Genomic DNA, 55,572 nt, shown 5'->3' on the forward strand with positions numbered 1-55,572 from the left:
TTGCACGTGTTTCCGGGATTAATTGATGCGCACGTGCACTTCGGTTTTGGCGAGAAAATCACCGAATACGAGACCGAGACCATCTATGCTGCCCAGGGTGGTTTCACAACGGTACTCGGATATTTTTTAAATAATGAAGCTTATGCAGATGTCTTCAAGCGCGAACAGGATTATGCAAAAACCCGAGCTTACGTCGACTATGCCTTTCATTTCAGTACGGCAAACGAGGATCACATCAATCAGTTAGACGATTACGTCAAAACCTATGGCGTGACGTCGTTTAAATACTTCATGAACTTTAAAGGGGAAGAGGGGCGATATCTGGGTCTGGATGGCACAGATGACGGCTATCTGTTCGATCTGCTTACCAAAGCCGCCAGTCTCGGAGATGTAAAAGTGGTTTGCCACACCGAAAACATCGAAGTCGTCAACCGTATCCGAAGTCGAATTCAAGCTGGCGGCGGGTCGACATTAAAGGACTGGTCGCTCGCCAAGCCTGCATTCACAGAGGCCGAGGCATGCGTGCGCGCCATGTATTTTGCTGAACACCTGGGCGCACAAATCTATATTCCACACATCAGCACACGCATGGCACTGGACGAGGTCCGTAAATGGCGCGGCCGATACAACAAGGTTTTTGTAGAAACCTGCCCACATTATCTCACCCACACCGAGGACTCCGACCTAGGTGGCATGGGCAAAGCGAATCCTCCGTTTCGAACCGCGGATGACGTTGAGGCCATGTGGGAAGGCTTGCGGGATGGCTCGATCGACGTAGTCGGCTCTGACCACTGCCCACGCAAACGCGCAACTAAAGAAAAACCCATGTGGCTTGCCTCGCAAGGATTCCCCGGAACAGCCACCATTCTCCCAGTCCTGCTGCACGAGGGTTATCACAAAGGTCGCTTGAGTCTGCGTCGAATCGCTGAGGTACTTACGCAGGCACCGGCACGGATTTTCAATGTCGCACCAAATAAAGGTAGCCTAGCTGTTGGCACGGATGCCGACCTGACACTGGTTGATCTCAATTTATCTCGCGTCGTCAATCCTGCTGAACTCGGTTCTTATTCGGATTACAGCCTCTACGAAGGAATGACGCTCAAAGGCTGGCCAGTGCAGACAATCGTACGCGGTGAAACTGTGATGGCCAACGGCAAAATCACTGGACAAGCGGGCTATGGTACCTATATCTTTCGTTCACTGACTCAGCCCCAACAAGGAGCAAGCCTATGAAACCCTGGGATGGCATTATTAGTGATGAAGAGCAGCACGCCTATCGTGCAGCGGGTTTCGGTCGCCCCTCTGGTGTGGGTAAGCGCCCTGCTCTGCTGATCATCGATGTCCAGTATCGAACGACAGGCACGCAACCGCGACCGTTCTATGAAGCAATTAAAGAATTCCCCACCAGTTGTGGCGACGTAGCATGGGATGCCGTGGCTAACATCAAGATACTGCTTGATGCGTTTCGCAAAAATAGCTGGCCAGTGCTGTATCCCCACGTAGCACCCAAGAATAAAAATGAAGGCGGACGTTTAGCCGAGAAAATACCTGGCATCATGAATATCCCCACGCACGGCTACGATTTCGTTGAAGAAATCGCACCAAGGCCGGGCGACGTTCTGCTTCCTAAAAAACATCCCAGCGCGTTTTTTGCGACTGCCTTGGCAAGCCACCTGATCGACCTTCAGGCGGACACCCTTATCATCACAGGCTGTAGCACCAGTGGTTGTGTGCGCTCGAGTGTAGTGGACGCTTTTTCGCTGAATTTCAAAGTTCTGGTCCCTCACGATGCTGTCTACGACCGCAGTCGAGTGTCACACGCCGTGAATCTGTTTGATATGTCAGAAAAATATGCCGATGTGTCTTCAACCAGTGATATTGTAGAAACCTTGAGAAAACTTTAGGCTTTGGAGAAAAAATGAAATTTTTTAATCGACGCTCTATTCTGGCGCTTTTAGCAATCACGATCAGTAGCGCGACACTATCAAACGCCGCGTACGCGCAAGCCAAAGAGACTCTGAAATTCGGTCTCGCCATGCCTCTATCTGGATCACAAGCACTGTATGGTGCTGATCAAGTCAAAGCGTCTCAGTGGGCGGTTGCCGACATCAACGCCAAGGGTGGCGTCAACGGCAAAATGCTAGAAATGATTGTGCTGGATACCCAGGCTGATCCACAGTTGGGGATCAATGCGGTCAAACGCCTGACCAGCGTCGACAACGTGCCAGTTTTCATCACCGCCTGGAGCGCAGTGGTCAAAGCCGTAGCGCCGATCGCCAATCGAGACAAAGTACTTGAGTTAAGTGTCGGTGCAAACTCGCCCGAGATTGCCAAGTTAGGCGACTACGTATACACGACGTTCCCGCTTGCAGAGGTCGATGTCAGTGGCCTCGCCAAATACACCTTCGCCACGTTGGGCAAAAAGACAGCCGCGATCATGTACATCAATAACGATAGCGGTGTTGAAGGCGCTGCCATCTACAAAAGCGAATTCGAAAAAGCGGGCGGAAAAGTCGTTGCTTATGAAGCCTACGACACCAAGGCAACTGAATTTACCGGCGCGCTGCTAAAAGTCAAAGCTGCCAATCCGGATATGATCCACATTCAGGGTCTGGTGTCAGATATCCCGCAAGTGATTGCCCAGATGCGTCAGCTCGGTCTGCAGCAGCGCGTATCTACATACTCAGTCGGCTACAACCCAAAAATCATTGAACAGCTTGGCACCGCGGCCGAGGGTTTGATCGTAACGTCGCTCGCACCCGGCGTCTCTGACAACCCAAATGTCGGGACCTTTATTCAACGCTGGAAAGACACTGAAAAACGGGTACCTAATGGCCTGCCTTATACCCAGTACCTGTATGACGGTCCGTACTTGGTTGCAGAGCTCTACAAATGGCTAGAGCAAAACAAACTCCCAGCCACAGGAGAAAACATGCGCAAAGCATTGATTACCGTCAAAAACTTTGAATTACCCATGACCGGTGGACTACAAGTTGGTGAAGACCATCGCGTCAACAAACCCGTTTACCTCTTGACGGTAGACAAGGGCCAGTTCGTTCCGCTGGCCACCATTAAGTAAGAACCTTCGCCTTATTTGGTCACGGTTGCCTTGGCGGTGCCGTGACCGATCTACCGTCAATCGAAGGACTGCTGTGATTGATATCAGTATTTTGGTACAGATTCTCTGGACAGGGCTATCCGCCTCGACCTACGCCGTTCTGTTTGCTGTTGCATTTTCGCTCGTGCTTAAAGTCGTCAAGGTCTGGAACTTTGCGCAAGCTGGGCTCATGGCTCTTTCGTTTTATGCGATGTACGCATTACATGCCTTGCTGGGGCTACCCATTCTGGCATCGGCAGCTCTGGGGCTACTCGTCACGATTGCAGCGAGCGTGTTCATGGACCGCTTCGGCCTACAGACACTTCGCAACAGAATGTCACCGAATCTGACTTTCTTTATTTTCACCTTAGTGGTCTCTGAGTTTCTTGCCTATTTATTGGCCATGATGTTTGGCACGGAGCCGGTTGCTCTCACGCAAAGCATCATGTCAGGGGTCAATATCATCAATGGCATTGTGATCAGCAACTGGGATATCCAGGCTCTGTGTGTAACTGCCGTCTTGCTGTTAACCCTTTACCTGTTCATCAGTAGAACGCGTGATGGCCAATTCATGGCAGCCGTTGCCGACAATCCAGAACTCTCTCGGTTTTATGGCATCAGTGTCAAACGCGCATACGTCACGACGTTTGTGATCTCAGCTATTTTGATCACAGCTGGCATGTATCTATTTGGAACGCGTGCATCCGTGATCCCTAATACCCCTCTGCAAATGATGCTGTTTGCGGTCATCGCAACCCTATTGGGCGGTATGGGTCATATTTTTGGTGCTGCGCTGGCAGCTGTTGCCCTATCACTTATTCAGGGCCTGAGTATTTTTGTCATACCGTCACAATGGCAAGGATTGATCCTTTACGTTTTTCTTTTTGTCACGATCTTGTTCTTTCCTCAAGGTGTGAGTCTGAAAAAGCTCAAGCAATTGACACTTATCCGCAAGACGCAATGAACTGCGCAATCCAGAAAGGTTTCTGAATATGGAGTATCTCGTCTCATTAGCGGTGCTGATTGGGATCTATGTGATTCTTAGTTCGAGCTTTAACCTGATTATCGGTTTTGGGGGACTTATCAGCATTGCACATCCTATTTTTTTCGCGCTGGGTGCCTACACGACTGGCTTATTGGCCATTCACTTTGAAGTTCATCCGCTGCTAGCCGTGTTAGCTGGAGGTAGCGTTGCATTTCTTTCTTCAATGATGCTTTCGTTGCCCTCGCTGCGCATTTCGGGTGATTATCTGCTCATCACAAGTATCGGCTTTCAGTTGGGTTTATTAGAAGTCATCAAGCATTTGGGCTTTACGGGTGGTGCCAGTGGCCTAGGCAATATTCCCAATGTAGTGGAAGGTCCCTCACGCAGTGCCGTGTTTGCCTTCGCCTCCTGTGCCGTTGCTTTAGCGGTAGTGCTGATGATCCGCTGGCTCTTGACTGGCCCCTACGGTCGTGTCATTTCTGCGATGCGTGATGATGAACTGGCGTTTTCCGCATTGGGCAGAAATGCAATGATGATTAAACTCGCATTATTTGCGATTGGCTCAGGTTTCGCGGGAATTGCTGGCGGTATTTATGCCTATTACTACCAGTACGTCAGTCCCGATCAGTTCGAGATTTTACAATCAGCAATGTTATTGACGATGGTGGTTGTTGGTGGCATGGGCTCACACCTCGGCCCAGTGGTGGGTGCGGTGCTACTGCTTCTGTTACCGCAGGCAATCAGTTTTATGAATTTGCCGCCCAGTGTGATGGCACCGCTACAAGGTGTGATTTTCACAACACTCGTCATCATTTTTCTGTTTTGGCGACCACAAGGCCTGATTGCGCCTGCCCAACGCCAAGCACAAAGGAAGTCTTGAAATGACTACCCTGGTTTCCCTAAACACTGTATGCAAGAGTTTTGGCGGAATTGTGGTTGCAGATCATATATCCATCGATATTCATGGCGGCGAAATTCTCGGATTAATCGGACCCAACGGTGCCGGCAAAACATCCCTGTTTAATCTGATCTCTGGTCTCTATCCGGTGGACTCGGGCACTATCACGGTCGCGGGAAAACCTCTAGATGGTTTGCCTATGTATCAGCGAGCGCGCCTTGGAGTGGCCAGAACGTGGCAGCACATGCGTTTATTTGCAAGCATGACTGTTCTCGAGAATATTCTGGTAGCACCGCGTGACTATCCGGGTGAAAAAATTTCTCAAATTATTTTTCGTACCAAACAAATCAACTCTGCAGAGCAAGCTCTATGTGAGCGTGCCATGAGCATCCTGCACCGTATGAATCTCACGTCGATTGCTCATTCCAACGTTAGCGACATTAGCTTTGGTCAACAAAAGCTGGTGGGTTTAGCCCGCGCGTTGATGAACGATGGCGACTGCCTGCTTCTCGATGAGCCGATGGCAGGCGTTGAGGGGAATGCGTACGAAACCATGAAAACTATCGTGCGAGAAGAAGCTGCAGCGGGACGTGCCATTTGTGTCGTTGAGCACAACGTCTCTTTCATTAAAGACTTGTGTAACAGCGCTGTGTTTATGGCTCGCGGTTGTATTCTTGAACGAGGTAGCGTCCAGACCTTGCTTTCCAGCAAAACGCTGGCAGACCTGTATTTCGGCACATAAGCGGCGTTTAACCAGAAGGAATAGCGACAGTGCTTCAAGCAGAAAACGTCAATGCTTATTACGGTAAGCTTCAGGTCTTGCACGAGCTTTCACTGACGATCACTGATGGCGAACGGGTCGGTATCTTCGGCCACAATGGGGCGGGCAAAACAACTTTGCTTAAGAGCTTAGTGGGCGATGTCTCGCAGGTCGACGGAACCATTCACTACCATCAGCACGCGATTCTTGCTGGCCAGGTTCACCTCAACGTGCGTCGTGGTATCGGTTTTGTACCGCAGGGCAACAATGTTTTTCGTGAGTTATCCGTTGAACAGAACCTGCGGATCGCCGGATTGATGCATGACACGGCTTATGCAGAATCGGTGTATGGGATTTTTCCAATTCTTAAAGAGCGTCAGCTTCAGCAGGCCGGGTCGTTGAGCGGAGGACAACAGCAAATGTTAGCGCTGGGCATGGCGTTGATGACGCGCCCTCGAATACTACTGCTCGACGAACCCACCACCGGCCTGGCCCCTATCGTCGTTAAAGATGTACTGAGTTCAGTGCGGACGATTAATCAAAGTGAGGGCACAACCGTGCTGATCGTCGAACAAAACGTTCAAGCGACACTTCAAGAAGTTGAGCGCGCCATCGTGCTCAAAGCAGGACGAGTCATTTTTGATGGAGCCAGCAAGCAACTACTTGAAGAAAATAACCTTTGGCATTTATTTTGAAATTTCTATGAAAAACATGACACCACGTGAGGCTGCTGGACAAGGATTACGAGAATTGGTTACTTGGGCAGCACGTCAGGAATTAAGTGACATCCCTGTCGACGTTCGTCAAAAAACGCTGATGATCATCGCTGACGATCTGGCGGCAATCATATCGGCTGAGAACGAACCTCAAATCGTAGCGGCTCAAACAAAGATAACTGCCCGTGGCCCTTCCGGATCCGCTTCGCTGTTTAGGCAAGATCGAGCAAAATTAGCCCCGCTACAAGCTGCTCTGGCTAATGCACTGGCTGCCAGTTGGAACGAACTTGATGAGGGTTATCGCAAAGCAGTATGTCATGCTGGCCTCTACACACTGCCGATTTTGCTGGCGCTTGCCGAGAGTGAAAATTTGTCGACTGCCGAGGTAATACGTGCCAGTACTCTCGCCTACGAAGTCACCGCTCGCTTTGCCAGAGCGTGGCGCTTTAGCACTCTGACCATTCACCCACACGCTTTATTTAACACTGTTGGCGCAACCGCAGCCATTGGCTTTTTACGTCGCTTACCAGCCCAGCAAATGCTCGATGCCCTATCAAACGCCAGCACTTTGGGTGCTGTTGGGCCATACAACCAGGCTTTGCGTGGCGCACTGATTCGTAACGCGTGGGCTGCTGCAGGTATCTTCAATAGCTTTCAAGCGATTGAATGGGCTGAGGCAGGTATAGCCGGGTTGGCAGAAACACCCCACGATGTCTACCACGAGACGCTGGGGAGTGAGGCCCACATTCAGGAGCTGACCGTTGGTCTGGGTGTTGATTGGGCAGTTAGCTCGGGATACCATAAGATCTACGCATGCTGCCAATATGCTCACTCATCAATTGAAGCGATGAGTGAAATTTTGCTTACTCACCCAGAACTGCAAGGCGGTGCAGATGTCATCAAGATCGAGCTCAAGACTCATAGCCTTGGTGTGTCATTAGATAATCAGGAACCGTTAACCACGCTTGGGGCCAAGTTCTCGATGCCGCACGCTCTGGCTGCGTCATTGGTATACGGCCACGGTGGGGCACAAGCGTTTGGTACCGAATCGATAAGCGATCAGCGTGTCGCGCGTTTGCGACAACAAGTTGAAATCCAACTAACCGATAAACCATTGCCTTGGCCGCAAGACCGCCCTGCTTTCTTGACGCTGGTCACCACCGATGGCCATCGCTACAGCGCGAATTGCCTGAGTGCACGAGGCGGTCCTGATCGTCCTTTCAGCAACGAAGATCTTTGGGCAAAGATTGATGAGTTGTCGTCTTCAACCGCTCCAGGCCTGACTCGAACAATGCAAGCGCTTCACTCAGATTGCAATGGCGAGTCCGATTGTGTTGCGCTGGCAAAGCCCTGGCGAGCGGTTGTTGATCAATTTTTTAATCTCGCGTAAACAAGTCAAAGAATTTCAAGCACGTGTCGGGAACGAACAGATGGATGCTGTTGATAAGCAATGGGACATGAACGTCGACGTACTGGTGATCGGTGCAGGCGGCTGTGGGCTGGCTGCTGCCATTGCCGCGCATGACGAAGGTGCACAGGTTGCAATCGTTGAGAAGCGTGACAAGCCAGGTGGTAACACGGCGCTCAGCACGGGATCTATCCCCGGAGCAGGTAGCCGCTTTCAAAAAGCTGCAAATATCATCGACTCGCCCGAGATCATGATCGCTGACCTTGAAAGGATTGCTGGTCAACATGAACTCAGTCAGGTCAGTGACTACCTGTCGAGGATATCCGCTGAGCTCTGCGAGTGGTTGGTAGATTCTGTACCGGCACGCATGAGCCTGATCACCGATTACTGCCACGTCGGCCATTCTGTCCCACGTTTGCACGCGCCCGCTTCACGTCGCGGTCAAGACCTGATGGACGATCTGCTGGCTGGTGTCGCTAAGCGGGACATTGCCCTAGCTGTGGGTAACCCAGTGCAATCACTGCTGACTTCTTCGGACGGGGATGTGATCGGTGCTTTGATTGCTGGTAAAGGTGTAGAGTCCTCGCGCATTAAAGCCAGCAAAGTGATTCTGGCCTGCAATGGTTTTGCTGCAAACCGTGATTTGGTCAAAGAATTTTGTCCTGAAATTGCGGGGGCCGAGTACTTTGGTGCGCTGGGCAGCCAAGGGGAGGCCGTGCAATGGGGGCGTGCGCTTGGTGCTGGTTTAGCCAATATGGCTGCCTACCAAGGCTATGCAGCGGTTGCCTATCCCCACGGCTCACTGCTGTCATGGACTACGTTGGAAAAAGGCGGGGTTCTAGTGAACTCGCAAGGTGAACGCTTTGGTAACGAGGATATCGGCTATTCGGGATATGCCCGCCTCGTACTTGAACAGCAAACTGAAGTATTTGCCATTTTTGATGATCGAATCAAAACCATCGCGGATAAGGAAGATGAATTCAGGGATCTGGTCGAACTCGGTGGCATCAAAGCAGCGGCGAGTACAGCAGAACTCGCCGCACTGTTTAATTTGCCAGTCGATAAGTTAGCCAACACACTTGCGAGCTACAACCAGGCTGCGGATGGCAAGGCAGCAGACAGGTTTGGTCGCAATAAATTCGGTTTGGCTCCCCTGCAAACAAAATACTGGATCTGCCGAGTCACACCAGGCCTGTTCCACACGCAAGGTGGTTTAAAAATAGATACGACTGGACATGTCTTAAGGCGAGATGGCAGCCGCATCCCCAATCTCTTTGCTGGCGGCGGGGCAGCAGGTGGCATCAGCGGCCGAGCAGGCGCTGCTGGCTATGCCTCGGGCAACGGCCTGCTCACGGCGATCGGTTTGGGTTATGTAAGCGGTCGCACTGCCGTTCAAGAGCTTGGCCTCAATCTTGCTCAGTAACACTCCCTTTTTTGACCCGGCCGCGTGAGCGCGAAAGAGGCCCGTTCGACCGTTTCAAACCGCAAACGATGTTTGCGGTACAGACCCCCTCTTTCACCCTTGATTTAGTTGAGTCTAATTAGCCGGAAACGGCAAAGGCTTTCCCTCAGGCGGCATCTCCTGACCAAGAGCTAGCAGCATGGCTACCCCGACATAGGTGCCGCTGACCGCAACCAAGTCAACGAGTTGTTGCTCTCCCAAAATAGCTTTGGCTCTGTTAAATAACTCGTCTGGAACGTTATGCGTGCGAATGAGAGCCATACTGACGTCATAGACTACCTCTTCGTCTGGTTTCATGTTTGCAGGACGAACTCCTTTTTTCACATCGTCTGCAATCTGTTGTAGCAGCCCCGCTTTGAGCGCCAGGGGGTAATGCGCAAACCACTCAATTTGGGACTTCCATTCATTACCTTGAATGATGATGGCAAATTCGTTCAAGCGGGTGGGCAATGAGGTATTGAAACGCAAGTAATCAAGCAGCTTATTGAGTCGATCAGCATACACAGGGCTTCTAAACATAACGTTATAAGGCCCAGCCAAGCCAACGCTTGAGAGTTTGATAATGTCTTGAGCCAATTGCTGGCCTTCGGGCGCGATTTGCTCTAGCGTGATTTGTGGAAAGCGTTTTGGGGCGCCTGGGGTGGGCGGGGTTTGAGAGCGCGGTAGGCTCAGTGGGTGCGCTAGTGCACCCGCCAAGACAAATCTTAAGCTAAACAACATTATTTTGTGAGAAATTAGTTGTCGTGACCTGTCCGGTTTTATCGGACCGTCACAATGCGGGTGGTAGCGAAAACCAATCCGTGTTGTACGGCAGATCGATCGCTTGCTTCAAATTGAACTAGGTATCGTAGCTCAACCCGGCTGTTTGATAAGCCGTCGGACTACGTTCACGCAGAATCGAAAACTCACCACTATAAAGAGTGGTGATCCGCTGGCTCATACCGTACGCGACGTTCACGTGAAACTGCGGCGCTATCTATGCTGCGATAGCGAAAGGCGATTTGATTGCTCATGGCTCGTGCTGTCATCAGATCCTCACAATGAGATATCTTTGAGAGATCTATTTGCTTTACATCTGTAAAGTAGCGACGGATAAATTCATCCCTTCAAATCCGTATAGTGTGGCAGGATTGCTCACAAGAATTTTTTCAATTTGTCCTGCTGTATCAGTCCAGCGAGTTAGTAAGTCAATGAGATTTGCATCATCAGGTTTTGATGTCTCGGTAGGGTGAGGCCAATCGCTGCCCCACACCATTCGCTCTGGAGCTGTTGCAACGTAACTGCGTGCGATAGGATCTAAATCGCGATACAACCCGTCCGCTTGGAACTGAGAATCTAGATATGCGCCCGAAAGTTTGATCCAGGTACGCCCCGACTGTAATAATTCAGTGACGATACGATGCGCAGGATGTTTGATGCCAATGGGCAGAGGTATACGTGCCAAGTGATCAAATACGATGGTGCCTGGCAGTCGTTTAACAAGTGCTTCATGTTCAACAATTTGATCCGCTGTCCAATGAAGTTGAATATGCCAGCCTAACTCATGAACTCGCCGTGCTAACGGTTCGACCATCTCAAAAGTGACGGGGGCATTCGTTGCGTTGTAAAGCGTAAAGCGAATCCCACAAATTCCACCATCATCCATGATTGCCAGCTCTTGGTCTGTCACACTGGTGTTCACGACGCCCACTCCACGGGTATTTTGCCGACCGAGTTGCTCGATACCCATCAACGTGACGCGATTGTCTGTTTGAGAAGCGCGTGGGTTCACAATAACAGTTCTCGTGGTTCCGAGGCGTTGTTGAATAAGTTTGTATTCGGCTGCAGTCGCTTGCGATAGCATGCCGTGCGCATTCGGTGAAGCATAGGCGGGGTCATACAAATGAATATGAGAGTCACAGGCGTTTGCAGGTACTTTGAGCTTAGGTTTGTCAGTGCCGCTAGAGTGCGGAATCGTATTCATGATTGAGTCTATTGGTTTAAACGAGTGATTTCAGCTTTGATTAAATCCGTATGCTGACCCAGTGTGGGGGCCGCGAAAGGTTCAGGTCCTGGGGTTCGGCCAAACTTGATGGCTTGGCTCAATCCGCGGAAGTTACCAACGACAGGATGATGGTAGGTGGCAATCATTCCTTGATCAAGAACTTGAGGGTGGTCAAACATGTCTTCGATCGTTCGTGCTGCGGAGCAGGGCACTTCTTCACCAAAGTGAGATTCCCACTCAAGCGCTGATTTACGCATTAAAGCGGTGTGTAATTGCGGAACAATCTCAGCGTGGTGGATGGCTCGTTTTTTTACACTGTCGTATCTCTCGTTACAGGCAAGCTCGTGAAGTCCCGTTTTTTCACATAGCGCTGTCCAGAAATGCGGGGTGTTTGCAGAAATGTATAAGTAACCGTCTTTGGTAGGGTGAATCCCGGTAATACCGCCAGATCTCATGTCGCGACCAACGTCTCGCCCTTCATTTTCAGCCCAAATGAGACGGCCAGATTGCAACGTCATTGCGGCAGCAAGCAACGAAACGCCAACAAATTGTCCTTGCCCGCTGCGCTCGCGCTCATACAAGGCGGACGATACCGAACCAGCAACGAGTGCGGAGGCATAGTAATCAACGATTGATCCATAGAGAATTTCTGGTGGACCGTCTTTCTTACCCTGCAACACACACATTCCCGTCATGGTTTGCAGTACTTGATCAAATCCTGCTTTATCTTTTAATGGGCCAGTGTCGCCGTAGCCACTGACTGCGCAATAGATGAGTCGAGGATTGATGGCTTTAAGTTGATCGTACGAGATGCCTATCCTTGCTGGAACGCTGGGCCTAAAGTTATGTACGAGGACATCAGCAGTTTTGACTAACTCGATTAAGGCGGCATGATCCTGTGTCTGCTTCAAATCCAACATGATCCCAAGCTTGCTGCGGTTCATTCCGAGAAACGCACGACTTTCGGGATGCAGCGAGGATGGATATTTGCGCAGATTATCTCCAATCGGCGGTTCTATTTTGATGACTTCTGCGCCTTGGTCGGCTAGCAACGCGCATCCGTAAGGACCTGCGATGTAGGCAGACAGATCCAGCACTCTGATCCCGCTTAAGGGGCCTTTGGCGCCCTTGCGCTGTGGAATGACGGACTGGTGATCTATTGAATCTGATGAGTTTACTGTCATGATGCTTATTCAGGTTGAATATTCGCTTGGTGAGCTACTACTTGCCAGCGTTTGATTTCGTTTTTGATGTAGATTGCAAAAGCTTCGCTAGTCATAGTCGCCGTTTGTGCGCCTTCTTTATTGAGGAAGTTCTGCATAGCTTGTTCTAACATGATTTTATTAATCGTTTGATTAAGTCGCTCAACAATAGCGTCAGGTGTATTTGCTGGAGCGAGCACTCCCCACCATAGATCGACCACACTGCCGTTTAACCCAGCCTCCTGCAAAGTTGGTAATTGGGGCATCGCTCGGGCGCGTTCCTTGCTTGTCACACCCAAAGCCAGAATTTTCCCTGTGTTGACTTGAGACAATAAGGACGGTGCACTCGCTACGATCATATCGATTTGTCCTCCAAGCAAATCAGTGACTGCGGGACCCATTCCTTTGTAAGGTACGTGAGTGAGCTGGATGCCAGCGGCTTGGGAGAATGCCTCCGTTGCAAATTGATTAATGCTACCAATACCAGATGTTCCGTAGTTCACCTTCTTAGGATTGAGTTTGGCGAAATCAATCAGCTCGGTTAAGGATTTGTAAGGAGTATTTACATTGACTGTGACGAGCAAAGGCCCCTTGGCGATCATTGCGACAGGCTTAAAACTCTTGATTGCATCGTATTGCAAATCTTTCCTGATCGCGGCTCCGGTAGTGAATGTCGAAGATAGCAACACCAATGTATAGCCATCAGGCACTGCTCGCGCAACCAGGTTATTAGCGAGTATGCCTCCGGCTGCTGGCTTGTTCTCGACAATCACAGGTTGACCTAGTTCATCCTGAAGTCTTTTTGACAAGGTCCTCGCGAAAATGTCATTTGAGCCACCCGGTGCGCTACCTACGAGGATTGTGATTGGTTTGCTCGGGTATAGGTCTTGGGCGTATGCGCAAAGAGGGATTGCGATCGACACTGAGCACAGCGCGGCAACGATACCGCCTACTAGACGGAATAAACGCATGCGAGGTTCACTCGTCATGCTTTGATCAAGCCCAGTCTTGTTGAGTAAGCCACAAGTTTCTGTGCGCTTTTGAAAAAAGGTGGATCTATCATCTTGCCGTCTACTACATAGGCTCCAATTCCCTGACTATCAGCCAATTTAGCGGCTTCCAACACTTTAAGTGCATGAGCAATGGCTTCGTCGTCAGGTCTAAAGGCCGCATTAGCCATTTCAACTTGGCTAGGATGGATGCAGGTTTTACCTGTATACCCAAAACTTGCAGCCATTTTAGCTTCGGTGATGAATCCATCGGTATTTTTGATGTCCGCATACGCTGCATCAAATGCGTCTATACCGGCTTCACCTGCCGCCAGTTTGACTTGCATCATGGTGTGCTCAATGGCATGGGCTGATTGTCTTGAAATGCCGAGTGGTTCAAACAAATCCGCCAGACCCAATTGCAGGCCGCAAACGCGAGGATGGGCGCTCGCCAAATCATAGGCTAAGCGCAGCGCGCGCGGTGTTTCAATGTTAAGTAAAAGACGTATTGGTGAATTTCCGTCAATGTTCACGCCATTACGTTGCTCTGCTTGTTCGATTGCGCCTACCGTCTCCAGGACGTTTTGAATGCTCTCAGGCTTTGGCAAATTGATTATCTGGACACCCTTTTGAACAACTTGAGCGATGTCGTCTTGAAAGTAAGGCGTGTCCATAGCGTTAATGCGAACGATAAGGGTTTTCTTACTTTCAATTGCCGCAGCTGACTCGAAGAAGACCTTGAGATTATTGCGTGCTTCTGATTTTTTGGCTGGAGCAACGGCGTCTTCTAAATCGAATGACAGCGCATCCGCGGCGCTAGACAAAGCTTTCTCAAATAACTCGGGTCGCGATCCTGGGACAAATAGTTTGCTACGCATTTTCTTTGTATACCTAAAGTTGTTTTGTTAGCCGCGTTTGATGAGCAGTCCTCCGTCAACTGGCATTAACACGCCAGTGACGTATTTTGATTCGTCTGAGGCGAAAAATACAGCAGCGTTGGCAACGTCCCAAGCGGTACCCATGTAGCCCATTGGCACCAACTTATCGCGAGCTGCACGGATTTCTTCTCGCGTAACGCCGGTCTCTCTCGCACGGCGCTCGATTGCCATCGGTGTATCCATAAAGCCAGGCAGAATCGCATTTGCCCTAATTCCAAAAGCAGCGTTTTCCATGGCAATGTGCTGTGTCATGGTGTTGATTGCGCCTTTACTCGTTTTGTACGTCAACGTAGGCCGTGCCGCCAAAGAAGATGTCGAAGAAATGTTGATGATGCTTCCAGCTTTTTGTTTAATCATAGCCGGCAAAACATGTTTGCAGGTCATGAACATTCCGCGCAGATTTAATCCCATAATGTCATCCCACGCCTTGACGTCTAGGTCGACCGTTTTTCGATCACCTTCTGACTTGCCAACGTTATTGTGTAGGATATCGATGCGTCCATAGCGCTCTAGGCAGGTCGCTGCGATTCGTTTGCAGTCCTCTTCATTAGTGATATCGGCAGTCATTGTGCTAGCCACACCGCCATATTTTTTTACAGCATGAAATGTTGCATCTGCTCGGTCTTGTCCGATGTCCACAAGCAGCAGTGTTGCGCCTTCTTCTGCAAATCTTTCCGATACGGCTCTGCCATTGCCTATGGTTTCGCCTGGCTCTTGGCCAGCCCCTACGATTATTGCCACTTTTCCTTCGAGGCGTCCTGAGTGATTCATGTTGCTCCTTTTTCTTGACTATTGAAATAACTAGTCAGCTTTAACGTGAGCATCTTTGATGACACGCTTCCATTTTTCTTGCGGTGTATGTGCTGGCGCGACCCTGCCGTACCAAGGCAGTACATCGTAGCCTTTCACCCCAGCTTCAGCCAGCTTTGGTACATCCGGTAATTGTCAACTTTAATCCGGCTCACCTCCAGGTGGTTAAAATTCAACCGGATCGAACAATCAGAATCGATTAAATTTCGTTAATTGCAACCGACAAATAACAACGAGACAAGCATGTTTAACCAATCCAAGGCTTTTTTCCGCGATCATCTTTACAGACAAACCGTCGCGATGGGTCTATTCGTCGCAATGACATTCCCGGTTCATGGGGCGGACAGCCGAGCCGTCTATCCCGATCATCCGATTAAACTGGTCGTGCCTTACACCCCAGGCGGCGGTGCAGACACTAACTCCAGGATGCTAGCTCAACCGATGTCGACCGACCTAGGGCAAACTATCATTATTGAGAATAAGCCCGGAGCAAGTGGTGTGGTGGGTGCCATGGCGGTCTTACAGGCCCCTCCTGACGGTTATACGGTTTTTTACGATACGTTCCCTTATGCCGTAAATGCGGTTATGAGAGAGCTTCCGTTTGATCCTGTCAAAGATATGCTACCGGTCTCCCAGGCAATCAATATGCCTCTGATTTTGGTTGTTCCGCAAGATAGCCCCTTCAAAACGGTAAAAGATCTCGTCGATTACGCAAGAGCCAACCCGAATAAACTAGATTACGGATCTTATGGCGCTGGCGGTGCTGCGCATCTAGCTGCCGAATTACTACAACGTGACGCTAATATGAAATGGGTTCACGTGCCTTACAAAGGTGGCGCACAAGCCATTGCCGACGTTCTAGCAGGCCGACTCGCCGGTTACTTTTCTAATCCAATCACAGCGCTACAACATCTTCGCTCTGGCAAGCTAAGAGCGCTTGCGACGACTGGTCCCAAACGTATGGACGCATTACCAGACGTACCAACCTTCGTGGAATTGGGATTTCAGAACTTCATCGTGGTCGAATGGAACGGATTTTTTGTTGCCAAAGGAACGTCAAAACAAATCATTGATCGACTTGCCGAATCGATAAACAAAGCAGCTAGTGATCCAGTTGTCGTAAGTAGAATGAAGTCCTTGGGTATCGATCCAATAGGCAATACGCCAGCTGAATTTGCAGCGTTTTTGCAAGGTGAAATCAAACAATGGAGCGCCTTGGTTAAAAGCAACAATATACGTGCCGATTAATTAATAGGCAGCACGCAGCAAACTTACATAGTTTTCATGTGTCAAAACACAAGGATTGGTTTTGTGGGCATTGTCTGCAAGTGCGGCTGCGTTTCCCAGACCAAACGAACTACTCGACGATGGCTTGCAGTCGCTCTAGCGCATCATCGAGCACGACTTGAGGCACACTTTCAATCTTGCGTGCTTTACGCGCAGCGAGGTCAAGCATGCGAATCTTATTCAAGAGCGCAACGCCTTTGGTCTTGCACCCGATGCCCATTAACGTAACGGCAAACCCCGCATACCTAGCGTAATCGCCACCTTGAGTAATTGGGGCAACCAAGACGTCACCAAGCTTGTTAAATTCTTTGGTCGTCAACACAAGGGCTGGTCGAGTGCCACGCTGCTCATGTCCGACAGTCGGATCCAGAGGAACGTTGACAATATCCCCTCTCTCAAAAACCTTCACCACTGCACTTCTTGCCCGACAGGACGGGCAACATCCCACAATGCGAGGTCTGCTGGCATTGGCGCCTTCAAGTCGCACTGAGAAATCATATCGGCCAATACATACCTGCGCTTAGGAGTCAGAACGATCTTGCCATCGGGCGTAGTGTTCAGTGTCATGTGATGACCAACACTCAACCCCAGGTCTTTCAGCACGGGGGGTGGCATGACGAGTGCCGTGCTGTTACCCATCTTTTTTAGTACGATTTCCACAAAAACCTCCAGCTAACTATTGATACACAAATTTTATCATCATAAGACCTAAAATGTAAAACAATGTATTACTTTTATGCGCCGTGGTCGAATAGATTTCGGTTCCCGTTAGCTGGTTATTTAGTTGTCGTTATCGATGACTTGCAGCGCAAGCTTGACGCAGCCAAGGCAACCCTCACCAAACGCCTCACGTCACCAACGTGACGACGACCACTGCTGACTAAATAAACCTTAAAAGAAGTGGGAAAATTCTACCTCTATCCCCGGTTAACCTGGGGGACGATTACCATGCCTACCCGTTACACGATAAAACGGTGACCATCACGAACTGCGGACGAATCTGTATTGACGGTAAAAAGATTCACTTCAGTACGGTCTTTGCGGGGCAAGACGTAGGCCTACGTCAGGTCGAAGACGACGTGTGGCTTGTGAGTTTTATGGAATACGATATGGGATACTTTGATTTGGAGTCTCACAGAGTACAAGCCTTGGAGAACCCATTTGGCCCCAAAGTGTTAACTATGTGACCGGTACGATATGTAAACCATGTGTTCGGTACATACCTAATAATTTTGGCTCCCCGACCTGGACTCGAACCAGGGACCTGCGGATTAACAGTCGCACTAGCTATAAATAGGAATAAATAAAATACACTTGAAAATCATGATCTTAGAGAGATAGTCGCTTCTAAAACACGAGTGTATTCGTTCCTTTTTATGCCCTTTTGAGTGCTTATTTCAGCATTTGTGGTGCGGTTTTGGCCACAGGTCAGGGCACGACTACATGCAGAATTAACTTAGTCAATTGGCTTAAAGCAGAGCTCTGCAAGCTAACATTATGACGTTCTTACACGCTTACGCCAAGTTTTTTGGATATAGCAAAATCGCAGGCTGCAAGAATAATCGTTATTACCCTGCCCTGGGTAATAACAAACAGCGAAGCCAAAAAATTAAATGAGATCATAAAAACTCCGTTGGTTACTTCACGATCGGACCCGTTCTTTGATCCCACCCACATCCTAAGCTTGCTACCAATGTCAACCAACGTGTAAACTGACAACCAGGATGTCAACTAGGCGCTTTTTCGTGCGCCCACAACCAGAGGAGTGAAGCTGTGAGCGAGAAGATGGCCAATGCCCCCGTGTACTACGCCCTGGCACAAGCACAGTTCAACCCTGTCGCCGCTATGGCTAAGTACGTTGGAGAGGTGCAGGATATTCTTCGGCGCGATGGCTATACTTCCTTCGAGCCACACCAAGTCGCCCACCTACAACTTACTGCAGCGCCTGGCCAAGCTTCAAGCGAACCACAGGTTGCGCACACCACGTCTTGGCTTATAACGAAGGGGGATCGCGCTTCAGGCTTTATCTTGAGTGCAGCTTCGATTACCTTCCACTCGACCCACTACGAAACGAGCAAAGAGTTCATCCCAGAACTATTGCGCGGGCTAAAAGCTGTGCATAAAGTTGTCGGTCTTGAACACATCAGCAGGCTGGGCCTGCGCTATCTTGACGCAGTGCTGCCACAATCAGATGAAACGATTGAACAGTACCTAGCCGATGGGTTACTTGGTGTTCACTTTGGTGCTACGCAAAGGTACGCACTAAATGAGTCAGTTTTCGAGACCCAATCCGCCCCTCTCGTCACCCGAGGAACTTTGGTGGCCCGCGTTCACCGAATGACCTCACCTCTGGGTTATCCGCCCGACATGCTGCCCAGCGGCCTCATTCCAATGCCTAAGTTTGACATTAAAGACGCAACGCCTCATGCGGTAATTGACACAGATCACTTTGTTGAAGGACGAATGTCTCTAGATTTCGAAAAAATAGATGAGCAATTGGTCTCTCTTCACGCGACGATGAAGTTAGTGTTCGATGCCACCGTTAAAGATCACGCTCGCGCAGTTTGGGCATAAGATAAATTTATACAAAAAAATGTACTCTATTCCAATTTCGACTCGGCCTATGCAGCAAGATTGGCCGTCAGCAAAGACTGTTTTCGCGGTGATGGGCATGATATTGGCTGGCACCGGCAGTGTTTATGGGCTCGACCGTACTGAATCTTGGCGACATCACATTCAGCCTCGGGTGCCGTTTATTCTCGATGCTGCCGTTGCATCGACCAGCGGTACTGAACGCCTCGATGTTAGGACGGCTTCCGAGCATATCGAAAGTATCCGCAACGTTCTGAACCCGGCCATTACAGATTTAGTCGGCCTATTTGACGTCTCTCGCCAAGCCATCTACAAGTGGCTCTCTGGCGACTCAACTCCTGAGCCAGACAAACTCAATAGAATTGTTGAATTGAGCAGAATTGCTGATGCATTTCAGGCAGCGGGGGTGTCTCGTGCAGGGGCCTTAATAAAGATGAAGACCTTTGCCGGACGATCCCTGATGGATCTGATTCAGTCAGGCGAGAATCGCAGCGAGCATGTTACAGCCCTGATTAGCGAGGCCAAGGCGATGGAGGCTTCGTATAAGCAGTCTGGCCTTGCGACCTCCAAATCCAAACCTTCCAGCGATTGGCAGTCCTCCATTTCAATCCCCGGCTCCTCTGAGAGCGTGTGAAATAGGAGCAGTGGATGTTAGGAAGGGATACCGAATGGCGCCAGGGAGACCTGCTTTCTGACGAAGTCGCCTATTCACTGGAATTGGTTGAACGTCTCGGTTCAAATCGTCGCGTTGTCTTGATCTCTCACGATTGCGACTTACCCAATGATACTGAGCTATTTGTCGAGGTCATTGTGGGCTCACTAATTCCAACTCGCGATCCGATGGTTACGCACGCAAGGAACCCTCGTCGACTGCATCTGACATACGTATCCGACGAGCGTCCCGACATGACTATTGAGCTTCGTCATATTGATCGACAGCAGATAAACAAAGCTAAGTTCGCCCAGATCACGACTAGAGACATAAATCTACTTCTGCATGCTGACGAGAAGCGCGCCTTAAAACAGTGGCTGGCAGCTCGATATGGGCGTCCCACGTTCCCCAATGCGTTCGAGAACCGGTTACGAAAGATCGTTGGCAAAAAGTCTGTGGAACATCACATCGCAAAAATCCTAAAACCGGAGTCATCGTACTTAGTGGCACTTTTCTTCGATCTTGGTGAGCACAGAGCCATTGAGTTGGAGCACGGAGCACCCTATTTCTTATCGATCTCAGTTGTTTATAACGCCACCGAAGGTGGAGCGAAAGCTAGAGGAAGCGCTGAAAAAGTTGCGCGAGAACTCCGCACGCTCTTCGATTCAGCCTATGGAGCTCCTGAGTATGCAACAGAGATCGAATTGAGCGCAAGCAACGCAGTTGCAGACACATTAATCTCCCTGGCAGATCTACTTAAAGTAGACCAATGGCGGCTCGAATATATCAGTTTAAGTGAAGAGCCAATGGGCGATTTTCTTCCTACTGGTGCGACTCCCGTTTAGACTCGCTTCACTACCCAGGCAGCTAGTAATCAGGAGGGCTCGGCGCAATGCAGTTGCGATAGACCCATTTAGTGGTTTAAATATTCGATCTACGACGAAGATCGCTACCCTTTTCATCGCTAAGCCTAGAAAAAATTTCCATCCCTTTTGAACACCCTTTCCTCAATATGCAAACATCTTTCCCTGCGTCAGAAGAAAATTTTCCAATAGTTTTACAAAAAATGATCGACTACGTTCAGCCTTATATGTCCGCCATAGGGCTAGTCAAACCTGGGGACGATCGTAAACCGCCCGGAGATCATTGCGGCACTGGTTCATTCATCACTTTTAATAACCAGCGTTATATTTTGACATGTGACCATGTCGCAACCAGAAAGAAACTTGGCACCTTGGGATTTACGCAGTTTGATGCGGAAGAAGGGCTATCTATTGCAAACTCATTTGACTGTATGCCCTACCCGGTTGATGCAGCAGCTTCTCCGCTTTCAGAAAACAGCTGGCATCTTATTTCGCATAGGGCAAAATGTATTGATCGAAAAATGCTTTCACAATCGCATAGGCCGGTCGAGGGTGAATATCTATTTATTTATGGATTTGCCGCGATCGACACTAAAACAGCGTTTGGTGAGCACATCATCCCTGGAACAGGCGCTTTTGTTCATGAAGTGCCGTACGACCCTGCCTTGGACTCCGAAAATCCTAAAGTTATTGACGGATTTCACATCTGTATGGCATTCAATCCGATGAACGCTGATCAACTCGAAGGGAGGCCTGCCCCCTTACCACTAGCGGAGGGTATGAGCGGATCTCTAGTGTGGAATACACGTTACCAGGAGCTAACAATGCAAGAAAAGCACTGGAGCGCTGAGGACTCGCGGATCACCGCTATTTTATGGGCCAGCTCGACCAAGACTTGCTCGCTTGCGGCTACACCCATCGAACACCTAGAACCGTTATTCAAAAAACTTGAACGTGTTTGCTAGTGAAGAGTGCCGTTGTCAGAACTCATAGTTGTCCTACGAGATCATGTATTGCAGCGTGCGTAGTCTGCTCCGCCTTGTTATTTTTTAACTAATGTCAACAACATATGCGTTAACAAGTAGGACACCAGGTACCAGCTTTTATCGAGTGAGGAACCGCATCCCATTCATGCCCTTGGGCGCATTTCCAGCGTAACTTCGTGCGTGCGTTCGTGTAATTATCTGATAAGCACTGCCCACCCCTCTTGGCTGCTAGTTCTCGCATTTGAACGACTGTAAGAGGGTGATTTCGACTGCAATGTGGGCACCAAGTACCATTGGCTATGTTTAATGGTCTGGCCAGCCATTGGTGTCCGTGAAGGCATTGCCACTCTAGCGGATGTTGCATGCCTTCATACTTTTGAGATAACAATTTTCCGCCCTTTGTTACGGCCAACTCCCGAAGTTCATCAATCGACCGTCGGACACAGACTGGGCACCAAGTACCTCTACGTATGCTGTTGTATGTAGCCTGCCACTGGTGCCCTTGCTCACATTCCCAAATTAAGCTTTCGCTAGAGCTCACGTATCGGGTTGACAAAAGTCGGCCGCCGCGAAGTCGCGCAGAGTCTTGAATCTTTTCGATGGGATTGCGTGATTTCTGTGCCTTTGCCGCGGCAGAACAAAACGGGCACCACTTACCCTGAATAATTGAATCTGCGGGGGTCTCCCACTCGTGATCAGCGCTGCAGCGAAAGAGGTGACTTCCCCTAGACCCAAGGTAGTGGGAGGCCAGACACTCACCACCTCTTGAGTTTGCAATCTCACGCAGATTGCTCAAGGCGGCCGCAGCCCCAGATGTTTCATAAGCGCTCCGATAGTCTGGGATAACGCCACGATTGATTGATCGAATGCCTTGACCCACCAAAATGGTCTCGAGCCACGAAGATAGTTCACTTACCTTCAACTTGGTGCCTACTTGGGGCACCTCAATCAGCAAGATGTTCCGCGACCCACACAATTCGCGCTTTCTCTGGTCGTCTTCGAGCCTTTGTTGAAATGTAGCCTCATCAGCAAAGTAAGCAATTTCCGTGAAATGTTGTTCGCCTTGATGCTCAAAAGCTATCCCTATCTCAGTGTTGTATCCGTCTAACTCCAGTTTTGTTCCGCGCTCACTGACTAACCAATCCGGACGAGTTTTAGGGAACGGCAGGCTGAATAGTTGTTCTATTGCCGCCCGAGTTAGCCTTTCGCCAAGACCCGTGGAGCAATCCGGGCACCATGACCCTCTGTTAATTACAGTTGCTGGCGTGGTGCTCCACTCGTGACCGTGCGCGCACCGCCAACGCAACTTCGTTTGCATTCCCATGTACTTATCGGACAGGCATTCACCCCCCCGTGATTGGGCAACGCTGCGCATCTCCGAAAGGTCATGCCGCCGACCCACACAGAATGGGCACCAAGACTTACTATGTAGAATTGATTTAGATGGCGTTTCCCAAACGTGTTGTTGAGCACAGCGCCAAAAAACAGGGGTGTGTGAATTAAGGTATTCACTAGCAAGACACTCGCCACCGCGCTCTCTGGCCGCGGACTGTAGATCAATGAGCGCTCTTTTTTTCAGATTAACTCCGAGATTAGTGTCATCGCAATAAACGGTAAAAAATTGAGCATTAAAATTTTCGTTTAACGGAACTTTACATACAGCTCAAAAATTTTTTCCCTTGATCTAATAGTTTAATCCTGATCTGCGACCTATTTGACCTAGAAAATCCATAGATCATTTTTCGCGAGCCTCGCCCTTGAACGACCCAAGGGGAACTCATCTCCAATCCTGAGTAAATCTGACAGTACCGACACACTGCTCATGCCCGAGCAATTCAGGATAAACAGAATTGCTTTGTCGTACATGGTTCAACTCCGTTGGACAAAAACAGCACTTTGCCACTTGACCTTTTTCAGCGTTCGTGTAAAGTAACCTCTGCATAGGCAAGGGTTACTTATAAAGATGCTCAACGAAACTACTCATATCTCGATTTCGCAAGCGAGCGAAGAACTAAATGTATCTCTGGATACTATTAGGCGCTGGGAGAAGAAAGGGCTAATCAAAGCACACCGTGGGGCTAACGGGCATCGCTACTTCCACGCGAAAGAGTTGGCGCAATTAAAAGCGAAAACTAACGGCAAGGGCGACGTTGGCTATAAAGTACTTAAGTCAAGAAAAAAGTCACCCTATCGAGTAATCGAGTTATTTGCAGGATGCGGAGGCTTGGCGCTCGGACTTGAAAATGCTGGACTCAATTGTGAAATGCTTGTTGAGATCGACAAGAAGGCGGCTGAGACGCTCAAAACGAATCGACCTAAGTGGAAGGTTATCGCGGATGACATCGCCAAGGTAGATTTCACCGGCGTTCAAGCTGACGTCGTTGCTGGTGGCTTCCCTTGTCAGGCTTTTAGCTACGCAGGCAAACGGATGGGATTCGAGGATACCCGAGGAACCCTTTTTTTTGAATTCGCGAGAACGATTAAAGAAGTGCAGCCAAAGGTCGTGTTAGGAGAGAACGTCAAAGGTCTTGAGCGTCATGATGGAGGCCGCACTATTGCGACCATGTTAAATGTGCTCGACGAGCTTGGCTACGACGCCGAGTACAGAATACTTAGATCTCAGTATTTCGACGTCCCACAGAAACGGGAGCGATTAGTAATTATTGGAATACGGAAAGACTTAAAGCGGCCTATCGCATACCCAAAGGAGAAGAACTACACGGTAAGTATCGGCGAAGCGTTGCGCGGCGTTCCTAAATCTGAGGGGCAAACCTATACCCCAGGTAAAAAGAAAATAATGGATCTAATCCCACCCGGGGGGTATTGGCGAGATCTCCCCGACCAAATACAAAGAACCTTTATGGGTGCCAGTTATTTCCTAGGTGGCGGCAAAACAGGCATGGCTCGGCGCTTATCTTGGGACGAACCGTCCTTGACGTTGACCTGCAACCCAGCTCAAAAACAGACTGAACGCTGCCACCCGAAAGAAACTAGGCCACTGCAAGTGAGAGAATACGCGCGGATTCAGTCTTTCCCCGATAGTTGGGTTTTTACCGGATCAACCGCATCGCAATACAAACAGATTGGTAACGCCGTGCCTGTAAACCTGGGGTACCACATTGGTAAGGCGCTTATTTCGATGCTGGACGACGAGTACGACTCGAAGGCTTTGGTGGTTTTGGAACGTAAGCTGCTTTAAAAAACTCGGCAACACGCACTGCGTCACCGAGATCAACTTTCGCGCCACAGTCGCTAATGACTTGCGGTAGCGTCTTGTAGACCTGTTCTAGAGCGTCGTCTATGCCTGTCACCAGTGCGTAAAAACTTGCACCGTCGATCTGCCTAATCAACGGGTTCTCTGGGCAACGACTAGAGGTCTCTTTGTCAGATGGCGTGAACGGAGTGCTAAATCTATTTGGCTTTTTGGGAACCACACCGACATAGTAGGCCGTGTACCCCTTGTACTTGCTGTCGTTTAGCATGACCGCATTATGGAGTTCTTTATACAACGGCGCCTGACTTGCACCTTTCAAGGTGTTGTGTTTATTTTTCACCTCGGCAATGATTTTTCTCGAGTTGTTGACTAAATCCACGCCCTTCCCAACCTTGAGATCTTCCCATCCGCTAACGGCTCCTAGCAGTCGTTGATGAAATGCACCAATTTTATTTGAAAGCGTTTTCTGGGATTGTCGAGCCATTTCACTTGTATACCAAGTTTCATAGCCAACGTTGAACGCACCCATTTCTAATAAAACTGAAAATGGGTCAATCACATTCCGACTGAATTTAGTTTCGGCCTTCCGCTTTGCTGCGACGCCCACACTCAAGATTTCCAGAACGATTGCTCTGAAATCATCATCGCTTAAAAAAGTTACATAGGCCATATGTCATCTCCGAATTAGGGTGGTTCTACCTAATTTACACTGAAGGGTTAGCTGACGTAGAAATTTTGCGCTTTAAAAATCGCAAATTCTTGAGCGATATTCGATAAAAGTTTATCCGCGAAGTACGTCAAGGGCTTTATAGGCTTTTCTTGGGCATTTGCCTTCAATCGCCAAAAGGTGTGCAATTAATCGTGCAGCCTCGCTAAGCTCAATGAGATGACCCTCTAAACAAAGCCCAACAAAAGCCTCTATGCAGTCCGTGTCAAACCATTTTTTTATCGAATCCAAATTACAGTTTCCGTGCACGCAGGCTTTTATCTGGATATCAATACCCTTTTTTTTGATCCTAGCCCAAGTTTCAGCATTTCTTGAAGAATTATCAGTGCCCATATGTTTACGATATCAATTTAATGATTGTTATACCCAATACCCATGGTAAGTAAAATATCTAAATCGAATACTGTGGCACTACATATATTCGTGCTAGAAAATTTTAGATGCTAGAAAAACGCGATAGGCATCGGTGACCAGCCTCGTTTCAACACAGTCTTGATATAACCATCGGCTTCATAGTCATCTGCAAGGGAAGTAATATCTAAATTACTAGATTGCATACCGTTATAAAAATCTTCGTAGTTAAGATGCAAGCTATCGCTATGTCCGCGCGCATGCTGCATTAGCTTGCCTGTCATTGCGAACAGTTCCACCAAGTCAAATATACAACTGCGGATATTAGAGCTCGTAATTACCAAGCCCTGCTTCCCAAATGCTTCGTTCGTCGTTCGAAGTCGGGCGTGGAAAATCTGTAGTTTTAATATATACCCTGAAATAAACTCTGCGTTCTCACCATCTGAAACACTGATACAACGGACAAATGTCTCTTTGTCGCGTGGCGCTCTGGGTAGTTCAAATGGCAACGACGTTGATTGATCAAATGTCCCGTCGAAGCTTCTTCTATTTTCAACAACATTCAAAAATAGAACGCAAGTTTTAAAGTACGGTAAAAAATTTTCACTTAGCGATTCTGCCAAGAAAGTGCGTTCGGCGAAAAGTAGTCGCTTTCTATTTTTGTTATCAACATGTATGGAAACGTAAAAAACCACCCCGCTTGCAATCAAAGCCAGCAAGCCCCCGATCACCCCGCCGTTAAATGATTGCCAATTAAACCAAATACTGCGTACATAAGGCCAGTGAGAAGTAATCCAATCAATTGGCAAAAACCAAAACATCTCTCTTGGACTCGAAGCAATCCAAGGGTACGCGTACATCACAAGAATATAGCAAAGTACAAATGAAACCGAGGCTACGACCAAAGTTCTGTTTATCAGATATCGTAAATAATGCACAACGGTTAATATGCCTAACAATACGTTATTTATAATTTTATTTAAACATTTGGGATTAGTCTTCGCTAGCATGTACACCCTCTTGGCAAAATAATAAAACTTTTGTTGCCAATTCACCTTTGTAAGTACACGGTTGTTGGCGCTTATATTTAGTTCATTTTTAAAAACCAACCCGAAAATAAAGATGGCCAATTATTTATTAGTAGGTGCGGGATTCAGTCGTAACTGGGGTGGTTGGCTTGCGTCAGAGGCGTTCGAATATCTACTTGGTTGCCCAGAAATCACCCAAAACACCAATCTCAATCAACTTCTGTGGAGACACCAATCCCAAGGTGGTTTTGAATCTGCTTTAGCTGAACTACAAACTGAATACTACCGTAATCCACAGGCCAATAAATCAGCTTTGAACAGCCTACAAGCCGCGATTACACGGATGTTCGATGACATGAACACAGCGCTAATCGAGAGAAACATCTGGGAATTTCAAAACTCCGTAGATCGGCTGATTTCAACATTTCTGACTCGGTTTGATGCGATCTTCTCACTTAACCAAGACCTCCTCCTCGAGCATTACTATACAAACAGCAATATTTCCTTGATAGGCAAAAAGAAATGGGCTGGTGCACAGCTTCCGGGAATGCAACGTGTTCCAAGTCAAGATGCTATGAGCGCGTCATCTTGGGCGATGTCTAAATGGTATCCAGAGAGCATAGAATCATTTAAGTTGCATGCCAACTGCCAACCTATATTTAAACTGCACGGTTCGTCGAATTGGTTTCACGAAGATGGCCATTCAATGCTTATTATGGGTGGGGCGAAAGCTCAAGAAATTGGACAAACACCAATCTTAAAGTGGTATGCCGACAACTTCGAAGAGAAACTATCACAGCAACAATCACAGTTAATGATCATCGGCTACGGCTTTCGCGATGATCACATCAACGCCACCATTAGCAGAGCGATCGCTCTAGGCTTAAAGATTTTTATAATTTCCCCAGAGGGCGCCGATTTAGCTCGCAGTTTAAATAAGACGCGGGGTCGAAATGCAATAGTGGTCAAAGAACCTCTAGAGGAGATGTTTGAGACAGCACTCATAGGCGCGTCTCGACGTTCGTTACGCGAGATATTTGGCGATGACTTAGCTGAGTACAAAAAAATAATGCGTTTCTTTGATAAGTAGTTTTGAATCAAATAGCAACTTAATTCGAACTACTTAATCCACCCCTCCTGATACATCAACGAATCAGAGGCGTGCCCTGCAGCGCTTCGCGCCATGTCTTCAAGCTGTCCTGCACACTCTTCAAATACGGTACTGAGGGTTGAGGCGTGCTTGCGAACGGCATCGGCGGTGGCTGCGGACATGCGATTGCGACTGGCGGCGATTTCGCTGCGCAACCGGTCACGCTCAGTGCGAACGGCAGTAGTATCAGCAAGAATAACCACTTCACGCTGTTTAGCCTCATTTTCGGCATCCTTCACTTGTTGTTGAAGATCACGCTCACGTTGGCGTGCTGATTCGCTTGCAAGAATTGCCTGCTGCGCAAATTCGGCTCGCGCCCGGTCATAGCCTCGTTGTTCAATCGTTCTTTGCCATAACTCAACAGCTATCAGCAGGCCACACACGAGCGCTGCGTAAAGGCCCCAGCGATAAACCCGAGGCCAGAGCATTGGATTCAAGCGACCTCCCCGCCAGCCAGTCGATAGGCGTGTTCAAGATCGGTCAACTTTTGCTCGTACTGGTTATAGCCAGCGCCTGGTAAGCTCGCCCAGATATTTCGCACCTTGTGCACGGCTTTAGCAAAATTTCCATCGTCGATATCTGGCATTGCTCCTCGCTCTTTGATCTGCTGCAAAGCGATCGCGTCCTGGCTTTCAGGTGAAAAGTCCGACAGCCTTAATAACCGTTTGTAAAAATCAAAGTAGCGCGCGAGCAACTGGTAGCGACCGGCGGCCGTACTTGCGAGACCAGGTCGGAGCTGAATCAGTTTGCGCGGGTGATCGGTATAGTCGGTAAAAATCCCACCGCCAACCAGGACGTCATAGCCCCGATTAGTCGTTTGCTGCCTGCCGTTGTCGGTTCCCTCTGCCCAGGCCAGCATCGAGAGAAACGCTTTCTGGTTCTCTGTCATACGGTTTTCACCAGTGAGGCCATATTGCCTTTGCCGCGCACGAGCAAAATGCAGAACATCACAGACAGGATTGAGGCCCACAACGAGACCGAGTTCGGCTCAAGCATCGCGGAGATGGCTTGGCCGCCTGTGCAGACGATTAAGAGGTAGGCCAGACAACTTAAGTGATATTTGAACGGGTCTGATCCTCGTTGATAACTCAGCAATCGGCCGCACGAAATCAAGTTTGCAACAATAAAGACGAGCACAATAATGTTGGCCATTTCTAGCGCCTCCATAAATCACTGAGCTGGAGGGCTTTGATTCGCTCAATGGCGGTCAAGGTTCCCGTCACAAGAATTGCCGACAAGAGAAAGGCGCCGATCGCCGGGTTTGTGATTGGCGTGAGTCTGGCCACCTCCTCTGCCCCTAGGTAGCCGAGTACGCAAGAAATGAAACCGTAGGTCAAGCGGTTGACACGGCCACCATCTTTGGCGGACAGAACAAATACAGCCGCACCGGAAAATGCCCCGATAAGGGTGCCACCGTCTACCCCCGGTAGCATCGTTGCCATCAAAGCGGTGGCCGATGCTACCGCCGCCCCTGTTGCTTCAGTCGCCATTCTTACTCCATAAAAAAACCGCCCTCAGGCGGTTAATAAGTTAGTGGTCTGTTTAGCCTCAAGCTTGAGCCAAGACAAAAGACGCTCGTCCCAGTGATACCAATTCCCATCAATAGGCATTGGTATCGGGGGCTCCCAGAGCCATGTCCTTCGATTCAAGAGCCACGACTCATAAGGTTGCGGGGCATAGAAGACGTCCGTCTCTGGATCGTAGGTAAAGCCAAGCTGTCCAAAATTGCCTCTAAACGGCGGTAATCCATCTGGCTCGCTGTCAACGTTGTAGTGAACATTGCCACGGGTGTAGAAATCAGTCTCCAAAAAGGACTCTGGATCCCCCATCGCGCCGGCCGCAATATATTCCGGCTCGCTGTTCACAACGTTTTTAACTTTGAAATTATCAAGCTGTGCAAAATACATAAGTGCTCCTAAAGCAGGGGTGACAGGTGAGCAGAACTGGCAAAGACATGAAACCAGCGTTTTGCTTCCCCAATTCCTGCCGAAGTGACTGCACCACCTTTAAACAACTGAAGCGGGCTTAAGTAAGTTGTGATCACGCCACCCGGTCGAACATTGCCGCGGCTAGAGCCACCGCCAAAGTTATCCTGACCTAGACCACTTGCGCCGTTATGATTGCCGGCTAGTCTGCCGTGCCACCATCCACCACCACCGCCACCGTAGTATTTGCCAGTGAACGGCCAATAGATACCATTGCCGCCACGACCCGGTTGTGGCGTGACTGGATTTGTGCCAGTCCAGATTCCTGCACTATGACCATGCTCGCCTGCACCGGCTCCGCCTCCACCCGCCGCAGCCCAAGAGGCATGGTCCCAGCCATAACCGTTACCGCCACCCCCGCCATGGCCGTTACCGCTTGAGCCACCATGGCCTCCGTGGTTGTGACTACCTCGTGAAGCGTTACCACCACCGCGAGCAACCGTATGATTGAAAGAGGACGATCCCGTTGGGCCCGCGACAGACGCGGCATAGGTTGCATAAGTGCTTAACGTGGCGCTAGTCGCTACGACCTCTCCGCCGCCACCTCCGCCATAACCATAGGGATCACCTCCATCAAAACCACCACCACCGACGACAAGGTAATTAACAAGAATGAAAGGCACTCGAGGTGCAGCGCCACCAGCGAAGGAAAATAAAGCTGCCGCACCGAGCAAGGAGTGTCGAGGCATGATTATTTAAATTGCGTAATTGAGGCCAGCACAGTGAAGGTCATCGCGGCCGTTTTAATGATTGAGTAAGCGTATGAATCAAGGCCATTGGGATTACCGGCTTTTGGCGGGCCACCAATCCATTTCGGCACAACCGGCACACCATCAATTTTGACGATCTTATTTAAAAATGCAGGCGGCCCTTGTGCGGCAATCAAAGTTGCAGAAACAACTTCACCCGCGGTCATCAGTGAGTCAAGGCTGGCTGAGGCCGAACCGCGGAAATTGAGCTCCCAATCAGCCGTGGCATTCGCTGTTAGATACATGACACTTTGACTTGTCAGGTCATAGGTAATAGCACCGGCTGCACCAGCTTTAGAGATTGCTATCGCCTCTTTAATATTGGGCAACTTCACAGACAGGTCACTTTCGGATCCTGTTGCCCGTAAGGTCTTGAAGTGCCCAGCATCAGGAGTTAGTGTGCCAATAGGCCCAGGCGTGCTTAGATCGGTCGTCGAAAGCCACTGCGAGGATACGCTTGGCTCCTCGTCACTGACATTTGAGACCGCGTGCTTCAAAATCCAAACCTTATTCAGATGAGACACCGAAGCCGGGATATCAAGCGCACCAGTCAACAAAGACCACTCACCCTTATAGTTTGCTGCACTGACAGCAGCATCAGATGAGGCAGACGTTCTCGCCATATCAGCAGCGGTTGCCTGTGCTGCATTGACGGCCGCCTTAGCAGCAACAGAGGCAGTGGCTGCGTCAGCGACAGCAGACTTCGCGGCACTGACCGCAGCGGCCGAGTCGGTTGAGGCTGTCGCTGCATCGGCGGCAGCAGTCTTTGCCGCTGTGACGGCCAGCGCAGATTTTTTAGAGACAGTCGCGGCATCGGTCACAGCAGACTTTGCGGCAAGGACAGCGGCATTAGAAGCAACAGCTGTAGTTTCCGCATCGACGGCAGTGGACTTCGCCGCCGACTCCGCCAATGCTTCAAGTGCATTGGCCTCGATCACAAAGCCATCAAGGGCAGCGACAAAGGCGAAAGACTTTGCATTGAATTCAGCGGTGGTATCGGTGGGCGTGGGTGCCGGTGGAAGCTTAGTGATTGCCATTAAGTCAGACCCTCAATTTCCAGAGAACAATCAGAGTGCTCTGGGTAAGAAATTAAAATATCGAAGTTTTTGTAAAAGCCATAAATCGTGGTTGCCTCATAATCTTTGGCAGCAACCCACAGACACGGCGTTGCGCGAATGTCAGACAAGAAGGCTTGGAGTGAGTCGACTTCGTCTTTACGAAGCAACATGTCGAAATTTGCACGTCTGGCAAACGAGCGCTTGATCAGTACAACATCGCCAAAATCGTTTGTCTCTTTGCGGGAGTAGTCTTGAATCCCTACCCTGGCCCCGTACTGGATACCGAGCCCAAAGGCGCGCAACTGCCCAAATAACAAGGTGCCTATTGAGAGATTCTCACCACCGAAGAGTTCAAACTCAATCACACAATCCGCATATGAGGGGAGATCCAGCCGCACATCTTGCGTTGGCTTACTGCGCACGCCATAAAAGAACGACCACCAGTCGGGCGAGGCCGGTAACGGCGATAGCGAGACGGTTTTGGAATACACAATGCCGGGCGTGCCCACCAGGGGGCTTTTCATCGTGATCTTTATAAGTGTCGCGTTTGAGAGATTGAGCGCGGCAATTGCATTGACTGCCTGCCCCGGCGCCAGTGTGTAGGTGATACTCGACGGGTTGACCGTGACAGAACTATTTGAAGTGTCGAAGGCCGCCCAACGACTTGTTGGCCCAACTTCAATCCACCATAGCGCTTCAACCGCTGGCGGTTTGTTCAGATTGGTGGTCTGTATGCTCTCGTAAACCTTGTGTGTTAAGGAAAGGATGACGCGCGCACCACGGCCGTAGGTTGTCCGAGGATTCCATTCAGCATGGTCATTTTCTGCAACATTCGATTGCGTGAGCATCGAAGCGGTGATTTTTAACGGATTAACAATCACCATCGCGTTTGCGTGAGCGCTCATGCTGACACCTCACGCGTTTCAGGCATTCCCGAGCCGTCCCATCGTTCAAGCAATCTGGTCATTCTGTTTTGCAGTTGAACCATTGCTCTTGCTTGCGCCTGGCACTCCTGCCTTAGACCGCGGAGCTCCTCTGCAACTTCAGTGCCACCGCCAAGGATGTTTGCTGTCTGACCTGCCGTATAAACCTGACCCGGGCGTGCAAAGTTAATCAGTTCAGGGCCCTGTTCACCCACCAGTGCTAAGCCGCCTGGATAAGCACCGCCCTGCGCGAAGGTACGAATACCGCCGTGACGCGCTCTGTACTCTTCAGAATTCACAATCCCTTCGCGAATTCCTGCCGCATCACGACCGCTGTTCAACCAACTCTGCAGACCCGCTGCCTCAGGCGTTCGGCCTAAGAACTCTAAATACATCTGCGTAATCTGTGCGGTAAAGTCCGACCCACTTGCCACGGAGGCACTTGCTACCGTCCGCGAAGTATTAAGCGCAGCGCCCAGAGAGCTCATCGCTTCAGCCACCGCCAGAACCGAGTTATTAATACCGCGTAACTCATTGACCTGGTGTTGAGCCAGCTGCAACTGGTTTGCGTAATACGCTTGAGCGGTTTCGGCCTGAGCGTCAAGCGTGGCTAACTGATTTGTTGCCAGCTCGAGCTGCGACTCTGCCACCGATTGCTGCTCGCCTGCGAGGTCTTGCAAAACTCTCAGATCTGCGGCAAGGCGTAGGTTGCCACGTTTCATTTCTAGTGCTGTCGCAAAGTTCTCTGAGGAAAGACCACTTCGAGCAGCCGACACTGCCTCAGAAAGTGCCGTCTGCTCTGGCAGGCTCCCTGTCGTTCTAGCCATTGTCAGTGCTTCGTGCAAAAACGCGTTAGCCTGTGCCGCCGATTGAACAGGTGCTACGTTTTGCAAAATGCTCGCAAGCTGGTCTTTGAGATAACTAAAAATCGATTTCAAAGACGAGACGCTTTCCTGCGCAAGTTGTTTTGAAGCAGTCACGAGCGCTTTTTGCTGATCGATGATTGCCAGGGTTGCTTTGAGTTCGTGATCAATCGCCAGTTTCACCATACCGAAGGTAGCGTCTACCGCTTTACTGGCATCCGACAGTGCTTGCTCGATAGCGTGCGCCGTGGCTCGGACCGAGGCGTCCGCGAGGGCTTGCGCTGAATCCTGTGCTCTCTTTAAAGCCCTGTCTGCCGACTTGCTCAGCGCCTGGCCGGAACCAGAAATTGCGGCAGTAGCCTGAGCGGAGGCCGCTGCGATATTTGCAAGTGAAACTTGTAGCTCATTGAAGGTCAGTGCCAGTTTGATGAGCGTTGAAAACAAGCCATCATTGCCGGCCGCCCTCGCCGCTTCAACCATCGACCTAAACGCTGCGTTTGTCGCCGGCAGCGTTAACCCCAGTTGCGAAAAAACCTTGGTCAGCTGTTCGGTCGTTTTAGTAGCGCGCTCCTGCTCGGTATAAAAATTCTGATAGTAATAATCAGTCGATTTCAGGAAGGCATCCACGCTGCCGAACATATCGATTAGTTTGCTTGAGGCATCCGCGCTGTGTAACGAGGTCTCCATCAACGTAATGTTCAGCGTATCAAAAACTTGATTCACTGTTTTAAGACTGAGCCCGAGCCTTGAGAGCGTTGCGCCTGCCTCTTCACCTGCGCGCTGAAAGGGACCAATCTCTGGCGTAACGGCCGAGGCCAGACCGTTGCCATAGGCCGCCAAGAGTTCTTCGATGGCTTTGGCTGCCACATCGGGGCTTAAATCCTTAAGGCTACGTTTGATCTGCAACGTGAAATCAGCGATACCCCGGGCCGGTAACCCCAAAACCTCAGCATAGTTTTTGACGGCAACCGCTGAGGCAGCGATTGACTGCTCTAGGTGGCGGGTAAGTTTGCTATCTGCAGCAGAAAAGGCGGAGCCGCGCCCACCTTTACTGAACCAACCGCCCTTCTGTTGCCAGTCTTGATAAGTTGCAACGCTTGCACCGTTAGCACTCAGGCTGCCAACAAGCCCGGCATCTGTGGTCTTTTTGGGGCCCTTACCAAACTGGTTAGCCAGACCACCGACAATACCACCCACCAGTGCACCAAAGGCTGTGCCAATCACCGGCACCACAGAACCAAGTGCTGCGCCAGCGGCCACACCCCCGCCTACTGAGTACATTGACTTACCACCCACCAGTGCCTTGTCACCAGAGATCAACATACCAAGGCCAAAGCCTGCCGCGGCACCAGAAAGTGCCGACGATGCAGAGCCAAGTGAGCTTGCTGACTCAGCCAGTGAGACACCTGCACCGCGCATCAGACTGCCGGCCTCGGCACCATTCTGTAACCAAGCGCCAGCACTGGTCGCAAACTCTGAAACCGTTTTACCTAAACCTGCGAACCCTCCCGACAGCATCCCGTAGGCACTTTTAAGTGAACTTGCCGCACCTAACAAACCCAGTGAACCCGTAATGGAGCCGCCCGTAGCACCTTCGGCTCCGGCTGAGCCCAGGGCACTCGCTGCACCCGAAGTAAACATCCCCACTACACTTGCCATGACCGGCTGCAAGAGCGGACGCAACACCATCGTCTTGAACATATTGATGAGAAAGTCTCGCGCCGTGAGCCCACCGGACATCAACGCATCGGTCAACGACTGACCGATCTGGTTATTAATGGTCTTGACCTCGTCTGCAAAGTCTTTCTCCCGTTTCAGGCGCTCAGCGAGCGCTTTTTCTTCGGCTCGCTTACGCTCCTCTAAATCCTTTTTACGAAGCTCAGCGAGCTTTTGCATTCGCTCTTTTTCAAGTACGACAAACACAACGGCCTCTGCGTATTTTTTATATTCAGCCGTCCCTTCTTTTAACCCCGTGTTCAGTAGCTTTTGTAGAGCCACGGCTGTCTCTTTCTCAACATTACTCATGCCAAGTGCCTGCGCTTCAAACTTTAGCGAGGTAAGTAGCTCATCGGCTGACTTCAGCATTTTGTCGTACGCAAGTGCTGACTGTCTGGCCGAGTCTGCTAGCGTTCCAATTTCTGGCGTCGTGTTTTTTGCGCCTGCCGCAACTCTGGCCAAAGTCGCAACGGTCTGATCGCCTGCGTCTTTAAAGACTGCCGTCAAATCCAACACTGATTTCTTACCGATTGCGATAACCTTATCGCCGGTCTCACCGATCGCAGCCCAAGCGGCAGAGAAATTGCCTGAAGCAAACTCACCAAAGGCTTTGGCGTAGCCCCCGAAATACGTCCCAAGGATGTTGAAGCCGTCCGCGGTAATGAGCGCAGCTGCGTAAAGTCCTTTCAAGGTGCCTGACAAAACATCTGAAACTGTTTTGAGGCGATCGCCTTCTGTCATTGATTCAAAAAACTTACCGGCGAGAGACTCAAGCGTAGGCAATAGCTGCGCGGCAATACGTGAACCAATGCCAGTAAGACCCTGCCCCATCAAATCGATCGTGTCATTAAAGGCAGCAGCACTTTTACCCGTCTGCTCACTGATGGTCAGGCCGAGCTTTGCCGCCATCCGGTCGTACTCGTCTAACCCGGTCGCACCACCATTTAAGACCGGAATCAGGTCAGCGCCAGACTTGCCAAACAACTCTACTGCGAGTGCCGTCTTGGCCACCCCGTCCGAGTAGCCTTCAAACCTCTCGGCCACCTGACCAAGGATCTCGCGAGTGGATTTCAACTCACCGTGAGCATCTCGGGTCTGAATACCCATCGCTTTAAGGGCGGAGTTGCCATTGAGTACACCAACAGACAGCTTAGCGAGCGCACTTTGCATGCTTTGCGCCTCAACCCCGCCTTGCCTGAAGGCCAGTTGCAGTCCCGCCACCTGAGAGGTCGCGATACCGGTCTTTTGCCCAAGCTTGTGCGCTTGGTCGGCAGCCTCGATCGCGCCCTGAGCGAAACCCGCAAACCCCTTAATCGCAGAAACGGCAGCAACAGCGAGCCCCAAAGCACCCAGCGCTTTCATGGCCGTGGCCGCTGATTTACTGATGCTATCCATCGCACCGTGCACCGTCTTGCGTGCAGACTCCATATCTGTGCGCAGGCGTGCAACGTTTGCAGCCATCTCAATCGTGAGTTGCCCAACAGCAGCCATTAACTAACCCTTGCAGAAATCAGCGCTCGAAACGCTGACGAGATTTTCTTTTCCACGATTTCACGATCAAACTGATTCACTGGATCACCATAGGGTGGCGGACATTCAGGCGTTTCACCTGCACCTAACTGCATGACGTACTCAGTCGACATTCGCCGTAACGTGACCGACTCCCAGGCAAGCAGGTTGATCCCATTGCATTTAGCAAAAGCGTTGATCTCCTGAAAGCTAAGCGGACATAACCCCATCCCACTGGTAGCGGTCAGACCCAATTCAAACCAGTGCGCAAGGAGGTATTCACCCCGAGCTACTTCTGGAAACAGGGGTATCCCCCCGTTAGCCTGAAGCAACTCAAGTCTCGAAGTGCTCGCTGCATTTGCCGGTCGCTTAGTAACTGAGCCAGTCTTTGGGCTGCTATTTGGTATGGAATGAAACCAGCCTAACTGACGCGCATACAGAATCAGCTCTTGGCTGACCGCTTCGTAAAATTTGCCCAATCACCAATTGCTTTGTTGACCTGCTCGGCAATGAAACCGATCGATGCATCGAGATAAACCGCTTTGAACATCTCGGCGCCCGTCAAATCCTTGTATGCGAAGCCATTGAAAGACGCTGTGCAGGCAGACAAGAATTCAGCGTCCATTTCGCGCTGATCGTCATCGCGCATCTTTTTGCCGCCCTTACGAACGCATTCGAGGATGGCACAATTACGTATAGCCTGAGCCTTCTGGTACTGCTTGGAGCCCGGCCCAAACACGGTGATCGAGATCGGTTCGCCCTTTTCATTATCGAGTTGATCGCCCTCCGTGTCCTCTAGGTTGATTATGGAAGTTGGGCTGACTGCCAGTTTTGAAATATCAAACACTTTTAAATCCTTAAGTCTCAGTGAGAAGCACCGCTACGATCCGCGGCGCGGGTTTGTCGCCGGGTTAGGGTTAGCTATTCGCTGCAGGGCTTTCAACAATGCCAACGCCGGTCGGTGAACTCGTAAGCTCAAGCGTGGCCGAGGCAGTTGTGATCTGATCGACTGAACCAATATTCACTTTCCAAGACATCACCTTGCCCTGAAAAAAGAATTGCGCGCCATTCTGAGTGGTCACCGTAAAGGAGTAATCAGCGTCAGAAAGGCTTGCCGCCTTCATGAGAAGCTGGCCTTTGTCGGACATATCCAACCCGAGTGACAGCGACATTGAGCCTTCGTTAAAAGAACCCTTGAACTTTTGAGTTCCACGCGAACCCACGGGCTGATGGGTGACTAGCGAGAACTCACGCCCAAACTCACCCAAGTCGGTAATCTCCCCTACGATTTCAGACTGCAGGGCGCTGTACCCTGCGGCATCAAAGGTTGATGGTTTTGCGGCAGACACTTTTAGTATGGTACCGGCACTGGTGCGTACTCCTGACATATTGAGCTCCTATAAAAATAAAAATCCCGCCTAAGCGGGAGAAATTTGATACTGCGACTTAAAACTCTTTATTGAAAATACTGCGGAGATACTTGTGCTCGCTCACTCCGAAAACTGAAGCAGATAGTCATAAGGCTGCGTCCAAAGCCCCGTCTCGTTATCTTTATCAACTGGCCCACGTAAGGCAACTCGGCACGAGACCAACAGCTTTTCGGCCACCTTAACGTGATGCAAAAAATCAAACTCTTTTTTAAGCACCTCATGAATCGTTTGAACCATCGCAATCGATGTCGCAAGAGGATTGAACTGAACTCGAGCTATCGAGCGCTGCGACCCTACTTGATAAGAAACGTTTGGGTATGGCCTTACATCGACCACCTTATAAACAATTGCCGGTATTAAAGAACCCTGCGGCAATTGCACAAGTGCGCGTCTGTCCCCAACTAAGGCAACAATGCTCGGCCTGTCGAGCAGAGAATGAACAATCAATTCAGCGCTCACGCTTCAGCCTTTTGTAACTCTTTGGGAATTCTCTTTTGCATGTACTGAATCATCGCTTTGAGTGAATTCTCGGCCTGCTCATCCATGGCTGGCCGCATAAAAGGCCTGGGCTTGATGCCAGGATGCAGTACCGCCTCTTTTGCCTGACCACCAAAGAACAGACTCTCTTTGACCTGAGCTGCAATCACATAAGGCGCACCTACGGTCTTACCTGCACCAGAATAAAAAGACGCTGTCCCGAATTCGACCATATGCGAATAAAACGCATACTTATCCCCTGCCACCAAGTACGAGCGTACCCAGCCGATACGCTCTGCATTTCTTGCGAACCTGATTCTTAGGCTATTTTCCAAGGCACCCGAGTCGCGCTTGGTGACTTCACTAAGATGATTCTTCGCACCTTGCAGCATGACTTTTTGACCCGCCCGTAACGCACCTTTAATAACATTTTTCTCAATTTTCACGGGTAAAGACTTCAACAGTTGATCAAGCTCTGCGAGTCCACCTACTGCGAACTGATTACTGCCCATCGGCTGAACACTCTATGCAATTCAAAATCACCCAACGATTGCGCTCTTCAAGATTTCGGACTGACTCGATGTTGAACACGCGCTCGCCAAAGTGCACCCGATAAGAGGCCATCGAATGAGGCAAACCAAAGGCCGGTTTATATCTCACCGCGATCGTATGCGTCAGCGAGGAATTAACTGACAACGCACCGACACTTTCCTTACCTGACACCGGGCGTATGTGTGCACGTACAGACAGGTAATCCACCCAGTATTCATGGGGCTGTCCATACGGATCAAGAGAACGTGTTCGCCTCTGGATCCTAATTTTATGTCTGAGTTGGTAAGACCGCATTAAATACTCAGATCGTTTCGGTAAGGCCACCAGAGTTTTCTGGCAACGGCTACGTACTCATCGCGCCTGGCATGATCATCTTCGTAGTCAGCCTGCACAAGGATCACGATTCCATTCACCAACTCGGGGACGTGAACTGGGTTTTTAGCGGCTCCTGCCAAGTCATAATCGGGGACACCTCCGTAGATGTACTGCGCGCATTCGCGACTTGCTGAGTCGATCAACTGCAAAAGCAGCGCATCATCTTCGTCATCCGCACCTCGCAAAGAGGCCTTTACAAGCTCAAGCACTGACACAATATGTACTTACCAGTTGAATATGCGATTTCATTCTTTCGGTTGTCCGCTCGCTAAACATAAGCGCCTTGCGAGCCAGTTCGTAAGAACAGGCCCGCGAGGCGCAAGAACTTAGGTGGCTGAGTTAACGAACAGTTTCACGGCCGCGGTATCAATCAGGTTTGAGCCCGTGCGTGTCCAGCTGCAGAAGCCAACCTGCCCCTTTAATGCGAAGGCCGAATCGTCAAAACGACGCATCGAGGTAGACCCCACCACATCGCGGATTATGAACTTGCCAAAATCACCAAAGGCGATTGCCTTGGCACCGGCAGCCATTGCAGGCATGTCATCGTTTTCCGTGTAACCATAGCCGCATAGCGTTGAAGGCACCCCCTCCCGCATATCACCCAGACCCCAGATCGGACGCCCGGTCGTATCTTTGAGCTTGCGCAGCACGCAAAGAGTCGAGTCACTAAACATAAAGCGAGCGTTCTTCTTGCGATAGGCTGAGTTGATCGAATGGATCAAGTCCATGAGATCGTCATAAGAAGCCGAGGTAGCCGAACCTTTAGACCCGGTCTTACCGACCTCCGCACGAGCGGTCAAACCGAAGGGCTGAGCCGAGCCGCTTCCAATTGTGTAGTGCTTATTCGTAATCCGACCGAGACGAGTCGCCAGACGATCGACAACAAATGACACGACATCGATTGCGCTGTCCTGGATAAGCTCAACCGGCAACGCGACCGATTTTGAACTGTACTTAAAAGGATTCAGAGCCACGGTTCCAAAGGTCACGTCTTGCGCACCAGCAATTGCATTTTCTGCAACGATTTCACCCTCTTCCTCGGTACCATCGCTCGAAGGGTAGTTAAGTGGTGAGCCGCTCGCAGTTGTCAGGATCTGCGCGACCTCGCGCATGCCACCGAACGCTTTCATGCGCTCAATCACCATGGCCTCAACCTCTGTCGGAACCGTATAGCCACCCTCGCTTGCCGTTGTGGTCGACATGGCATTGTGAATCGCAGTCGCTTGCTCACTGGTGACGTTTTTTCCGTTGCGAAGATAAAGTGCCACGGCCTGCACTGCACCAATCACTTCACCGTCGCTCTTCACTGGTTTCGCGGCTGTATTGAAAAACTTATCGGCCTCCAGGTCACGCAAGCGTTCGATCGCCTTGAGCTGCTTTTGATGACTTTCGATTTCATCTGCAATATTGTCAAAGCTCGCCTGCTCCTCTTTAGTCCAGGGGACGGCTCCTTTTTCAGTCAACAAGGCATTAGCCGAATTGGCGAGATGCTCAATCTTGTCGCGCAGTGCTTGAGTGTTTGTCATATTGCTATTTCCAAAAAAAAAGCGCCAACGGCGCAAAGGTTTGAGGCAACCGGCCTCTTCGGTCTGCGCAAAACGTCAGGCAATCTTCAAAATTCGTAGGCGGTTTGCATTGGCTGAGGACATTAAAAAACCCGCCGGAGCGGGTTCGTGAGTGCTTGTATCAAATACTTCTGGCGATCGATCCGGTATTACCTCCATCTTGGGCGCCTTGGCGAAGGCAGATAAATTCCAGGTGTTAGTGGCTTTCTTACCCTTGTCGATTGCATCGACAAAGCCGTGCTCCATGGCCTCGTTTGCCGTGAACCAGGTCTCCGCATCCATCAAGGCACGGATCTCAGCTTCGTCTTTGCCGGTCTTTTGCAAGTAATCGCTGACGATCGCACCCTCGACTTTCTCAAGTACATCCGCGGTGTCACGAAGAGTCTGCTTATCACCCCAGGCCATGCCACTGGCATTGTGGATCATGAAAAATGCACCGTCTGCCATTACCACCTCATCGCAAGCCAGAGCAATACTGGTAGCAGCTGAGGCACACAGGCTGTCAATTCGGGCAACCGTTTTCCCTTTGAAAGCTGAGAGCGCCGCCATGATTGCGCGCCCTTCAAATACATCCCCACCTGGCGAGTTGATATGCACATTCAGGATTTTGGCGTCACCAGCTTGCGCGATCGCCGCAATGACCGAAAGCGCAGACACACCCCAATCAGCACTGATCATGTCGTAGAGATAAATAGTGGCGCTATCGCCCGCGATGTTTACTAAATTAGTGAACTGCTTGGGCCGTTCCACGTTATCGCGGTAGAGCTGTATGATTTTGTTCATTCTGCTGTTGCCTCGGCTAATTGTTCCGTTTTGGGCTGATTCATGTTCGGGTTGAATAGCTCACTCGCGTTACCCCCCATCGGTTTATGACCCTGCTTTCGCCGTACCTCATCAGGCGTAAGCCACCCCATACCAGAGCCCGGACCACCCAAAGCGGCACGGTTGTACTCGGCCTGAGCTTTAGAGTCACCCTCAATCAGTGCGTCACGATCAAAGCGTAAAAACTTACCGCTGTCTCTTGGAAACAACTTACGGTTTAACTCTTGCTCGATCTTGCGCAAGTGCGGTTGCAAGGTATAAGTCACAAAGCCACGGCTCATCGACTCGATCCCCGAGCCCCACGAAGTAGAGCCAGAAGTCTCGCCGATCATATGAGGAGGCACGCCAAACGCCCTTGCGATATCGATGACCTGAAACTGCCGGGCTTCGAGCAGCTGGCTATCCTGAGCTGAAAGGCTGAGCTCCTTTGCGGTAATGCCCTCAGTCAACACGAGTGGCAGTCGGTGAAAATTCTCAGAGCCCGAATACTTAGCCGCAAATGCAGCCTGCAACCCTTCAATCTGAGTCTGGCTCATCTTGACCGCAGTATTGAGAATGATGGACGGGTGCGCGCCGTTTTCAAAAAACTTACCGGAGTACGAATCCATGGCCAGCGCATTGCCCACCGCCGAGCGTGCGGCATAGCTGATAATCGATTGCGACCTGAGCCCGTCAAAGCCAAAACCTGCGAAGTGCAAGACTTCGGAAGGTTCAAGCCAAGTGGTGATGCCGTGGTCTGGGATCGATAAGTAATACCGAACCTGACCGTCAGTCATTCGGATCGGTGAGACAGTACCCCAAGGAAGTGGCAACAACTCGCGGATCGAATTGTTAGAGCCGCGCCGAATCCAGGTATACGAATCCCCACGCAATAGTTGGCCAACACTTACCCCCTCCCAATGAGAGGCCGCCGTGAACTGCGCACTAGGTTGCTCGTTTAGTTTGTACCAAAGATCATCGCGTGGCATCTTGACCGGAATCTCGCCATCCGTGAGATAGCAATCAACCGGTAAAGTCATGATCGCGCCAGAGATCCGCTGTACACACGCAAAGACTGCAGCGACACGCATCGCGGATAAAGGTGTCACCATTTGGCCTGCAGCTGAACCGACCAGTCCGAAAGACTGCAAGACATCTTCTGAATACTTCGTTTGTGAACCCACTGCATTTTGAGCTCGTACCTGTCCCTTGCCCAGACCTAGCGACCGGGCAATTAAAGACATGATGCTCATAAACTTACATAACCTTGATCAATAGTCCCGACACTCGGGTTCAAACTCAGCAGTGATACCGCGTTAAACATAGCCATCAGTGGGTCAATCTTTGCAAACCCCGCGGCTTGCTTGGTAATCGAGACAGCATTGCCCTTGGGCTCAATCTTTGCATTACCCACGCACCAAGACATTAGGGGTTGTCCACCATGTACTAGTGCTCCTTCGGCCAACTTGCGTTCGGCCGTCTTAATGGCACCCGTCATTTTCCAGCCCTGCGAGATGCCGATAATTTTGTCCTCAGTGATCCCCACGTCATGCAAGGCCTCAATAATTCCACCCAAACCGTGCGGATCAACGCCTATTCGGTCCAACAAACCAGAATGTTCAACTTGCGCCACGAGCTCAGCAACGTCTGTCACGTCATCGCCAATCTGTTTCACCAACGTTAAGTCACCGTCTTTTGCAAAGTCTTTAAACCGTGGTGCCTCAGCCTTTCGTCTTTCCATCACCGACGGGTGAGCCCAAGCATGCGTCCAGAGCATCCAACGATGCGCCTGTCTTTGTCGGCCGAGTACGGCAAGCCCCAACAGATCATCGAGACCACCGCCATCGATACCAATATCAATGACCTCGCACTCATCGATCAGCGACTCAAGCGTGAGACCTGGCACTGACTGCACTTCCCAGAAATCAGCTCCCGCCCACCGATCTGAGCGCAGGTTCATGCCGATCTCGACGTTCAGGTGCTTGGCAAGAAACCCACGCATGGATTCTTCGCCGTCGTTCTCAGCCTTCTTAAACTCACGTTCGAGAAACTCGCGATCAACTGAGAAGCCCATATTCGGGTTCACCATCGCAAAGTTTTCAGGCTTGCGGTGCTCACCCGAGGCAATCATGTCTTCAGGGAACTCGTAAATCACCGGTACAAAGCGCGGATCAAAAATCTTGCCGTCGCGCACATCACGCGCATATTTCAGCTTCTGCCTGAAGACCCCGGCTGGAGGATCATCAGACTGAGTGGTGAGCCAGATCACAAAACCTTCAGGCCTTGAGGCTAAACCACCCGTTGCCTCTCGAAGCATATTTTCTGCATTCGCAACCTTTCCAAATAGCCAGGCCTCATCGATCAGCACCCCAACTGCTTTCTTGCCGCCGACCGTGTTCGAATCCGCAGCTACTACCTTCAGGCCACCACCCACTTCTCGATGCGTGATGGTCTTGATATGGGTCTGCACATGCATGAGCGCATCGAGCTCATCATCTTTCTGAACCATATCCCGCGACGGTGCAAAACTGTTATTCGCGATCTCAACCGTCGGTGCCAGAATGATGAACTCAGCAGAGTTTCGCCAGTTCCGGATCAACGCCGTCAGCATGATGGCCGCCGCGATCGTCGACTTCGAATTCTTTTTAGGCAGGCAGACAAACCATTCTGTGATCAGCCTCCGCCCTGACTGGGCGTCGTAAGAGCCGAAGATCGAGGCCGCCAGATCAAACACCCAGGGCGCACACGCCTCGCCAATCGTCGGGCTATTCGGTGCATCAACAATCTGCAACTCTCGCATCACTGCTAGACCTGCCTCTGCCTCGGCTGGAAAGATCGGCGCCGGGATGATCGTTTTACCCGCGCGCAACCTCGCCGCCCAGTCTGGGCATGCCGTACTGATCTCCTTCAATTATTTGACCAAACGCAGCGGTGGTGCCGCCGCAGAAAACTTACCGACTCCGGCGCGCTTTGCCGAGTTGAGCCGCTCATCTTTCTTGCCACCCTCACCAAGCTTCTGATGCACAAAAGGCAAAAGTGCCTTGGCCGCATCCATCCTAAAGCGCGGATCCGCTAAATCGTCATTCATCACGTTGAGGAGAAACTGTTTGGGATCTTGATCGCCACCGGCAGTTGCCGCTTTCGACATTTCAGGTGGCGGCTTAGGCTTGCGCCCAGAGCCAGGGCGAGCGCCACCGGTGCCTGGCCGCGCACCGCCGCTCTTACCCTTCACCCCTGCCATTTGATGATTTCTCTTTAAAACGGATTTTTTTCTACGAATGAGGGGTGTGTGGTTTACAGCAAAAGATCATTTTGAACTTTTACCTACCCCCTCCCGCCCTGTCTTTAAACTTAGCCTGCGCGCCGCATTGAAGCCTCGCGCGCTGTTTTTATCTTGTGATCGTCTCGACAGATCCATTCTCTGTTTGAGTCGCTCTCGGCACCACCTTGCCACAGTGGGACTATGTGTTCCAGCTCATCGCCATATCTAACACGCCCTTGTCGCTGACACTCGGCACAGAGTCGTGGGTTAGCGCGTTCAAAGCGGTTCATGATCGCGTACAAACTGTTCCCAGCGATACGAGTAGTCGCCAAACCTCTTTTGGCTGATAACTTATCTGAAACCTTAAAGTTTGTCTTCAGTGTCTTCAAACGATACAACCCGAACTAAAAGCAAGAGTCCCGTTCATAATGGTTGGTATTGCGCTCCAAATTACAGTCGTAAAAAAACCCGCAGATTTTTATAGTTTGCGGGTTGAGTGCATTTGCTATGGACGAAATCCGTCACACGTTTGAATTGTTGCATATATTGAGGAGAAATGTAAAGTAAGTTAAAAAGGTCGCTCCCTTAGCCTCATTTAATGCACGGTGTAAGGTTGCACATATCTGCTTACGATTGATGCCCGAAATCATTTTTCGCAAATAAGTCCCTTTGACGCTCACGGACTGACTTCATACGATGGAGGTCTTTCAATAATAAGAATAGCCGTCTAAACTCAAACATCGATTACACAAACATCGGAAAAGACATATGCGCATCACTGCAATCATTGCGTCAGGACTAGTCGTTTTGCTGGCGCTAATATGGGTGCTTCAAAAACCAGACTACGACTCGGCTGTCGCATTTGCAGCAGCACTGGCTGTCCTATTTTCGTCCTTCCTTCTTAAACGTAATCGCAAAGAAACTGCCCACTCACAAACCGTGTCGGACTCCTCCGTTGGCGTGCAGGCTGGCCGGGATGTCAACATTCGCGATATCAATAGAGTGAAATGAATTATGCTGGGTGATAAACAGGTACAAAGTACAGAGGGAGGATCGGCAGCTATACAGGCTGGACGCGATATTAATATTCAGGGACTCTCATTCAGTGAGGTTCAAGAGCTTTGCCTCATGCTACTCCGCGACAACTTCCCCAAGCTTAAAGAGGAAGCTAGGCGCACTGCTGAAGAACATGTGCGGTTATTTGCAAACGGGCTCGAACAGCGGCTGGCAAATGATGCGGCGTCAATTGCCCTTGAGAAATTCAAAGATCCTGATGTACAGGCCGCAATCAACGATGCGGTACTAGCCAGTGCAAGAAAAGGAGCTGCTGCAAATCCTAATATACTCGCTACACTGATTTCAGAGCGTGTTGCACCAATAAGTAGCGACTTCAAGGACATCGTTCTTTCAGAGGCTGTGCAAGTTGTTCCCAAGCTTACCGCTCAACAGATCGCATTGCTTTCGTTCGTTCACGCGGTTCGCTCGATAGTCTGCCAGGGTCTGACGTCTGCAGCGGGATTGGAACCCTTTGGTCAAATTGCCTTAGTGTTTTGCACTCCGGCGTTTGGGATATCAGAGTCGCAGAAGCAACACTTACAGTACTCGGGCACGGCATCTGTTAACAACTTACTTGGTGGTGACATATTCGCACAGCAGTCCGAGGAGTACAAGTACCTTGGACTAGAAGAGGGTTCAGCAGCCTTCCAGGCCGAACTGAAAAATACCGCGCCAACATACTTTAATCTGCTTGAGCAGTTCAACAAAGACCGTCTGCATGCTATTAACCTCACCAGCGTTGGACAGGCCATTGCCATAGCCAACATCTCCAATTTCATCGGGAAATTGGACTATGGGATTTGGTTAAAGTAAGTTTCACAATTTGCAAATTGACTGAAGTTGACTTCTGCCTCATACGTAATTGACGACGCATCGGTAAACGAAAAGGGCAGTTCCATAAAATTCGAGGTTCATTATTGAATCAGCATTAACTGATCTGAGTGCTTTACGCATTCGTATTACATATTACAAGACCTTGCTTAACTAGCAATGGCATGATGATCTGCTTAGCCTCAAGGTATAGCGTATGCGTGGCCTCGGGAGTCAGTCTAGGATTTCTGAACACGGCACGACCAGCATAACGATTAGCAGCATGAATCCCTACAGCAGACTTATGCGTCGCACTCAGCGTGTCAATGCAAGCGTCAACCTGTCTTGCCTGCTCAGCCTCAATCCTCGCATCAATTTCGTCCGCATCATCATAGACATCACTTGACTCTGAGCCTCGAGCGTAAATGGACGCTCTGGGTGCATCGAGGGGTGGACGGTAACGCATCGTCCATGCGTACCAAACCTGCAAAAGTTCTTCGACTTGTGCTGATTGTTTCTCTTTCTCTGTCATTGGCATTTCACTTCGCGGACTTGTGCTCACTCTTTCTCCGGCGCTACGAACTCACTGATAAAAACGCGGCACAGACCGCTCTTAACAACTGGCATCCAGGTCCCTGACCATTCCTTGAACAAACTGTCATCCTCAATGCACTGCGCGTGTGTCAGACTGTCCCAAATTGCTTTGAAGGCGAAGTTATCGCCGTCGCGTCGCCGCTTGTCTGGTGGGTAGAGCCAAACCGCGTAGGTCAGGAAGCCTTCGGGAGCCTTGAGCTTGTGCTGCCGCACGTAAGTAGCCACATGCTTCCGATACTCCAGACCTCGCTCGTTGATGTAGACCCTTCCCTTTCCCCTGCGCCAGTAGGTGTTCAGACTTGGTGGAAAAGGCAGCTCAAGAACCATCACGCCCTAAGTGCCTTCAACAATTCGTCTCTATTCACCTTGTGATACCTCTGCAAATAATCGAGCGCACCTTCTTGCCTTACACGGCTCGGCCTGAACGACCGGATAAAGGCAATTCGACACTTTTCACACTCACGTAGGTAGTAAACGCAACCGTGCTTGTGCGTCATTGCAAGTAGATCCCTGTCAGCATAAAAACCACAAAGCTCAGCAAGATAAACAAGTAAAGGTTTTTAAAATTCATGCGGCCTTCCTTTCGCCTAAGGCGGTTTGATAGCACTCGATTTGCACGAGGCTTAGCCTTTCCCCCTGCTCATGCGCAGCTTTGAGTCGCTTCGCCCAACGAAGATTGTCGAGTTCTGCCTGTGCCTCTTTAGAAAAACGCAGGGCCTCGCTTGCGATCTTGCGCAGCTGCTCAGCGACCAACGACTCCTCGGCCCTAGGAGATGGCAACAACACGTGCGAAACAGTCGGTGCCTGTCGGCAGACCGCACGAAACTCCTGGGCTGTCGGCGGCTTGCTGTCAGGCAGGTTGGCAAGGCCGAAGGCAATGGCCTGAGGGCGATCGACAAAGCCCTTGAGGCACTCTGCCCAGTCGGCTTTCACCTTCGCGATTGGCATGCCTTCCCAGCGTCCGAGAAAGTCACGCCCAAAGGCAATGCTCAGGCGATCAAAAATTGCGTCAACCCACTTTGCTGGCAAGCTCATGCGATTCTCGCCAGATGGTTTTGCAATGGAGTGATGTCGATGACATTGCTGTGAACCACCGCGCGAGTGCCGATTGCCTCTTCGTACCTGAGCCTGGCAGAGCGTTGGTAATTCGTTTCCGTGACTACTGCAGGGCTTGCCCTCGCTCTCTGAGCCACGGCCTGCGCCTCTTGCATTTGCCCGTCAACAACGGCAACGATGTAGGCAAAGCTTGCCTTCCCTCGCGCCTTTGCTGCCCTTGCCGCGTCGATGAACATGCCGACGTCTGCACCGGCCTCAAGCAAGGTCTTTAGCTTTGGATTTGACGGGCTCACGGCACCGATGCCTTCGCCTTTGAGGGCAAGGCAGACGATTGCGGTTTGCGAGGGTCGCGGTATTTTTTCTGTGCCCCCCTCTTCCGCAGGCAGCGAGCCCTGAATCGGTGAATCCGGAATCAGTGAATCCTCAATCAATGAATCAGGAATCAATGAATCATGAATCAATGAATCAGAGCGTGTTGGCACCTGCTTTTCACCGGCTGATAACGGTGATTTAACCGTTAAATCTTTAACGTCATGATATTTAGGATATTTTTTTGACTTCTCCGTGTGGTGAGGACACTGATGCTTTTCAAAGTTGATGACCTGAAGGTAACCAACACCGTTAACCACATACCTGTGGATGAAACCTAGTCGTTGCAGCACCGTTAGATAACCGTTAACGTCCAGATTTTCACGGTACGGAAACAACTCGGCCTTAATGCGTAACGGCCGGTCTTCTAGAATCCCTTCTTTGTCGGCCAGGCACCACAACCCTGCAAAGGTCAGACTGACCATCGGATCTTCGGTGCCTAGCAGCTCGTTAGTAAAGAAACTGGGTTTTATATTGCGCGCCCTTGCCATATCAATATGCTCCTACGTCAGGCCAAGGTTTTGTTGTGCTCAAGCTAAAGCGGGCTGGCCCAGCCTGGACGTAGCCAGAACATTTCGGCGAAGGTTCGACAAGGCACGCATTTCTTCATCAATCTGCGCGACGATCTGATCAGAGGCGGTGGCGCTGATCACCTCATCTTTAATCGCGTCAATCAGAAGACCTGACAACTTGCCCCAAAGCGCGGTGAGCTCCATGCTCTTAGTGCATAGGCCAAAGATCTCGGTCTCCGGCTCTGCCTCATCATCAGCGCCATCCACTTCAACAGAAACCAGACCATGCCCTGACGCTAGCGCCTTAATCCAGTCTGTTGCGTCCTCTCTGTTCTTTTCCTCCATCCATTCAGTCAGCAAGTCTGCAATTTCGACACTAACCGACTCACCTTCAAGCCCTCGCAACTTTGCGCGCAGCGTCTCTTTGTGCATCGTGCGACCACGACGATTTTGTAAAAATTGAGCGGCATCGGCCACACCACCAACTGTATTGCGCACGCTTGTGTAAAGAACGTCGCGCCAGTCAGTTTTTTCGTATCGGCAAGTCATTTTTGTTTCCTTGTTGGTAGGGTTGAATAAGGGTTTTCCGATGTAGTGTTTAGCCGTATATTTAGTGCTTGAGCAGTGACGCAGAAAACGTGTCAGCGCTCTTCTGTAATTGCACGTGATCGGAGTTCACGACTTACACAATCGGGTCTTAGGGATTGATCTTTGGCTCAGAACAACAAGCGGTTTGCGAAGTAAGTGGTTAGTCCTGAGGTAAGCGAATTGAAAAACATGTCTTTAACGAACGATGGTGTGGTGCACAGTGTGTTAACCACGCCTGTGCTTAGTGAGCTCTGGCCAGATCAGGAAGAAATCATCGGGGCGCAGTTCACTGCGCGTGACCTCACCCTTTGTGACTTGCTCAAGACCGGCACAGTTTTCAGGAGACGGTCGGCGGCCTTGGTAAGCCTTTCGCCACTGACGGATCTGGGCGTTACTTTTGACGTCATAACCCAGCGCAACCAACGCTTGCCTTAATTCGGAGACAGAAGGAGCCCCGTTAGAAGAAAGATATTTGTTCAAGTCCATCTTTTTATTTTAATAGCTTTTGCTACTACTATGCAAGAGCTTTTGCTACTACATCAAATGTTACGGTTTGTAAATGAACGAAATCAACATGACTGAATATCGAATTCAGCGCCTGAAAGATGCTATCGACCATATTTCCAAGGGAAATAAGTCTGACTTCGGGCGCAAGCTCGATATGAGAGATGGTGCCTTTATTCGGCAGATGCTTGCCGGGACACGTCCAATCACCGAGAAAACGATTCGTTCAATCGAAGCCTTTCACGGGATGGAGGATTGGTTTGCACCGCCTTCTAAACAAAAGCAGAAAGTCAGTGCGACCAACAAAAATGCTCAGGAAGCAGGCACAGATTGGCCTTTCAAACGACTGTCGTTAGAACGCCTGTCGCAACTGGATAAGGACTGTTTAAAGGTAGTCGAAAATCGCCTGATAGACCTCGTTGATGTTTTGCTAGGCGATCAGTCCAGCCAGAGTGCTGCGTCAAAGTCATCCAAGTAACTTTTAAAAATAATGTTGAGTCGTGCGGCCACAATCACGTGGCACGCACTGACTAAGCTTACTTGTCAGAGCGGCCTGAGCGCACTCAGGCTTTCGCCGCACGGTAGGCCGCCTGAACGGCCGGCACTAGCGAGGCGTGCAAAGTTCCCAGATTGGGTATCTGCCCCTGAGGTGCTGCGGGTGGTACCGAGAACCAGTCCGTGTTGTACGGCAGATCAATCGTTTGCTTCAAATTTAACTTGGTGTCGTAGCTCAACCCGGCTGTTTGATAAGCCGTCGGATTACGTTCACGCAAAATCGAAAACTCACCACTATAAAGAGTGGTGGTCCGCTGGCTCGTACCGTACGCAACGTTCACGTGAAACTGTGGCGCCTCGTCATCAAATACTTTGAGAATAAGTGCAGGTCGTGGCTTTGGTCGAGGATTGATATTGTCAGGAAAATGGCACCATACGATTTCACCGGCCGTTGGTTCTGGCCACCAAGCCACCGTCATGCAGCCTCGCTGTCAAACAGGCTTGAGCGTACCGAACGCTTAACGCCTTGCGGCACACGCTTTTTGATTTGGCGAAGCTGAACGCTTGTCAACGGACCATCATCGGCTTCGTACTGAGGCAGCATTTTTACCGCAAGCTCATGCAACGCCCTGTGGATGGCCTGTGTCTCATCAACGCCAAGTTGTTCGGCCAGGCGTTTAGCTGTTTCGCGTGTAATGCCCGTGGCGCTATCTATGCTGCGATAGCGAAAGGCGATTTGATTGGTTATGGCTCGTGCTGTCATAAGATCCTCACTGGTAGATATCTTTAAGATATCCATTTACTTTACATCTGTCAAGTAGCGATGGATAAATTCATCCAGTCTTTTACCTTTTAATAGTAGCGTTTGCTATCGTATTGAAAAGTAGCTTTTGCTACTATTTAATTTCAACATTGGGCGAAAGAAAAAGATGAACGATTTCAACGGCGAAGTGCAAACCAACTTTACGCGCTGGTCTTTACTCTCTGACGGATGGCATAACGCGAGTGGCTCTTACCGCCAAGGTTCCGAGTCCATCCCACCAAAGGCTTGGGTGTATGTATGCCTGTTCGGCACTCTCAGCCTCGCAGTTCTATTTACAGCCTCGGCCTTGGAGTTTGTCTGATGCGAAGAAAAACTTCAAAGCAAAGAGCGAACCCCGCACCGGGCCCCAAACGTGCGGCATTGCTAACGACTCCCTCAGCCACTCAGGAAAAAAGAATGAATGCAGTCGTCACCTTTAACGAAATGGAAGGCATGGCCGCCCACATCGTTCGGTCAAAACTATTTGGCGCAAAAGATGAGTCCCAAGCCATAAGCTTGATGTTGCTGGCACAGGCAGAGGGTATGCATCCAATGGCGGCGATTCAGGATTTCGATATTGTCCAGGGCCGCCCTGCCCGCAAAACGCATTCAATCCTCGCGCGCTTTCAGTCAGCGGGTGGCTCTGTCATTTGGGAAGAAGTCAACGGCCTGCGTGCTTGCGGAGTGTTCAGCCACAAGCAAGGCGGATCGCTGCGCGTCCAGTGGACGTTTGAACAAGCTAAACGCGTTGGCTTGACCGGAAAAGACAACTGGAAGAATTACCCGCAGGCCATGCTGCGCGCCCGTTGCATCGCAGAAGGAATCAGAGCGGTGTTTCCTGGTGCGATTGGCGGCATGCTTTCCGTTGAAGAAGCGCAGGACATTGTCATCGCACCACCAAAAGATATGGGCATGATCACGCCCACTGATAACAACAACCTGCGCACTCATTGGCTGAGCGCTGTCTCAAAGGCTCAAACACTAGACGCACTTGAATCAGTCTGGAAGCTTGGTCTTGTTGAGCTGAAGCAAGCCGCGGACACTGACCTGCATGCCGCCTTCAAAGCCGCAGTGCTTGAGCGCAAGGCGACACTCAAAAGTCTGATCATCACGGTTAACGAAGAAGGAAAAATCGAAGAGGCTGCGCTTTGAAATTAATTGTTTGTCAGCAGGGAACACCAGAATGGTTTCAAGCACGTGCAGGAAAGATCACGGCCTCGATGTTCAGCACGGCTTGCGATTATCTGAAGCCAACGAAATCAGAGCCGAGTTTGCGGCCGAGTCAGAAAAATCTCGACTATGCCTACCGGGTTGCCGTCGAACAAATTTATGGCCAAACAACTGAAGACACTTACGTAACTAGGGAGATGCGCCGAGGCACCAACCTAGAGCCTCTTGCACGCATTGCTTATGAAACCGTCACCGGAAATCTGGCCGAAGAGTCTGGCATCGTAGCCACCGACGATGAATTGTTTGCCTACTCTACCGACGGTCTTGTGGATGAGGACGGTCTGATTGAAATCAAAAGCCCGAACTCAGCTCGAAAGATTGTTGAGATGTGGACTACTGGCGATCTGTCAGAGTACGTGCATCAACTCCAAGGTGGTCTTTGGTTAACCGGCCGCAAGTGGCTCGACTTCATTATGTATGCACCTCAACTCGAAAGCGTTGGTAAAGACCTCTTTATCAAACGCATCGAACGTGATGAAGAGTTTATTGCCACGATGGAGCAACAGCTTTGGGATTTTGCCAAACGTGTTCAATCGCACGTGGCCATGCTTAAGGAGGCTGCGTGACAGAGACCGCTCTTACCCTCCAACAAGCTGCCAACACGTTAAGCCTTTCGTACAGCACGATCTTTAGCAAACGCCATGCCATTGGCTTCAGACTGCCGGGCTCAAGAGTCTGGCGCGTCTGGCCAAGCAAACTTGCAGAATTAACCCAACCACGTAATAATCGCCAGCGACTATCTCTCAGGATCGTCGGAGAAGCACAATGTCAATCTTCAAACATCCTGAGTCCGGTTTTTGGTGGCTCGATTTCCGCACACCAGACGGCAAACGAATTAGACGCACTACTCAAACGAAAGACAGGAAATCAGCGCAGGAGTATCACGACAGGCTAAAAGCCTCGGCGTGGCGCGTAGATAAACTGGGTGAGAAACCAGAGTATTCGTTTGATGATGCTGCGTTGGCCTACTTGAAATCATGCTCTGCTCAACGCGACTACCGCTCCAAGGTTTGTCACATTGCGTGGTGGCGTGAGAAATTTCAGGGTCAGCCTGTACGCTCTTTAACAACACGCGCAATCATGGATAACTTGCCAACTCATAAAGTTGTGCAAAGCGGTCCGGCCAAGCTCATGTCGCCTGCGACTAAAAACCGCTACCTGGCCACCATCCATAAAATGCTTACCAATGCTGCAGATATGGAATGGATCGAGGCTGCACCAAAGATCTTACGCTTTGAAGAGGCCGGCGTTCGTGAAAGCTGGTTAACGCAGGCTCAAGCTCGCGCCCTTATTGATGCGATTGAACCAGGCTGGATGCAGGACATTTGCATCTTTGCTCTCGCTACCGGTATGCGTGCGGGCGAGATTCTGTCGCTTGAATGGAGTCAGGTGGATAAGCTTCGTGGCCTTGTGTCTGTTCTGGCGACAAAGGCCAAGTCTAAAACCAGCCGGCCAGTGCCGCTTAATTCAGATTCACTAGACGTCATTAACCGCAGAGTTGGAAAACACAGGCAATTCGTTTTTGCCAGGGCCGGACAAGAAAGCACTGAAATTGACAGACGGATCTGGGCCCGCGCTTTGAAGGCCGCAGGAATCAAGAAAGATTTTCGCTTTCACGATCTGCGTCATACCTGGGCGAGCTGGCATACGCAAGCCGGAACACCGATGCTTATCTTGCAAAAGTTAGGCGGCTGGAAAACGCTTTCAATGCTCAACCGTTATTCACATTTGAATGCCGAGCATTTATTTCAACAAGCGGGGGCAAGTAATTTTTATGGCAGGATTCAGCCACAGCCAGACGCAGAAACTAAAACAGCCACTGGCTAAGGTGGCTGTAAGATATTAATTTCACTACGTTTTTTTGGCTCCCCGACCTGGACTCGAACCAGGGACCTGCGGATTAACAGTCCGTCGCTCTACCGACTGAGCTATCAGGGAATAGTCACTATGACCAAGGGCGAAATATTAGCATAATTTTTAGTAGCTTGCGCCGACAAGCAAGATACCGCGACGGATCTGCTCGGCTTAAGCCAAACTAGCCCTTACCATCGAGCCAATGGCAGCATTGACATCCTCCCCGGCCTAAAGGACGGGGACTCCTACGGCGCTACGCGATGATTTGCGAGTCGCTTCGGTGGGTTCCTGCTTCACAGAGCGGCCTGACTGCGCCAACTCTCCACAGGCTAAGACGC

65 protein-coding genes and 1 tRNA gene (1 of these 66 running past the window's edge) are annotated in these 55,572 nt (G+C 50.4%); 23 read left to right on the forward strand and 43 right to left on the reverse strand.

All coding sequences use genetic code 11. The features are described from left to right. From BCM14_RS11775 to BCM14_RS11815, 9 genes are all read left to right on the forward strand, one after another. Positions 1–1,233, forward strand: the 3' portion of a protein-coding gene (locus BCM14_RS11775; RefSeq protein WP_259673581.1) for a dihydroorotase. It extends 159 nt beyond the left edge of the window; 1,233 of the gene's 1,392 nt are visible here — the last part of the coding sequence; its start codon lies beyond the left edge, outside the window; the stop codon is at positions 1,231–1,233. Further along, the gene (locus tag BCM14_RS11780; RefSeq protein WP_106228222.1) at positions 1,230–1,904 is read left to right on the forward strand and encodes an isochorismatase family protein; all 675 of its coding nucleotides are present in this window, start codon (positions 1,230–1,232) and stop codon (positions 1,902–1,904) included. The genes BCM14_RS11775 and BCM14_RS11780 overlap by 4 nt, the downstream gene beginning before the upstream one ends. 14 nt (positions 1,905–1,918) lie before the next feature. Further along, positions 1,919–3,079 carry an ABC transporter substrate-binding protein gene (locus BCM14_RS11785; RefSeq protein WP_106228223.1) on the forward strand — a complete coding sequence of 387 codons (1,161 nt, stop codon included), beginning with the start codon at positions 1,919–1,921 and terminating at the stop codon, positions 3,077–3,079. A 73-nt stretch (positions 3,080–3,152) separates the two neighbouring features. Continuing rightward, positions 3,153–4,061: a branched-chain amino acid ABC transporter permease gene (locus tag BCM14_RS11790; RefSeq protein ID WP_259673582.1), complete on the forward strand. Its 909-nt coding sequence runs from the start codon at positions 3,153–3,155 to the stop codon at positions 4,059–4,061. 28 nt (positions 4,062–4,089) lie between these two features. Then, complete coding sequence (locus tag BCM14_RS11795; protein ID WP_106228225.1) at positions 4,090–4,962, forward strand: branched-chain amino acid ABC transporter permease; 873 nt, start codon at positions 4,090–4,092, stop codon at positions 4,960–4,962. A 1-nt stretch (position 4,963) separates the two neighbouring features. Next, the gene (locus BCM14_RS11800) at positions 4,964–5,722 is read left to right on the forward strand and encodes an ABC transporter ATP-binding protein (RefSeq protein WP_106228226.1); all 759 of its coding nucleotides are present in this window, start codon (positions 4,964–4,966) and stop codon (positions 5,720–5,722) included. A gap of 29 nt (positions 5,723–5,751) precedes the next feature. Beyond that, positions 5,752–6,435, forward strand: coding sequence for an ABC transporter ATP-binding protein (locus tag BCM14_RS11805; protein ID WP_106228227.1), 684 nt, complete (start codon positions 5,752–5,754; stop codon positions 6,433–6,435). Positions 6,436–6,442: 7 nt separating this feature from the next. Continuing rightward, positions 6,443–7,846 carry an MmgE/PrpD family protein gene (locus BCM14_RS11810; protein ID WP_259673583.1) on the forward strand — a complete coding sequence of 468 codons (1,404 nt, stop codon included), beginning with the start codon at positions 6,443–6,445 and terminating at the stop codon, positions 7,844–7,846. Continuing rightward, entirely contained in the window at positions 7,773–9,287 is a 1,515-nt protein-coding gene (locus tag BCM14_RS11815; protein ID WP_259673584.1) for an FAD-dependent oxidoreductase, read from the forward strand. The genes BCM14_RS11810 and BCM14_RS11815 overlap by 74 nt, the downstream gene beginning before the upstream one ends. A gap of 114 nt (positions 9,288–9,401) precedes the next feature. On the opposite strand, the gene BCM14_RS11820 is transcribed toward BCM14_RS11815, so the two are convergent. From BCM14_RS11820 to BCM14_RS11850, 6 genes are all read right to left on the reverse strand, one after another. Further along, the gene (locus BCM14_RS11820) at positions 9,402–10,022 is read right to left on the reverse strand and encodes a carboxymuconolactone decarboxylase family protein (protein WP_259673585.1); all 621 of its coding nucleotides are present in this window, start codon (positions 10,020–10,022) and stop codon (positions 9,402–9,404) included. Between the two features lie 373 nt (positions 10,023–10,395). Further along, positions 10,396–11,289, reverse strand: a complete 894-nt coding sequence (locus tag BCM14_RS11830) for an amidohydrolase family protein (protein ID WP_106228230.1) — start codon at positions 11,287–11,289, stop codon at positions 10,396–10,398. Between the two features lie 8 nt (positions 11,290–11,297). Next, positions 11,298–12,494 carry a CaiB/BaiF CoA transferase family protein gene (locus BCM14_RS11835; RefSeq protein WP_106228231.1) on the reverse strand — a complete coding sequence of 399 codons (1,197 nt, stop codon included), beginning with the start codon at positions 12,492–12,494 and terminating at the stop codon, positions 11,298–11,300. A 5-nt stretch (positions 12,495–12,499) separates the two neighbouring features. Further along, a complete protein-coding gene (locus tag BCM14_RS11840; protein ID WP_259673586.1) occupies positions 12,500–13,501 on the reverse strand; it encodes a tripartite tricarboxylate transporter substrate binding protein in 1,002 nt (333 codons plus the stop codon). Next, complete coding sequence (locus BCM14_RS11845) at positions 13,498–14,379, reverse strand: HpcH/HpaI aldolase/citrate lyase family protein (protein ID WP_106228232.1); 882 nt, start codon at positions 14,377–14,379, stop codon at positions 13,498–13,500. The genes BCM14_RS11840 and BCM14_RS11845 overlap by 4 nt, the downstream gene beginning before the upstream one ends. Positions 14,380–14,406: 27 nt before the next feature. Then, entirely contained in the window at positions 14,407–15,210 is an 804-nt protein-coding gene (locus BCM14_RS11850) for an SDR family NAD(P)-dependent oxidoreductase (RefSeq protein ID WP_106228233.1), read from the reverse strand. A 282-nt stretch (positions 15,211–15,492) separates the two neighbouring features. On the opposite strand from BCM14_RS11850, the gene BCM14_RS11855 reads away from it, so the two are divergent. Continuing rightward, a complete protein-coding gene (locus BCM14_RS11855; protein WP_106228234.1) occupies positions 15,493–16,497 on the forward strand; it encodes a Bug family tripartite tricarboxylate transporter substrate binding protein in 1,005 nt (334 codons plus the stop codon). Between the two features lie 109 nt (positions 16,498–16,606). On the opposite strand, the gene BCM14_RS11860 is transcribed toward BCM14_RS11855, so the two are convergent. Continuing rightward, positions 16,607–16,945 carry a type II toxin-antitoxin system ChpB family toxin gene (locus BCM14_RS11860; protein ID WP_375318481.1) on the reverse strand — a complete coding sequence of 113 codons (339 nt, stop codon included), beginning with the start codon at positions 16,943–16,945 and terminating at the stop codon, positions 16,607–16,609. Continuing rightward, complete coding sequence (locus BCM14_RS11865) at positions 16,942–17,196, reverse strand: AbrB/MazE/SpoVT family DNA-binding domain-containing protein (RefSeq protein WP_106228236.1); 255 nt, start codon at positions 17,194–17,196, stop codon at positions 16,942–16,944. The genes BCM14_RS11860 and BCM14_RS11865 overlap by 4 nt, the downstream gene beginning before the upstream one ends. 1,113 nt (positions 17,197–18,309) lie before the next feature. On the opposite strand from BCM14_RS11865, the gene BCM14_RS11875 reads away from it, so the two are divergent. From BCM14_RS11875 to BCM14_RS11890, 4 genes are all read left to right on the forward strand, one after another. Further along, positions 18,310–19,110, forward strand: coding sequence for a TIGR04255 family protein (locus BCM14_RS11875; RefSeq protein ID WP_259673587.1), 801 nt, complete (start codon positions 18,310–18,312; stop codon positions 19,108–19,110). A 49-nt stretch (positions 19,111–19,159) separates the two neighbouring features. Further along, positions 19,160–19,762: a transcriptional regulator gene (locus tag BCM14_RS11880; protein WP_106228238.1), complete on the forward strand. Its 603-nt coding sequence runs from the start codon at positions 19,160–19,162 to the stop codon at positions 19,760–19,762. A gap of 14 nt (positions 19,763–19,776) precedes the next feature. After that, positions 19,777–20,625: a hypothetical protein gene (locus BCM14_RS11885; protein WP_106228239.1), complete on the forward strand. Its 849-nt coding sequence runs from the start codon at positions 19,777–19,779 to the stop codon at positions 20,623–20,625. Positions 20,626–20,792: 167 nt separating this feature from the next. Continuing rightward, the gene (locus BCM14_RS11890; RefSeq protein WP_106228240.1) at positions 20,793–21,608 is read left to right on the forward strand and encodes a hypothetical protein; all 816 of its coding nucleotides are present in this window, start codon (positions 20,793–20,795) and stop codon (positions 21,606–21,608) included. Between the two features lie 1,740 nt (positions 21,609–23,348). Here the strand turns inward: BCM14_RS11890 and BCM14_RS15345 are convergent. Continuing rightward, complete coding sequence (locus BCM14_RS15345; RefSeq protein WP_259673588.1) at positions 23,349–23,495, reverse strand: hypothetical protein; 147 nt, start codon at positions 23,493–23,495, stop codon at positions 23,349–23,351. Positions 23,496–23,565: 70 nt separating this feature from the next. Between BCM14_RS15345 and dcm the strand changes: the two genes are divergently transcribed. Continuing rightward, positions 23,566–24,828: a DNA (cytosine-5-)-methyltransferase gene (gene dcm, locus BCM14_RS11900; RefSeq protein WP_259673597.1), complete on the forward strand. Its 1,263-nt coding sequence runs from the start codon at positions 23,566–23,568 to the stop codon at positions 24,826–24,828. Here dcm and BCM14_RS11905 read toward each other — a convergent pair. From BCM14_RS11905 to BCM14_RS11915, 3 genes are all read right to left on the reverse strand, one after another. Continuing rightward, entirely contained in the window at positions 24,761–25,513 is a 753-nt protein-coding gene (locus BCM14_RS11905; protein ID WP_106228243.1) for an Eco47II family restriction endonuclease, read from the reverse strand. The genes dcm and BCM14_RS11905 overlap by 68 nt on opposite strands. A gap of 111 nt (positions 25,514–25,624) precedes the next feature. Continuing rightward, positions 25,625–25,903 carry a hypothetical protein gene (locus tag BCM14_RS11910; RefSeq protein WP_106228244.1) on the reverse strand — a complete coding sequence of 93 codons (279 nt, stop codon included), beginning with the start codon at positions 25,901–25,903 and terminating at the stop codon, positions 25,625–25,627. 110 nt (positions 25,904–26,013) lie between these two features. Continuing rightward, positions 26,014–26,742 (reverse strand): hypothetical protein, encoded by a 729-nt coding sequence (locus BCM14_RS11915; RefSeq protein ID WP_106228245.1) that lies wholly within the window; start codon positions 26,740–26,742, stop codon positions 26,014–26,016. Between the two features lie 301 nt (positions 26,743–27,043). Here BCM14_RS11915 and BCM14_RS11920 point away from each other — a divergent pair, with 301 nt between their 5' ends. After that, positions 27,044–28,039: an SIR2 family protein gene (locus BCM14_RS11920; protein ID WP_106228246.1), complete on the forward strand. Its 996-nt coding sequence runs from the start codon at positions 27,044–27,046 to the stop codon at positions 28,037–28,039. 29 nt (positions 28,040–28,068) lie between these two features. Here BCM14_RS11920 and BCM14_RS11925 read toward each other — a convergent pair whose 3' ends face one another. The 22 genes from BCM14_RS11925 to BCM14_RS15440 all read right to left on the reverse strand — a co-directional run bounded on the left by BCM14_RS11925 (position 28,069) and on the right by BCM14_RS15440 (position 45,654). Next, entirely contained in the window at positions 28,069–28,527 is a 459-nt protein-coding gene (locus BCM14_RS11925; RefSeq protein ID WP_106228247.1) for a DUF2514 family protein, read from the reverse strand. A gap of 5 nt (positions 28,528–28,532) precedes the next feature. Next, complete coding sequence (locus BCM14_RS11930) at positions 28,533–28,988, reverse strand: glycoside hydrolase family 24 protein (protein WP_106228248.1); 456 nt, start codon at positions 28,986–28,988, stop codon at positions 28,533–28,535. After that, positions 28,985–29,251, reverse strand: coding sequence for a phage holin family protein (locus BCM14_RS11935; RefSeq protein ID WP_259673589.1), 267 nt, complete (start codon positions 29,249–29,251; stop codon positions 28,985–28,987). The genes BCM14_RS11930 and BCM14_RS11935 overlap by 4 nt, the downstream gene beginning before the upstream one ends. Before the next feature lie 2 nt (positions 29,252–29,253). Beyond that, positions 29,254–29,589 (reverse strand): putative holin, encoded by a 336-nt coding sequence (locus BCM14_RS11940; RefSeq protein ID WP_106228250.1) that lies wholly within the window; start codon positions 29,587–29,589, stop codon positions 29,254–29,256. Positions 29,590–29,613: 24 nt separating this feature from the next. Then, positions 29,614–30,006: a hypothetical protein gene (locus tag BCM14_RS11945; RefSeq protein ID WP_106228251.1), complete on the reverse strand. Its 393-nt coding sequence runs from the start codon at positions 30,004–30,006 to the stop codon at positions 29,614–29,616. 8 nt (positions 30,007–30,014) lie between these two features. Beyond that, positions 30,015–30,773 carry a hypothetical protein gene (locus tag BCM14_RS11950; protein WP_106228252.1) on the reverse strand — a complete coding sequence of 253 codons (759 nt, stop codon included), beginning with the start codon at positions 30,771–30,773 and terminating at the stop codon, positions 30,015–30,017. Between the two features lie 2 nt (positions 30,774–30,775). Beyond that, positions 30,776–31,870, reverse strand: a complete 1,095-nt coding sequence (locus BCM14_RS11955; RefSeq protein WP_106228253.1) for a hypothetical protein — start codon at positions 31,868–31,870, stop codon at positions 30,776–30,778. Further along, complete coding sequence (locus tag BCM14_RS11960; RefSeq protein WP_259673590.1) at positions 31,870–32,796, reverse strand: carbohydrate-binding protein; 927 nt, start codon at positions 32,794–32,796, stop codon at positions 31,870–31,872. The genes BCM14_RS11955 and BCM14_RS11960 overlap by 1 nt, the downstream gene beginning before the upstream one ends. Then, positions 32,793–36,884: a phage tail tape measure protein gene (locus tag BCM14_RS11965; RefSeq protein ID WP_106228254.1), complete on the reverse strand. Its 4,092-nt coding sequence runs from the start codon at positions 36,882–36,884 to the stop codon at positions 32,793–32,795. Before BCM14_RS11965 ends, BCM14_RS11960 begins: the two co-directional genes overlap by 4 nt. Then, complete coding sequence (locus BCM14_RS11970; RefSeq protein WP_106228255.1) at positions 36,884–37,381, reverse strand: hypothetical protein; 498 nt, start codon at positions 37,379–37,381, stop codon at positions 36,884–36,886. Before BCM14_RS11970 ends, BCM14_RS11965 begins: the two co-directional genes overlap by 1 nt. Next, positions 37,345–37,749 (reverse strand): hypothetical protein, encoded by a 405-nt coding sequence (locus BCM14_RS11975; RefSeq protein ID WP_106228256.1) that lies wholly within the window; start codon positions 37,747–37,749, stop codon positions 37,345–37,347. The genes BCM14_RS11970 and BCM14_RS11975 overlap by 37 nt, the downstream gene beginning before the upstream one ends. Before the next feature lie 70 nt (positions 37,750–37,819). Then, the gene (locus tag BCM14_RS11980; RefSeq protein ID WP_106228257.1) at positions 37,820–38,290 is read right to left on the reverse strand and encodes a hypothetical protein; all 471 of its coding nucleotides are present in this window, start codon (positions 38,288–38,290) and stop codon (positions 37,820–37,822) included. 102 nt (positions 38,291–38,392) lie between these two features. Then, positions 38,393–38,791: a hypothetical protein gene (locus tag BCM14_RS11985; RefSeq protein ID WP_106228258.1), complete on the reverse strand. Its 399-nt coding sequence runs from the start codon at positions 38,789–38,791 to the stop codon at positions 38,393–38,395. Further along, positions 38,788–39,321: an HK97-gp10 family putative phage morphogenesis protein gene (locus BCM14_RS11990; protein ID WP_106228259.1), complete on the reverse strand. Its 534-nt coding sequence runs from the start codon at positions 39,319–39,321 to the stop codon at positions 38,788–38,790. Before BCM14_RS11990 ends, BCM14_RS11985 begins: the two co-directional genes overlap by 4 nt. Then, positions 39,311–39,655, reverse strand: coding sequence for a phage head closure protein (locus BCM14_RS11995; protein ID WP_106228260.1), 345 nt, complete (start codon positions 39,653–39,655; stop codon positions 39,311–39,313). Before BCM14_RS11995 ends, BCM14_RS11990 begins: the two co-directional genes overlap by 11 nt. Then, on the reverse strand, positions 39,655–39,945 hold the full coding sequence (locus tag BCM14_RS12000; RefSeq protein WP_259673591.1) for a head-tail connector protein: 291 nt from the start codon (positions 39,943–39,945) through the stop codon (positions 39,655–39,657). Before BCM14_RS12000 ends, BCM14_RS11995 begins: the two co-directional genes overlap by 1 nt. A 117-nt stretch (positions 39,946–40,062) precedes the next feature. Then, the gene (locus BCM14_RS12005) at positions 40,063–41,262 is read right to left on the reverse strand and encodes a phage major capsid protein (protein WP_106228262.1); all 1,200 of its coding nucleotides are present in this window, start codon (positions 41,260–41,262) and stop codon (positions 40,063–40,065) included. 75 nt (positions 41,263–41,337) lie between these two features. Beyond that, on the reverse strand, positions 41,338–42,084 hold the full coding sequence (locus tag BCM14_RS12010; RefSeq protein WP_106228263.1) for a head maturation protease, ClpP-related: 747 nt from the start codon (positions 42,082–42,084) through the stop codon (positions 41,338–41,340). Then, positions 42,081–43,346, reverse strand: a complete 1,266-nt coding sequence (locus BCM14_RS12015; protein WP_259673592.1) for a phage portal protein — start codon at positions 43,344–43,346, stop codon at positions 42,081–42,083. Before BCM14_RS12015 ends, BCM14_RS12010 begins: the two co-directional genes overlap by 4 nt. 5 nt (positions 43,347–43,351) lie before the next feature. Then, positions 43,352–45,013, reverse strand: coding sequence for a terminase large subunit (locus BCM14_RS12020; RefSeq protein WP_106228265.1), 1,662 nt, complete (start codon positions 45,011–45,013; stop codon positions 43,352–43,354). Further along, on the reverse strand, positions 45,014–45,343 hold the full coding sequence (locus BCM14_RS12025; protein WP_106228266.1) for a terminase: 330 nt from the start codon (positions 45,341–45,343) through the stop codon (positions 45,014–45,016). Between the two features lie 110 nt (positions 45,344–45,453). Then, on the reverse strand, positions 45,454–45,654 hold the full coding sequence (locus BCM14_RS15440; RefSeq protein ID WP_146129767.1) for an HNH endonuclease signature motif containing protein: 201 nt from the start codon (positions 45,652–45,654) through the stop codon (positions 45,454–45,456). 478 nt (positions 45,655–46,132) lie between these two features. On the opposite strand from BCM14_RS15440, the gene BCM14_RS12035 reads away from it, so the two are divergent. Together BCM14_RS12035 and BCM14_RS12040 are read left to right on the forward strand one after the other, a co-directional pair. Next, positions 46,133–46,375 (forward strand): hypothetical protein, encoded by a 243-nt coding sequence (locus BCM14_RS12035; RefSeq protein WP_106228268.1) that lies wholly within the window; start codon positions 46,133–46,135, stop codon positions 46,373–46,375. Positions 46,376–46,378: 3 nt separating this feature from the next. Next, positions 46,379–47,233, forward strand: coding sequence for an LPO_1073/Vpar_1526 family protein (locus BCM14_RS12040; RefSeq protein WP_106228269.1), 855 nt, complete (start codon positions 46,379–46,381; stop codon positions 47,231–47,233). A 133-nt stretch (positions 47,234–47,366) separates the two neighbouring features. Here BCM14_RS12040 and BCM14_RS12045 read toward each other — a convergent pair whose 3' ends face one another. From BCM14_RS12045 to BCM14_RS12070, 6 genes are all read right to left on the reverse strand, one after another. Continuing rightward, positions 47,367–47,792, reverse strand: coding sequence for a hypothetical protein (locus BCM14_RS12045; protein WP_106228270.1), 426 nt, complete (start codon positions 47,790–47,792; stop codon positions 47,367–47,369). Further along, complete coding sequence (locus tag BCM14_RS12050) at positions 47,789–48,151, reverse strand: RusA family crossover junction endodeoxyribonuclease (protein ID WP_106228271.1); 363 nt, start codon at positions 48,149–48,151, stop codon at positions 47,789–47,791. Before BCM14_RS12050 ends, BCM14_RS12045 begins: the two co-directional genes overlap by 4 nt. Before the next feature lie 240 nt (positions 48,152–48,391). Further along, positions 48,392–48,859: a hypothetical protein gene (locus BCM14_RS12055; protein WP_106228272.1), complete on the reverse strand. Its 468-nt coding sequence runs from the start codon at positions 48,857–48,859 to the stop codon at positions 48,392–48,394. Further along, complete coding sequence (locus BCM14_RS12060; RefSeq protein ID WP_106228273.1) at positions 48,856–49,740, reverse strand: hypothetical protein; 885 nt, start codon at positions 49,738–49,740, stop codon at positions 48,856–48,858. The genes BCM14_RS12055 and BCM14_RS12060 overlap by 4 nt, the downstream gene beginning before the upstream one ends. Before the next feature lie 39 nt (positions 49,741–49,779). Continuing rightward, complete coding sequence (locus BCM14_RS12065) at positions 49,780–50,310, reverse strand: phage regulatory CII family protein (RefSeq protein ID WP_106228274.1); 531 nt, start codon at positions 50,308–50,310, stop codon at positions 49,780–49,782. 264 nt (positions 50,311–50,574) lie between these two features. Continuing rightward, positions 50,575–50,835 carry a transcriptional regulator gene (locus BCM14_RS12070; protein ID WP_259673593.1) on the reverse strand — a complete coding sequence of 87 codons (261 nt, stop codon included), beginning with the start codon at positions 50,833–50,835 and terminating at the stop codon, positions 50,575–50,577. A gap of 73 nt (positions 50,836–50,908) precedes the next feature. On the opposite strand from BCM14_RS12070, the gene BCM14_RS12075 reads away from it, so the two are divergent. Then, the gene (locus BCM14_RS12075) at positions 50,909–51,331 is read left to right on the forward strand and encodes a hypothetical protein (protein WP_106228275.1); all 423 of its coding nucleotides are present in this window, start codon (positions 50,909–50,911) and stop codon (positions 51,329–51,331) included. 85 nt (positions 51,332–51,416) lie between these two features. Here BCM14_RS12075 and BCM14_RS12080 read toward each other — a convergent pair whose 3' ends face one another. Beyond that, a complete protein-coding gene (locus BCM14_RS12080) occupies positions 51,417–51,827 on the reverse strand; it encodes a hypothetical protein (protein ID WP_106228276.1) in 411 nt (136 codons plus the stop codon). After that, complete coding sequence (locus tag BCM14_RS12085; protein WP_106228310.1) at positions 51,824–52,111, reverse strand: hypothetical protein; 288 nt, start codon at positions 52,109–52,111, stop codon at positions 51,824–51,826. The genes BCM14_RS12080 and BCM14_RS12085 overlap by 4 nt, the downstream gene beginning before the upstream one ends. Before the next feature lie 166 nt (positions 52,112–52,277). Between BCM14_RS12085 and BCM14_RS12090 the strand changes: the two genes are divergently transcribed. The 4 genes from BCM14_RS12090 (at position 52,278) to BCM14_RS12110 (ending at position 55,207) form a co-directional block, all read left to right on the forward strand. Further along, positions 52,278–52,472, forward strand: coding sequence for a hypothetical protein (locus BCM14_RS12090; protein WP_106228277.1), 195 nt, complete (start codon positions 52,278–52,280; stop codon positions 52,470–52,472). Between the two features lie 95 nt (positions 52,473–52,567). Beyond that, positions 52,568–53,302 (forward strand): recombinase family protein, encoded by a 735-nt coding sequence (locus tag BCM14_RS12095; RefSeq protein ID WP_146129769.1) that lies wholly within the window; start codon positions 52,568–52,570, stop codon positions 53,300–53,302. Beyond that, positions 53,299–53,946 carry a lambda exonuclease family protein gene (locus BCM14_RS12100; protein ID WP_106228279.1) on the forward strand — a complete coding sequence of 216 codons (648 nt, stop codon included), beginning with the start codon at positions 53,299–53,301 and terminating at the stop codon, positions 53,944–53,946. The genes BCM14_RS12095 and BCM14_RS12100 overlap by 4 nt, the downstream gene beginning before the upstream one ends. Positions 53,947–54,145: 199 nt before the next feature. Then, positions 54,146–55,207 (forward strand): tyrosine-type recombinase/integrase, encoded by a 1,062-nt coding sequence (locus BCM14_RS12110; RefSeq protein WP_106228280.1) that lies wholly within the window; start codon positions 54,146–54,148, stop codon positions 55,205–55,207. Positions 55,208–55,242: 35 nt separating this feature from the next. Here the strand turns inward: BCM14_RS12110 and BCM14_RS12115 are convergent. Continuing rightward, positions 55,243–55,318 (reverse strand) — tRNA-Asn (locus tag BCM14_RS12115). Positions 55,319–55,572: the final 254 nt, after the last annotated feature.

This window comes from Jezberella montanilacus, from assembly GCF_003003055.1.
GTDB classification, from domain to species: Bacteria; Pseudomonadota; Gammaproteobacteria; order Burkholderiales; family Burkholderiaceae_B; genus Zwartia; species Zwartia montanilacus.

Excerpts from the sequence above, each read along its gene's own strand:
- BCM14_RS11960 (WP_259673590.1), bottom strand. The coding sequence starts at position 32,796 with ATGAGCGCTCACGCAAACGCGATGGTGATTGTTAATCCGTTAAAAATC.
- BCM14_RS12015 (WP_259673592.1), bottom strand. The coding sequence starts at position 43,346 with ATGTCTTTAATTGCCCGGTCGCTAGGTCTGGGCAAGGGACAGGTACGA.
- BCM14_RS11990 (WP_106228259.1), bottom strand. The coding sequence starts at position 39,321 with ATGGGCAGTAATCAGTTCGCAGTAGGTGGACTCGCAGAGCTTGATCAA.
- BCM14_RS12095 (WP_146129769.1), top strand. The coding sequence starts at position 52,568 with ATGAATGCAGTCGTCACCTTTAACGAAATGGAAGGCATGGCCGCCCAC.
- BCM14_RS12080 (WP_106228276.1), bottom strand. The coding sequence starts at position 51,827 with ATGACGGTGGCTTGGTGGCCAGAACCAACGGCCGGTGAAATCGTATGG.
- BCM14_RS12060 (WP_106228273.1), bottom strand. The coding sequence starts at position 49,740 with ATGGCAAGGGCGCGCAATATAAAACCCAGTTTCTTTACTAACGAGCTG.
- BCM14_RS11915 (WP_106228245.1), bottom strand. The coding sequence starts at position 26,742 with ATGTTTTGGTTTTTGCCAATTGATTGGATTACTTCTCACTGGCCTTAT.
- BCM14_RS11950 (WP_106228252.1), bottom strand. The coding sequence starts at position 30,773 with ATGCCTCGACACTCCTTGCTCGGTGCGGCAGCTTTATTTTCCTTCGCT.
- BCM14_RS11800 (WP_106228226.1), top strand. The coding sequence starts at position 4,964 with ATGACTACCCTGGTTTCCCTAAACACTGTATGCAAGAGTTTTGGCGGA.
- BCM14_RS11780 (WP_106228222.1), top strand. The coding sequence starts at position 1,230 with ATGAAACCCTGGGATGGCATTATTAGTGATGAAGAGCAGCACGCCTAT.
- BCM14_RS12110 (WP_106228280.1), top strand. The coding sequence starts at position 54,146 with ATGTCAATCTTCAAACATCCTGAGTCCGGTTTTTGGTGGCTCGATTTC.
- BCM14_RS12070 (WP_259673593.1), bottom strand. The coding sequence starts at position 50,835 with ATGGACTTGAACAAATATCTTTCTTCTAACGGGGCTCCTTCTGTCTCC.
- BCM14_RS11850 (WP_106228233.1), bottom strand. The coding sequence starts at position 15,210 with ATGAATCACTCAGGACGCCTCGAAGGAAAAGTGGCAATAATCGTAGGG.
- BCM14_RS11830 (WP_106228230.1), bottom strand. The coding sequence starts at position 11,289 with ATGAATACGATTCCGCACTCTAGCGGCACTGACAAACCTAAGCTCAAA.
- BCM14_RS11995 (WP_106228260.1), bottom strand. The coding sequence starts at position 39,655 with ATGCGGTCTTACCAACTCAGACATAAAATTAGGATCCAGAGGCGAACA.
- BCM14_RS11965 (WP_106228254.1), bottom strand. The coding sequence starts at position 36,884 with ATGGCTGCTGTTGGGCAACTCACGATTGAGATGGCTGCAAACGTTGCA.
- BCM14_RS15345 (WP_259673588.1), bottom strand. The coding sequence starts at position 23,495 with ATGTACGACAAAGCAATTCTGTTTATCCTGAATTGCTCGGGCATGAGC.
- BCM14_RS11785 (WP_106228223.1), top strand. The coding sequence starts at position 1,919 with ATGAAATTTTTTAATCGACGCTCTATTCTGGCGCTTTTAGCAATCACG.
- BCM14_RS11840 (WP_259673586.1), bottom strand. The coding sequence starts at position 13,501 with ATGACGAGTGAACCTCGCATGCGTTTATTCCGTCTAGTAGGCGGTATC.
- BCM14_RS11935 (WP_259673589.1), bottom strand. The coding sequence starts at position 29,251 with ATGGCCAACATTATTGTGCTCGTCTTTATTGTTGCAAACTTGATTTCG.
- BCM14_RS11925 (WP_106228247.1), bottom strand. The coding sequence starts at position 28,527 with ATGCTCTGGCCTCGGGTTTATCGCTGGGGCCTTTACGCAGCGCTCGTG.
- BCM14_RS11945 (WP_106228251.1), bottom strand. The coding sequence starts at position 30,006 with ATGTATTTTGCACAGCTTGATAATTTCAAAGTTAAAAACGTTGTGAAC.
- BCM14_RS11885 (WP_106228239.1), top strand. The coding sequence starts at position 19,777 with ATGTTAGGAAGGGATACCGAATGGCGCCAGGGAGACCTGCTTTCTGAC.
- BCM14_RS11795 (WP_106228225.1), top strand. The coding sequence starts at position 4,090 with ATGGAGTATCTCGTCTCATTAGCGGTGCTGATTGGGATCTATGTGATT.
- BCM14_RS12010 (WP_106228263.1), bottom strand. The coding sequence starts at position 42,084 with ATGAACAAAATCATACAGCTCTACCGCGATAACGTGGAACGGCCCAAG.
- BCM14_RS12055 (WP_106228272.1), bottom strand. The coding sequence starts at position 48,859 with ATGAGCTTGCCAGCAAAGTGGGTTGACGCAATTTTTGATCGCCTGAGC.
- BCM14_RS15440 (WP_146129767.1), bottom strand. The coding sequence starts at position 45,654 with ATGAACCGCTTTGAACGCGCTAACCCACGACTCTGTGCCGAGTGTCAG.
- BCM14_RS11845 (WP_106228232.1), bottom strand. The coding sequence starts at position 14,379 with ATGCGTAGCAAACTATTTGTCCCAGGATCGCGACCCGAGTTATTTGAG.
- BCM14_RS11920 (WP_106228246.1), top strand. The coding sequence starts at position 27,044 with ATGGCCAATTATTTATTAGTAGGTGCGGGATTCAGTCGTAACTGGGGT.
- BCM14_RS12090 (WP_106228277.1), top strand. The coding sequence starts at position 52,278 with ATGAACGATTTCAACGGCGAAGTGCAAACCAACTTTACGCGCTGGTCT.
- BCM14_RS12085 (WP_106228310.1), bottom strand. The coding sequence starts at position 52,111 with ATGACAGCACGAGCCATAACCAATCAAATCGCCTTTCGCTATCGCAGC.
- BCM14_RS12035 (WP_106228268.1), top strand. The coding sequence starts at position 46,133 with ATGCGCATCACTGCAATCATTGCGTCAGGACTAGTCGTTTTGCTGGCG.
- BCM14_RS11940 (WP_106228250.1), bottom strand. The coding sequence starts at position 29,589 with ATGGCGACTGAAGCAACAGGGGCGGCGGTAGCATCGGCCACCGCTTTG.
- BCM14_RS11980 (WP_106228257.1), bottom strand. The coding sequence starts at position 38,290 with ATGTCAGGAGTACGCACCAGTGCCGGTACCATACTAAAAGTGTCTGCC.
- BCM14_RS11910 (WP_106228244.1), bottom strand. The coding sequence starts at position 25,903 with ATGGGCACTGATAATTCTTCAAGAAATGCTGAAACTTGGGCTAGGATC.
- BCM14_RS12005 (WP_106228262.1), bottom strand. The coding sequence starts at position 41,262 with ATGACAAACACTCAAGCACTGCGCGACAAGATTGAGCATCTCGCCAAT.
- BCM14_RS11810 (WP_259673583.1), top strand. The coding sequence starts at position 6,443 with ATGAAAAACATGACACCACGTGAGGCTGCTGGACAAGGATTACGAGAA.
- BCM14_RS12040 (WP_106228269.1), top strand. The coding sequence starts at position 46,379 with ATGCTGGGTGATAAACAGGTACAAAGTACAGAGGGAGGATCGGCAGCT.
- BCM14_RS11815 (WP_259673584.1), top strand. The coding sequence starts at position 7,773 with ATGGCGAGTCCGATTGTGTTGCGCTGGCAAAGCCCTGGCGAGCGGTTG.
- BCM14_RS12075 (WP_106228275.1), top strand. The coding sequence starts at position 50,909 with ATGAACGAAATCAACATGACTGAATATCGAATTCAGCGCCTGAAAGAT.
- BCM14_RS11835 (WP_106228231.1), bottom strand. The coding sequence starts at position 12,494 with ATGACAGTAAACTCATCAGATTCAATAGATCACCAGTCCGTCATTCCA.
- BCM14_RS11855 (WP_106228234.1), top strand. The coding sequence starts at position 15,493 with ATGTTTAACCAATCCAAGGCTTTTTTCCGCGATCATCTTTACAGACAA.
- BCM14_RS11880 (WP_106228238.1), top strand. The coding sequence starts at position 19,160 with ATGCAGCAAGATTGGCCGTCAGCAAAGACTGTTTTCGCGGTGATGGGC.
- BCM14_RS11905 (WP_106228243.1), bottom strand. The coding sequence starts at position 25,513 with ATGGCCTATGTAACTTTTTTAAGCGATGATGATTTCAGAGCAATCGTT.
- BCM14_RS12065 (WP_106228274.1), bottom strand. The coding sequence starts at position 50,310 with ATGACTTGCCGATACGAAAAAACTGACTGGCGCGACGTTCTTTACACA.
- BCM14_RS11930 (WP_106228248.1), bottom strand. The coding sequence starts at position 28,988 with ATGACAGAGAACCAGAAAGCGTTTCTCTCGATGCTGGCCTGGGCAGAG.
- BCM14_RS11890 (WP_106228240.1), top strand. The coding sequence starts at position 20,793 with ATGCAAACATCTTTCCCTGCGTCAGAAGAAAATTTTCCAATAGTTTTA.
- BCM14_RS11955 (WP_106228253.1), bottom strand. The coding sequence starts at position 31,870 with ATGGCAATCACTAAGCTTCCACCGGCACCCACGCCCACCGATACCACC.
- BCM14_RS12050 (WP_106228271.1), bottom strand. The coding sequence starts at position 48,151 with ATGGTTCTTGAGCTGCCTTTTCCACCAAGTCTGAACACCTACTGGCGC.
- BCM14_RS12025 (WP_106228266.1), bottom strand. The coding sequence starts at position 45,343 with ATGGCAGGGGTGAAGGGTAAGAGCGGCGGTGCGCGGCCAGGCACCGGT.